37 protein-coding genes and 1 pseudogene are annotated in these 50,510 nt (G+C 71.0%); 12 read left to right on the top strand and 26 right to left on the bottom strand.

Translation table 11 applies throughout. The features are described from left to right. Nucleotides 1-142: 142 nt before the first annotated feature. From VIP82_RS17750 to VIP82_RS17735, 4 genes are read right to left on the bottom strand one after another with little or no spacing between them, the layout of a single operon-like run. Nucleotides 143-1,249 (bottom strand): mandelate racemase/muconate lactonizing enzyme family protein, encoded by a 1,107-nt coding sequence (locus VIP82_RS17750; protein WP_331911027.1) that lies wholly within the window; start codon nt 1,247-1,249, stop codon nt 143-145. Next, a complete protein-coding gene (locus VIP82_RS17745; protein WP_331911025.1) occupies nt 1,246-2,145 on the bottom strand; it encodes a 5-dehydro-4-deoxyglucarate dehydratase in 900 nt (299 codons plus the stop codon). Before VIP82_RS17745 ends, VIP82_RS17750 begins: the two co-directional genes overlap by 4 nt. Then, the gene (locus tag VIP82_RS17740; protein WP_331911023.1) at nt 2,142-3,110 is read right to left on the bottom strand and encodes an NAD-dependent epimerase/dehydratase family protein; all 969 of its coding nucleotides are present in this window, start codon (nt 3,108-3,110) and stop codon (nt 2,142-2,144) included. The genes VIP82_RS17745 and VIP82_RS17740 overlap by 4 nt, the downstream gene beginning before the upstream one ends. Beyond that, entirely contained in the window at nt 3,107-4,453 is a 1,347-nt protein-coding gene (locus VIP82_RS17735) for a Gfo/Idh/MocA family protein (RefSeq protein ID WP_331911021.1), read from the bottom strand. The genes VIP82_RS17740 and VIP82_RS17735 overlap by 4 nt, the downstream gene beginning before the upstream one ends. A gap of 133 nt (nt 4,454-4,586) precedes the next feature. Here VIP82_RS17735 and VIP82_RS17730 point away from each other — a divergent pair, with 133 nt between their 5' ends. Further along, nucleotides 4,587-4,889: a hypothetical protein gene (locus VIP82_RS17730; protein WP_331911019.1), complete on the top strand. Its 303-nt coding sequence runs from the start codon at nt 4,587-4,589 to the stop codon at nt 4,887-4,889. Nucleotides 4,890-4,960: 71 nt separating this feature from the next. Here the strand turns inward: VIP82_RS17730 and VIP82_RS17725 are convergent, their stop codons facing one another. Continuing rightward, nucleotides 4,961-5,971: a LacI family DNA-binding transcriptional regulator gene (locus VIP82_RS17725; RefSeq protein WP_331911017.1), complete on the bottom strand. Its 1,011-nt coding sequence runs from the start codon at nt 5,969-5,971 to the stop codon at nt 4,961-4,963. Nucleotides 5,972-6,059: 88 nt separating this feature from the next. After that, nucleotides 6,060-7,094: a LacI family DNA-binding transcriptional regulator gene (locus VIP82_RS17720; RefSeq protein ID WP_331911015.1), complete on the bottom strand. Its 1,035-nt coding sequence runs from the start codon at nt 7,092-7,094 to the stop codon at nt 6,060-6,062. Between the two features lie 105 nt (nt 7,095-7,199). Here VIP82_RS17720 and VIP82_RS17715 point away from each other — a divergent pair, with 105 nt between their 5' ends. Beyond that, a complete protein-coding gene (locus VIP82_RS17715) occupies nt 7,200-9,506 on the top strand; it encodes a beta-L-arabinofuranosidase domain-containing protein (protein ID WP_331911013.1) in 2,307 nt (768 codons plus the stop codon). A 344-nt stretch (nt 9,507-9,850) separates the two neighbouring features. On the opposite strand, the gene VIP82_RS17710 is transcribed toward VIP82_RS17715, so the two are convergent. From VIP82_RS17710 to VIP82_RS17675, 8 genes and pseudogenes are all read right to left on the bottom strand, one after another. Continuing rightward, nucleotides 9,851-10,999, bottom strand: a complete 1,149-nt coding sequence (locus tag VIP82_RS17710; protein WP_331911011.1) for a dienelactone hydrolase family protein — start codon at nt 10,997-10,999, stop codon at nt 9,851-9,853. A gap of 10 nt (nt 11,000-11,009) precedes the next feature. Continuing rightward, a complete protein-coding gene (locus tag VIP82_RS17705; protein ID WP_331911009.1) occupies nt 11,010-11,891 on the bottom strand; it encodes a sugar phosphate isomerase/epimerase family protein in 882 nt (293 codons plus the stop codon). Between the two features lie 127 nt (nt 11,892-12,018). Beyond that, nucleotides 12,019-13,236: a dihydrodipicolinate synthase family protein gene (locus VIP82_RS17700; protein WP_331911007.1), complete on the bottom strand. Its 1,218-nt coding sequence runs from the start codon at nt 13,234-13,236 to the stop codon at nt 12,019-12,021. Nucleotides 13,237-13,250: 14 nt separating this feature from the next. Further along, a pseudogene (locus VIP82_RS17695) lies at nt 13,251-14,378 on the bottom strand (Gfo/Idh/MocA family protein). A 218-nt stretch (nt 14,379-14,596) separates the two neighbouring features. Further along, complete coding sequence (locus tag VIP82_RS17690) at nt 14,597-15,901, bottom strand: glycoside hydrolase family 27 protein (RefSeq protein WP_331911005.1); 1,305 nt, start codon at nt 15,899-15,901, stop codon at nt 14,597-14,599. Beyond that, nucleotides 15,898-18,273, bottom strand: coding sequence for a beta-galactosidase (locus VIP82_RS17685; RefSeq protein WP_331911003.1), 2,376 nt, complete (start codon nt 18,271-18,273; stop codon nt 15,898-15,900). The genes VIP82_RS17690 and VIP82_RS17685 overlap by 4 nt, the downstream gene beginning before the upstream one ends. A 116-nt stretch (nt 18,274-18,389) precedes the next feature. Continuing rightward, nucleotides 18,390-19,922 carry an arabinosylfuranosidase ArfA gene (arfA, locus tag VIP82_RS17680; RefSeq protein WP_331911001.1) on the bottom strand — a complete coding sequence of 511 codons (1,533 nt, stop codon included), beginning with the start codon at nt 19,920-19,922 and terminating at the stop codon, nt 18,390-18,392. 64 nt (nt 19,923-19,986) lie between these two features. Next, on the bottom strand, nt 19,987-22,896 hold the full coding sequence (locus tag VIP82_RS17675) for a glycoside hydrolase family 2 TIM barrel-domain containing protein (protein ID WP_331910999.1): 2,910 nt from the start codon (nt 22,894-22,896) through the stop codon (nt 19,987-19,989). Nucleotides 22,897-23,138: 242 nt separating this feature from the next. Between VIP82_RS17675 and VIP82_RS17670 the strand changes: the two genes are divergently transcribed. The 7 genes from VIP82_RS17670 to iolG are packed head-to-tail and all read left to right on the top strand — an operon-like array spanning nt 23,139 to nt 30,878. Continuing rightward, nucleotides 23,139-24,413, top strand: a complete 1,275-nt coding sequence (locus tag VIP82_RS17670) for an ABC transporter substrate-binding protein (RefSeq protein WP_331910997.1) — start codon at nt 23,139-23,141, stop codon at nt 24,411-24,413. Nucleotides 24,414-24,415: 2 nt separating this feature from the next. Continuing rightward, nucleotides 24,416-25,381, top strand: a complete 966-nt coding sequence (locus VIP82_RS17665; protein ID WP_331910995.1) for a carbohydrate ABC transporter permease — start codon at nt 24,416-24,418, stop codon at nt 25,379-25,381. Continuing rightward, a complete protein-coding gene (locus tag VIP82_RS17660; RefSeq protein WP_331910993.1) occupies nt 25,378-26,259 on the top strand; it encodes a carbohydrate ABC transporter permease in 882 nt (293 codons plus the stop codon). The genes VIP82_RS17665 and VIP82_RS17660 overlap by 4 nt, the downstream gene beginning before the upstream one ends. 1 nt (nt 26,260) lies before the next feature. After that, a complete protein-coding gene (locus VIP82_RS17655; RefSeq protein ID WP_331910991.1) occupies nt 26,261-27,961 on the top strand; it encodes a hypothetical protein in 1,701 nt (566 codons plus the stop codon). Then, complete coding sequence (locus VIP82_RS17650) at nt 27,958-28,854, top strand: Cgl0159 family (beta/alpha)8-fold protein (RefSeq protein ID WP_331910989.1); 897 nt, start codon at nt 27,958-27,960, stop codon at nt 28,852-28,854. The genes VIP82_RS17655 and VIP82_RS17650 overlap by 4 nt, the downstream gene beginning before the upstream one ends. Before the next feature lie 40 nt (nt 28,855-28,894). Further along, nucleotides 28,895-29,812 carry a sugar phosphate isomerase/epimerase family protein gene (locus VIP82_RS17645; RefSeq protein WP_331910987.1) on the top strand — a complete coding sequence of 306 codons (918 nt, stop codon included), beginning with the start codon at nt 28,895-28,897 and terminating at the stop codon, nt 29,810-29,812. A 55-nt stretch (nt 29,813-29,867) separates the two neighbouring features. Continuing rightward, on the top strand, nt 29,868-30,878 hold the full coding sequence (gene iolG, locus VIP82_RS17640) for an inositol 2-dehydrogenase (protein ID WP_331910985.1): 1,011 nt from the start codon (nt 29,868-29,870) through the stop codon (nt 30,876-30,878). A gap of 82 nt (nt 30,879-30,960) precedes the next feature. Here iolG and VIP82_RS17635 read toward each other — a convergent pair whose 3' ends face one another. The 9 genes from VIP82_RS17635 to VIP82_RS17595 form a co-directional block, all read right to left on the bottom strand. Then, on the bottom strand, nt 30,961-32,244 hold the full coding sequence (locus tag VIP82_RS17635; RefSeq protein ID WP_331910983.1) for an ABC transporter substrate-binding protein: 1,284 nt from the start codon (nt 32,242-32,244) through the stop codon (nt 30,961-30,963). A gap of 30 nt (nt 32,245-32,274) precedes the next feature. Further along, complete coding sequence (locus VIP82_RS17630; RefSeq protein WP_331910981.1) at nt 32,275-34,359, bottom strand: beta-galactosidase; 2,085 nt, start codon at nt 34,357-34,359, stop codon at nt 32,275-32,277. Nucleotides 34,360-34,406: 47 nt separating this feature from the next. After that, nucleotides 34,407-35,054 carry a DUF624 domain-containing protein gene (locus VIP82_RS17625; protein ID WP_331910979.1) on the bottom strand — a complete coding sequence of 216 codons (648 nt, stop codon included), beginning with the start codon at nt 35,052-35,054 and terminating at the stop codon, nt 34,407-34,409. 22 nt (nt 35,055-35,076) lie between these two features. Next, nucleotides 35,077-36,000 (bottom strand): carbohydrate ABC transporter permease, encoded by a 924-nt coding sequence (locus VIP82_RS17620; RefSeq protein ID WP_331910977.1) that lies wholly within the window; start codon nt 35,998-36,000, stop codon nt 35,077-35,079. After that, nucleotides 35,997-36,992, bottom strand: coding sequence for a carbohydrate ABC transporter permease (locus VIP82_RS17615; RefSeq protein ID WP_414684699.1), 996 nt, complete (start codon nt 36,990-36,992; stop codon nt 35,997-35,999). Before VIP82_RS17615 ends, VIP82_RS17620 begins: the two co-directional genes overlap by 4 nt. Nucleotides 36,993-37,065: 73 nt before the next feature. Next, on the bottom strand, nt 37,066-38,367 hold the full coding sequence (locus VIP82_RS17610; protein WP_331910973.1) for an ABC transporter substrate-binding protein: 1,302 nt from the start codon (nt 38,365-38,367) through the stop codon (nt 37,066-37,068). 417 nt (nt 38,368-38,784) lie between these two features. Then, nucleotides 38,785-39,879 carry a Gfo/Idh/MocA family protein gene (locus VIP82_RS17605; RefSeq protein WP_331910971.1) on the bottom strand — a complete coding sequence of 365 codons (1,095 nt, stop codon included), beginning with the start codon at nt 39,877-39,879 and terminating at the stop codon, nt 38,785-38,787. Between the two features lie 128 nt (nt 39,880-40,007). Next, nucleotides 40,008-41,795, bottom strand: a complete 1,788-nt coding sequence (locus tag VIP82_RS17600) for an ABC transporter ATP-binding protein (RefSeq protein WP_331910969.1) — start codon at nt 41,793-41,795, stop codon at nt 40,008-40,010. A 38-nt stretch (nt 41,796-41,833) separates the two neighbouring features. After that, complete coding sequence (locus tag VIP82_RS17595; RefSeq protein ID WP_331910967.1) at nt 41,834-42,841, bottom strand: LacI family DNA-binding transcriptional regulator; 1,008 nt, start codon at nt 42,839-42,841, stop codon at nt 41,834-41,836. 333 nt (nt 42,842-43,174) lie between these two features. Here VIP82_RS17595 and VIP82_RS17590 point away from each other — a divergent pair, with 333 nt between their 5' ends. The 3 genes from VIP82_RS17590 to VIP82_RS17580 are packed head-to-tail and all read left to right on the top strand — an operon-like array spanning nt 43,175 to nt 46,927. Further along, nucleotides 43,175-44,176: an ABC transporter permease gene (locus tag VIP82_RS17590; protein WP_331910965.1), complete on the top strand. Its 1,002-nt coding sequence runs from the start codon at nt 43,175-43,177 to the stop codon at nt 44,174-44,176. 10 nt (nt 44,177-44,186) lie between these two features. Then, nucleotides 44,187-45,143, top strand: a complete 957-nt coding sequence (locus VIP82_RS17585; RefSeq protein ID WP_331910963.1) for a carbohydrate ABC transporter permease — start codon at nt 44,187-44,189, stop codon at nt 45,141-45,143. A gap of 32 nt (nt 45,144-45,175) precedes the next feature. Next, entirely contained in the window at nt 45,176-46,927 is a 1,752-nt protein-coding gene (locus tag VIP82_RS17580; protein WP_331910961.1) for a type 2 periplasmic-binding domain-containing protein, read from the top strand. Nucleotides 46,928-47,141: 214 nt separating this feature from the next. On the opposite strand, the gene VIP82_RS17575 is transcribed toward VIP82_RS17580, so the two are convergent. The 3 genes from VIP82_RS17575 to VIP82_RS17565 form a co-directional block, all read right to left on the bottom strand. Further along, nucleotides 47,142-47,747: a YesL family protein gene (locus VIP82_RS17575; protein WP_331910959.1), complete on the bottom strand. Its 606-nt coding sequence runs from the start codon at nt 47,745-47,747 to the stop codon at nt 47,142-47,144. Nucleotides 47,748-47,802: 55 nt separating this feature from the next. Further along, complete coding sequence (locus VIP82_RS17570) at nt 47,803-48,792, bottom strand: LacI family DNA-binding transcriptional regulator (RefSeq protein ID WP_331910957.1); 990 nt, start codon at nt 48,790-48,792, stop codon at nt 47,803-47,805. Then, a partial coding sequence (locus tag VIP82_RS17565; RefSeq protein WP_331910955.1) for a glycosyl hydrolase family 95 catalytic domain-containing protein occupies nt 48,786-50,510 on the bottom strand: 1,725 nt, incomplete at its 5' end. The genes VIP82_RS17570 and VIP82_RS17565, both read right to left, overlap by 7 nt.

Genomic DNA, 50,510 nt, shown 5'->3' with positions numbered 1-50,510 from the left:
CCACGATGCCCGGGTCGCGGCGTCCGCCGCACGCCAGAGGGGTGCGGCGGCGGCCGCGGCGGCGGCGAGGGCGTCGAGCTCGGTGGTGCTGGTGGTCGTGATGGCGGTGGTCATGAGACTCCTCCGGAAGCGTGCAATGGGGTCATGAGAAGCGGATGCCGAGACCGGCGTGGTCGACCTCGGTGAGGACGCCGCCCGAGATGCGCACGGGCGAATCGTCGAGGAGGGCGCCGAGCGCGCCGAAGCCGGCGTCCTCGACGTCCTCGGCCATCGGCGCGGGAATGCCGGGCACCGCGCGCAGGCAGAGGGCGAGCTGGCCCGACAGCTCGGGCAGCAGGTGGGGGTGCACGGCGGCGCCGTGCTCGGCGGCGATCGCCGCGATCCCGAGGAACGGCGTGATGCCGCCGACCCGCACGACGTTCGGCTGCACGATCTGGGCGGCTCCGGTGCGCAGGAAGTCGTCGAAGCGGAAGACGTTGTGCAGGTTCTCGCCGACTGCGATCGGGATGCCGCTCGAGGCGCCGAGGCGCTGCGCGAGTTCGATGTGGCCGTACAGGTCGTCGGCGCGCAGCGGCTCCTCGATCCACGCCGGCGAGACGTCGGCGAGCACCTCCAGCGAACGCGTCGCGCGGTCGAGCTCCCAGCGCTGGTTGGCGTCGATCATGAGTGCGCGGTCGGGGCCGAGCGCCTCGCGCACGGCCCGCATGCGGTCGAGGTCCTCCGCCACGTCGGGCTTGCCGACCTTGACCTTGACGGCGTCGAACCCGGCGTCGATCCAGCGCCGCACCTGGGCGACGAGCTCGTCCTCGGTGTAGTGGAGGTTCACGCCCGAGCCGTAGGCCCGGACGCTCTCGCGCTGGGCGCCGAGGAAGCCGGACAGCGACGTGCCGGCATCCCTCACCGCGGCATCCCACAGTGCGAGATTGAGGCCGGCCATGGCGATGGTGGTGATCCCGCCGCCACCGGCCTCGTGGAGGTGCTGCCAGAGCGCGAGCCACTCGGAGCCCGGGTCGGCGGACCGGCCGATCGCGAACGCCGTGATGTCGTGCGCGAGGAGTGCGTGCACCGCCTCGGCGCCGATCTGCGGCGTCCACGAGAAGCCCCACCCTTCGGCGCCGTCCGACCGCACGACGTGCGTCGCGATCACGCCGACCGACGTGACGTCGGCAGCCCACGGGCGCGTCAGCGGCACCCTGACCAGCCGCGCGTCGAACGCGGCGATCGTCGGGGACTCGGGAGCCGTCGTCACAGCAGCGCTCGCCCCGCCTCGAGGATCTCGGCCAGACGCGCCTCCTGCGCGGGGGTCGGGTCGACCAGCGGCGCACGCACCGAGCCGACCGGAAGCCCGCCCAGGCGCAGCCCGGTCTTGATGAGCGAGACGCCGAAGCCGGGAGTCTCGTCGCGCAGGCTCACGAGCGGCGAGTAGAACCCGTCGAGCAGTTCGGCGCGTCGCGCCTCGTCGCCGCGGACGTACGCGCGGTAGTACGCGTTCGCCACCTCCGGGATCATCGCGAACGCCGCCGACGAGTACAGCGGGATGCCGATGCCCCGGTAGGCGCCCTGGGTCAGCTCGGCGGTGAGCAGGCCGTTGAAGAAGGCGAAGTCGTCGCGCCCCTCGGCCGCCACCGCGCGCACGATCTGCTGCGCGAGTCCGACGTCGCCGACGCCGTCCTTGAAGCCGACGACCCGCGGGTTGCGGGCGAGGCGGCGCACCGAGTCGACCGAGAACTGGGCGTTGGCGCGGTGGTAGATCACGACGGGAAGATCGGATGCCGCCGCCACCGCCTCGACGTACGCGACGAGTCCGGCCTGCGGGCCGCCGACGAGGTAGGGCGGGAGGACGAGCAGCGCGTCGGCACCCGCATCGGCGGCTGCGCGGGCGAGGGCCTTGGCGTGGCCGAGGGGCCCGCCCGTGCCGGCGACGACGGGCACCCGCCTGGCGACGGTCTCGGTCGCCACCTGCACGACGCGGATCGCCTCCTCGGTGGACAGGGCGTGGAACTCGCCCGTGCCACAGGCCGGGAAGACGCCGCCGGGGGCGTGCGCGAGCGTGTTGTCGAGGTGCTGCCGGAGCAGATCCTCGTCGACGCGGTCGGCGGCGTCGAACGGGGTGACGGGGAAGAAGAGGATGCCGTCGAAGTTCACGCCAGCACGTCCTTTCGGGCGGAGTCGGGGGAGGGGGCGGCAGTGGTGTCGGAGCTGGTGGCGAAGGCGGGCTCGCCGAGCGCCCCGCGCCAGCTGTGCGCGGGGCGCCAGCCGAGCACGCGGCGGGCCTTCGCGTTGGAGAACGCCGGCGAGGTGCCGGTCAGTCCCGCCGCGAGCTCGTCGGTGCCCGGCACGAACTGCGGCAGCAGTTCGGCGAGGGGCCGGCGGGCCAGCGCGTCGTCGGCGCCGACGAAGAACACCTCGGCGTTCGGGATCTCGGGGAGCGCCCGCAGCAGCGTGTCGACGAAGGTGGCCACGTCGCGCGCGTCGACGTAGTTGAACAGCGCCGGTGCCGACAGCGCCGGGTCGGCGAGGCGCTCGACGACCGTGTGGCCCTGCTGGGTGGGTGCGCCGCGCCACTCCTCGGGCGCGATCACGTAGCACGGGCGGAACGCGGCGAAGCGCGTCGCATCACCCGTCTGGCGCGCCAGCATCGCGATCGTCTGCTCGGCGAGGTGCTTCGACAGCGCGTAGGCGTTCCAGGGCTGCGGGGTCGTCTCCTCGTCGAGCGGGAAGCGGTCGGGCAGCCAGCCCCTCGGCGATCCGTAGCCGAGGACCGTGGGGCTGGACGCCGTCACGATCTTCGGGATGCCGGCCGCGACGCCCGCCGACATCACGGTGAGCGCCATCGTCGCGTTCGTGCGGAGGATGACCTCCTCGGGTGCGCTGAAGGGCACGGCGATCGCGGCGAGATGGATGAGCGCCTCGGCACGGACGCCGGCGATGGCGCGGGTGGCGGCATCCGTGTCGGTCAAGTCCACCGCGATCTGTTCGAGACCCTGCAGTTCGGCGGCGTCCGAGACGTCGCGGTCCAGCGACACGAGTTCGTGGCCGCCGGCAGCGAGGCCGGCGACCAGGCTGCGCCCGAGCCTGCCGGCGCCGCCGGTCACGGCGATGCGGGTCATGCCCGGACGGCCGCGGCGTCGGCGGCCAGGAAGCGGATGCCGAGCTCGGCGACCTGCACCGGCAGCCCGGTCTCGAGCGAGCGGTTGCCGGCGATGCCGACCGCGATCGAGCGGACGCCGTCGCGCCAGTCGGCGGGGCGGGCGAGCGGGTCGTCGCCGGGGCCCTCGAACACGTCGGCGAGCAGCAGCGCGTCGCCGCCGCCGTGTCCGTCGCCGGAGCTCTCGATGGGCACCTCGTACGCGGCCTCCCAGTGCCGCTGCACGATGAGCCGCTCGCCCTCGGGGCGGAGCGACCCGGAGGATCCGGCATCCACCGCGGAAGGATCGATCACGGGGTGCAGGCCCTCGTCGGCGAGGACGGCACCGCGCTCGATGACCTCGAGCTCGGCGCGGCCGAGGGTGCCGTTGACCGCGACCCGGTAGCCCTCCCAGGGCGAGTGGGCATTGAGCGAGTAGCTGAGCGTCGCGCCCGAGGCGTAGTCGACCACGAGGGCGAGGTTGTCCTCGATCGTGATGCCCTCGCCGAACACATCGCGGTCGCGGAGGTACCCGTCGTGCTGCTCGGCGTCGAGGTACAGCGCCTTGAGCCGCTCGTCGCCGCGCAGGTCGAGCTCGAACGCGTCACCGCCGTCGTGGGTGCCGCGGGAAGGGCGGTCATGGATGCCGCGGGCGGCGGCGTTGTCGGCGCCGTAGAAGCGCAGCCCGCCCGACGCGAAGACGCGCCGCGGCGCCGAGCGGATCCACCAGTTGACCAGGTCGAAGTGGTGGCTCGCCTTGTGCACCAGCAGGCCGCCGGAGTGCTCCTTCTCGCGGTGCCAGCGACGGAAGTAGTCGGCCCCGTGCTTGGTGTCGAGCACCCACGAGAAGTCGACCGAGGTGACCTCGCCGATGACGCCGTCCTGAATGACCTGGCGCAGCGCGGAGTTCCGCGGCGAGTAGCGGTAGTTGAACGTGATGACGACGTCGCGGCCGGTGCGGTCGATCGCGTCCTCGATGGCTGCGGCGCTCGGCCCGTCGATCGTCAGCGGCTTCTCGACGACGACGTCGGCTCCGGCATCCAGTGACCGGACGATCAGCGGGGCGTGCAGGTCGTCGCGGGCGCAGATCACGACGCGCTCGACCTGCTCGGTGCGGACCATCGCCTCGAGGTCGTCCGGGCCGTAGACGGCCGGCGCGGGGAAGCCGGCCTCGACCACGCGATCGACGTAGTACTGCGCGCGCACCGGGTTCGGCTCGCAGATCGCGACGAGGACGGCGTCGGCGGAATAGCGTCCGACGATCGCGTCGACGTACATCTGGGCGCGGTGTCCCGCACCGACGAGGGCGTACCGGCGGTGGCTCATCTCACTCCTTCAGGAAACGTTTTCTCAGATTAGCACGCGGGCGCGAGGTGGTGTCGAGGGGTGCGGCGGGCAAGGAGCGAGCAGAATGGCTCCGACGGCCGGTTCGGCCGAGGGATCGGCGGGAGGTCGACCTATGGCTGACATCGACGGACGCTGGGCGATCGAGGTCGCGACACTGGTGGGTTCCCGCCGCTTCGACCTCACTCTGACGACGGTCGGCACGTCCCTCACCGGGACGGCGGTCGGACCCACCGGACTGATTCCGATCCGGAGCGGGACTGCGGCGGGAGACAGGGCCGAGTTCGTTCTCGATATGGTCGCGCCACTGCCGACCTCGCTGGTCTTCGCGCTGCAGGTCAGGGGTGACCGGCTGACGGGCACCGCGCAATCGGGACCCTTCCCGCCCTCGAACGTCCTCGGCACCCGCACGGGGTGATGCCACCCGGCTCGACGGGGGCGTGGGTACGCGAGCCGCTTGCGGACGGCGCCGCTCAGCCCGGGGGCTCCTCAGACGGCCGGGCCGGTCGTGCCGCGCACCGTGAGCTCGGGCAGTACCGTCAGCGGGCCGCCCGGCTCGTCGCCCTCGAGCAGCTCGCGCATGCGCGCCCACGCCTGCACGCCGAGCTCGGCCGCGGGCACGGCGGCCGTCGTGAGCGGCGGAGTCGTGTACTGCGCGAACGGGATGTCGTCGAACCCGACGATCGAGAGGTCTTCGGGCACGCGGCATCCGCTCGCCTGCACCGCGCTCAAGAGGCCCATCGCGACGAGGTCATTGAACGCCAGCGCCGCGGTCGCGCCCGACGCCAGCACAGCGGCGCCCGCGCCGGCGCCCGCCTCGAAGTCGACGCCGCACGGGATCTCGGTGACCACGGTGTCGGTGTGCGCGGCGACGAAGCCGGCGATCGCCTCGAGGCGCGCCGCGTTGGCGACGCTCCCCGGGGCGCCGGCGAGGAAGACGATGCGACGGTGTCCGAGTTCGTGCAGATGGCCGAGCTCGGCGGCCAGGGCGGTGCCGTAGTCCGCGCGCACGGAGGGGACATCGCCCGACGCGCGGTTGATCAGCACCACCGGACGCAGTCCGCCGACGAGCCGGTCGAGCTCGTCCTGCGGCAGGCGCGGGGCGCACAGGATGACGCCGTCCGTACGGCGGCGGGTGGCGCCCGCGAGCACACGCTCCTCCTCGACCGACTCCGCCGAGTCGGCCACCAGCACGTGGTAGTCGTCGGCGCCGGCGGCGTGGCTGAGGCCACGGAGGATCGCCTGGAACGTCGGGTTGCCGAGGTCGGGCACGATGACCGCCACGGTCTGCGTACGGCCGAGGACGAGGCTGCGCGCGACGGGGCTGGCGGTGTAATCGAGGGCGGCCGCGGCATCCTTCACCCGCTCGGCGAGCACCGGATCGACCGTGGGATTGCCGTTCAGCGCGCGCGACACGGTCGACAGCGAGACTCCTGCGCGGGCGGCGACCTCGGCGATCGTGACGCGCGTCGCTCGGTCGGCGCGGGGCGGTCGAGGCATCCGTGTCTCCTTGGGTCGCGGCGCGCTCAGCCTACCCGGAAACGTTTCCCGACCCGGCTGCGGCGCCGGTGCTGCGTGACCCCGCGACTCAGCTGCGCGGCGGGGTGCTGCCGCGGACGATGACCTCGAGCGGCAGCTGCGGCTCGCCGGCGGTCCATTCCGGGTCGGTCGCCGCGTGCAGGGCCTGGTAGCCGAGGTCCTCGAGGGGCACGCGCACCGTCGTCAGGCCCGGACGGATGTCGCGGCCCGTCGCGATGTCGTCGAAGCCGGCGACCGCGATGTCGGTGCCGACCTGGCGCCCGGCGTCGCGGACAGCCGACATGATGCCGATCGCCACCACGTCGCTGATCCCGAAGATCAGCGTGCCGGCGGGGACGTCGCCGGTGAGGAGGTCGGACGCGGCCGCGTAGCCGGCGTCGCGGGTGAAGCCGGCGCGTCGCACCTCGCGCATCACGCCGCCGGCCGAGGTGAAGCCCTCGGTGAAGCCGGCGAGCCGGTCGTCGGAGGTGCGGATGCCCTCGGCGGCGGCGACCACGATCGCGTCGCGATAGCCGAGCCCCGCGAGCTCGGCGCCGAGCGCCGCGGAGCCGCCGCGGTTGTCGACGGCGACCGAGCGTGCGGATCCGCCACCGGGGCCCACGACGACGACCCTGCCGCCCATGTTCGAGAAGGCGTCGAGCTCGCCCTGGAGGCCGACGGCGTCCGGTCCTTCGACGCGGGATGCGGCGAGGATGAGGCCGCGCGGCCGCTGGCCGCGCAGTGCGCGCACCAGCTTGACCTCGCGCTGCGGGTCGCGTTCGGTGATCGCGATGGTGACGACGAGTCCTGCCTCGTCGGCGCCGCGTGCGACGCCGGAGGCGAGCTGACCGAAGTACGGGTCGGCGATGTCGGCGACCAGGAGCGCGACGATCGCTGAGGTGCCGCGCGCGGTGGCCTGGGCCGACAGGTTCGCCGTGTAGCCGAGCTGTTCGGCGGCGGCCTCGACCCGCTCACGGTAGCTCTCGGCGACCTTGCGGGTCGACCCGTTGAGCACGCGCGAGGCGGTGGCGAGCGAGACGCCGGCCGCGCGCGCGACGTCGTGCAGGGTTGCTGCGCCTCGGGCAGGCGCCGTGGTGTCGCTCACAGGCCAGAGTCTAGGCCCTGTGTCCGGTTGGGACGATAGATTGGGAAGCGGTTTCCCCGCATTGCTGCTCCGGAGCAGCGACCATCGCCGGCTCGAAGGAGTGCCATGTCCCGCACCGTCGCCCCGGTGTTCGCGCCGGCCGCGCACGTGCGCCTCGCGCCGGGCGCCGATCTGGAGGCGCAGCGCACGGTCAGCGCCACGCTGCAGCGACTGGACCCCGACCGCCTGCTGGCGCCGTTCCGCCGCGAGGCGGGCCTGCCCGCGCGCGCCGAGTCTTACGGCGGATGGGAGTCCGACGGTCTCGACGGGCACACCGCCGGCCACGTGCTCTCGGCGGCGAGCACGCTGGCGGCTGCGGGGGATGCCGCGGCCGCGGACCTGGCCCGGACTCTGGTGCGCGGCATCCGTGAGTGCCAGCTGGCGACCGGCACCGGCTACATCGGGGGAGTGCCCGACGGCGCGGCGCTCTGGGACGAGCTGCGCGCCGGGCGCGTGGACGTCGGGGCGTTCCACCTCAACGCGCGCTGGGTGCCGCTGTACAACCTGCACAAGGTCCTCGCCGGCCTCATCGACGCGGTCGAGCTGACCGACGAGCCCCTCGCACGAGAGACGCTCGTCGACCTCGCGGCCTGGTGGCTGCGCGTCACCGGCGACCTCGACGAGGAGACGTTCGATCGCATCCTCGAGTGCGAGTTCGGCGGCATGACCGAGGCGTTCGCCCGCCTGGCGATGGTGCTGCAGGATGCCGCGTTCCTGCGTCTCGCGCGCCGCTTCGCGCGCCGCGGGCTCGTCGAGCCCCTCGCCGCCGGCCGCGACGAGCTCGACGGACTGCACGCCAACACGCAGATCCCGGTTGCCGTCGGCTTCGCGACGATCGAGCGCGCGGCGCGGGAGGTGGCGCCCGAGCTCGTGCCCGACGTCGCCGCGCGCGAGGGAGCGGCGGCGCGGGTCTTCTTCGACCGCGTCGCACGGCACCGCAGCGCAGCGATCGGCGGCGACAGCGTGCGCGAGCACTTCCCGTCGGACTTCTCGAGCATGTTCATCGCGCGTGAGGGCCCCGAGACCTGCAACACCTACAACATGGTCAAGCTCGCCGGCGAGCTGCACGTGCTCACCGGCGACGACGCCTACCTGCTGTGGGCCGAGCGGGCACGGGCCAACCATCTGCGCTCGGCGCAGCATCCGCAACACGGCGGACTCGTGTACTTCACCCCGCAGCGCCCGGCGCACTACCGGGTCTACTCGCCGGAGGCCGAGGGCTTCTGGTGCTGCATGGGGTCGGGTTTCGAGGCGCAGTCGCGCCACGGCGCGCTGGTGTACGCCGGGTCGCCCGGCGAGGTGCGCGTGAACGCGTTCGTGCCGTCGCACGCGGTCCTCGACGACGTCGAGATCCTGGTCAGCGTCGACGAGCGCGCCGATTCTGCGGTGGTCCACGCGACCGTCGAGGTGCGCACGCCGCGACCCACGCGTCTCGCGGTGCTCGTCCCCGACTGGGTCGAGGGCGAGGCGATCGTCGAGGTCGAGGGCGGGGCGGATGCCGCGCCCCGGCGTGCGGGGCCAGGGACGCGGGCGAAGGTCGAGGTCGGCGCCGGTGTCACGCTGCTGCGATTCGCGCTGCCGCGGCGGCTGCGCTTCGAGCGCCCGGCGGACGGCTCGGACTGGGCCTGGATCGTCGACGGCCCGCACGTGCTGGCGCTGCGGCAGCCTGACGACGCCGTCGCGTACCGCGGCACCGGCGCGCGGATGGGACACATCGCCGTCGGCCCGCTGCGCGCGCTCGCCGACACCCCGGTGCTGGCCGCCGATGCGCTCGCCCACGCCGTGCGTCTCGCGCCGGGGTACGTCTGTGTGCCCACCGCGGACGGCGGCAGCGTCGAGCTCGAGCCGTTCGCCGGCATCCACGACGCGCGCTACACGGTGTCGTGGCCGGTCGCGCAGGGGACGGATGCCGCCGCCGTCGCAGCCCGCCGCTCCGAGCTCGAGCGGATCGACGCCGCGTCGCTGGGTCTCGAAGCCCGCACGCGCGACGTCGTCGGCTTCGGGGAGCAGCAGCCGGAATCCGACCACGGCCTCGCGGCATCCGATGAGGAGATCGGCGTGCAGGGCGACGCCCGCTGGCGCCGCACGCGCGGCGCGCTCGCCCTGACGCTGCGCGACTGGAGCGGCACGGCCGACGCACTGCGCGTCTCATGGCTCGGCGGCGACGAGGAAGGGCACCTACGGGTGTCGGTGGGGGAGCAGGTGGTGCTCGACGAGCCGGTGCCCGCCGGGGCTGGCGACGCCACCCGCGAGGTGCCGCTCGGCTCGGCGACCGGCTCGGTGGAGCTCGCGGTGCAGATCGAGGCGCCAGCGGGTTCGATCACGCCGCGCCTGCGCGAGCTGCGGCTCCTGTCGGCGGCCTCGGACCGCTGACAAAGCCCTCGCCTCCCCGGAGACGTGAGTCTCCGCGGGCGCCTTGCCGCCGCGGGCGGTCCGGGACTCGCAGCTTCCCCGCGCGCGATTCCCGCGAAACCTGGACAGCCCAGACACACGGGAGACGCCGGGGGTGATGGCCACCACGTGCGGTCCGGGACTCGCAGGTTTCGGACGAGTGATCCCTGGGAAAACTGGACCGCACCGGGCACGCGGGAGACGTTCGGCCAGCCGTGGCCGCGCACGGTCCGGGATTCGCAGGTTCCGGGGCGGGGTTTCCTGGAAAAGCCGGACCGGACACCGACGTCGAAGACCGAAGGCTGGACTGGACGCCGGGCGGAGGCTCAGGCGCGCAGCATCCGCGCCAGGTACGCCCGGGCCTCGTCCTGCATCGCGGCGGTGAACTCGTGGCCGGCGTCGTGCCAGGCGCCGGTGTAGCGGTCGCCGAGCAGGGCGCGCAGGCGGGCGTCGGCATCCCTCATGCCCTGCGGCGGGAAGAGCTCGTCGTGCTCGCCGTACTGCACGAGCACCCGGCGACCGAGGGCGGCGAGGTCAGGCAGGTCGAAGCGGCTGGCGAGGCCGGGGCTGTGCAGCAGCCACGAGTGGGTGTCGAGGTAGTCGGGAATGAGCGACGCCGACGTCGCCATCATGCCGGAGACGACGGATGCCGCGATCCGGCCGTCCAACGCCGCCACGAACAGCGCGCGTCCGCCGCCGCCCGAGAAGCCGATCGCGCCGAGGCGTGCGGCGTCGACGCCCGGCCATTCCGCGAGTACCTCGAGGGCGGCCAGATCATCCGTCGCGACGGCGCCGGCGAAGCTCGTGCCGAGCGCTCCGGCGGCCTTCGCGAGGCCGTACTCGTGCAGAGCCGACAGCTCGTCGAACCGCTCCTCGTCCGAGAGCGTCTCGCCGCGCTCGCGGTGGAGGGCGTCGAACGCGGCACCGAGCCGCTCCAGCACATCCGGCGGCGACGACAGGTCGAACGCGCGGCTGCCCCACGAGAAGGCATCGGTGGCCAGCACGGCGAAGCCGCTGCGCGCGAGGTCGTTCGCCGGAGTTCGACCGGCGTAGCCGCGGGCGCGCAGGCGTGCGGCGCTCGGATGCGGTGCGCGGCCCGTGTCGACGAGCTGCTCGGCGCCGGTCGAGCGCACGCCGCCGTGGGCATGCAGGGCGAGCACGCCGGGCAGGTCGCCGTCGTGCTCGGCGGGCTCGAGCAGATAGGCGTGCGTGCGGGGGCCGAACCCGAGCGACCACGACAGCAGGCGGCCGCGCACGTCGTCGACGACCCATTCGCGCTCGACCCGCACGTCGGCGGCGGTCGCTGCACGCACGCCCAGCACCTCGACCAGGGCGCGGCGATCCGACGCCGCCCCGTCCATGGCCGCCCCGTCGGCCGCGATCCCGCGCTGGTCGGCGTCGACGGGCACGAACGCCGGAGCGCCCGCGAGGAACGCCGGCCAGTCGGCGTACCCCGCGAGCGCTCCGGTGCTCATCGAGGGCTGCTCAGCTCGCGACGCGAGCGCGCAGATGCGGGGAGACGGATGCCGCGAACCCGGCGGCCGTGCGCTGCACGGCGACGAGCGGGTCGGTGGCCCAGATCTCCTCGTTGAAGATCTCGACCTCGATGTCGCGGTCGTAGCCGGTCGCCTCGACGGCGGCGGTGAGCGAGGCGAAGTCGATGACGCCGTCGCCCGGGTAGTGGCGGGCCAGCAGCACGTCGGCCGGGAGCGGGGTCTTCCAGTCGCACACCTGGTACGTGGCGATGCGGCCCTCGTGGCCGGCGCGCGCGATGGAGGACAGCACGTCGGGGTCCCACCAGATGTGGAAGGTGTCGACGGTCGCACCGACGACGGCGGGGTCGAAGTCCGCGGCGATGTCGAGCGCCTGCCCGAGCGTCGAGACGACGCAGCGGTCCGACGCGTACATCGGGTGCAGCGGCTCGATCGCGAGCGTCACGCCGGCGGCGGCGGCATCCGGAACCAGCTCGCCGATCGCATCGCGCACCCGCTCGCGGGCGCCCACCAGGTCGCGCGACCCTTCGGGCAGGCCGCCGGCGACGAGCACGAGGATCGCGGTCGAGCCGTCGGCTCCGGCGGCGGCGAGCGTCGCGGCCTCTTCGATCGCGACGCGGTTGTCATCGATCGACGCGCGGCGGGCGGGACCCTCGGGCATCGTGAAGAAGCCCGAGCGGCAGTGCGTCGTGAAGCGCAGCCCCGAGTCGCTGAGCATCGACGCCGCCGTGGCGAGGCCGACCTCCTGCACCGGCTCGCGCCACAGGCCGATCGCGGAGACGCCCGCCTCGGCGGTCACCCGCAGCGCGGTCGCGAGATCGGCGTACTTGATGGTCGCCTGATTGATCGACAGACGGGGGTCGGGCGTGGTCATGCGGGGCCTTCCTGGAGCATGTCCCGGACTTCACCGCGAGACGCGCCAACGAGCGATGAAGTCCGGGACACGAGGGGAGAGCGTCGGGACACGGATGCCGCGCCCGACGCACTGCGCTGACGCGCCGTCATGTGATCAGCCCCGGCACGTCGAGGCCGTTGTGGCGCAGCATCCCGTGCCAGCGGATCGCGGCGAGCTCGGGCCGCTCGAGGGCGAGCGACGCGTTCGCCAGCTCGACGATGCGCGACAGGTGCGGGAGGCTCCGGGCCGAGTGCAGGCCGCCCACCATCTGGAACGCCGGCTGGTGGCCGTTGAGCCACGACAGGAAGGCGACGCCCGTCTTGTAGTAGAACGTCGGTGCGGCGAAGACCTGGCGGCTGAGCTCCTCGGTCGGGGCGAGGATCTCGAGGTACCGCGCCGGGTCGCCCGCGTCGAGCGCCTGGATGGCGGCCGAGGCGACCGGAGTGATCGCGGCGAAGGCGCCGAGCAGCGCGTCCGAGTGCTGGCGCGCGCTCGCGGCATCGCGGTCGGGCTGCGTCGCCTCGGGGACGTCGGCGCCGCCGATCAGCCCGACGTAGTTGAAGTCGTCGCCGGTGAACATGCGCACGCCCTCGGGTAGGCGCTCGCGCACCGACACCTCGGAGGCGGCATCCAGCAGGCTCATCTTGACGCCCGCGACCTTGTCGACGTTCTCCTCGATGATCTCGAGCAGCACCGCCGACGCGTCGCGCCAGTCGGGCGAGCCGAAGTAGCCCTCGAGCGACGGGTCGAACGCGGTGCCGAGCCAGTGCAGCACGACCGGGGTCGTGGCGGAGGCGAGCACCTCGCGGTAGACCCGGCGGTAGTCCTCGGCCGACTCGGCGACGCGAGCGAGGTGGCGCGAGGCCATGAGCACCGGGCCGGCGCCCTGCTCCTCGGTGAAGTGGAGCTGGTCCTTGTAGGCGTCGATCACCTCGTCGATCGAGATGCGCTCGGCCTCGACGTGGTCGGTGTTGACCCCGACGACCACCGAGCCGCCCTCTTCGCGGGCGACCTGCGCCGAGCGGGCGATGAGGTCACGCGTGGCGGCGGCGTCGAGACCCATGTTCCGCTGGGCGGTGTCCATGGCATCGGCGACGCCGAGTCCCCACGAGTACACGGCGCGTCGGAAGTCGAGGGTGGCGTCCCAGTCGACCTCGGCCGGCCGGCCCGGGGTGTTGTCGGCCCACGTCTGGGGCACGACGTGCGCGGCGGCGTACGCCACCCGGCTGCGGAGCGGGCCCTCGGGCTTGGTGTAGCCCGGGGACTCGTTCAGCTCGACCGTCGAGGTGGCGCCGTCGGGTGAGAGGAGTGTGAGCTGCGGCATCCGGCGATCCCTGCTCAGTCCAGCGACAGGGCGGGCAGCTCGACCTTGCGGCCCTCGCGGCTCGACTGCAAACCGGCCTCGGCGAGCAGCACGCCGCGGGCGCCCGAGAGCAGGTCGAACTCGTACTCGGTGCCGAGCACGTACGACTCGAGGAACTCCTCCCACTGCTGGCGGAAGCCGTTCTGGAACACGTCGTTGGTGGGAACCTCTGCCCAGTCGGCGTCGTAGTCGTGGTCGTCGGCGAGGTCGGGGTTCCAGACCGGCTTCGGCGTCGCGTTGCGGTGCTGGATCTTCGCGCCGAACAGGCCCACGACGGCCGAGCCGTGCGTGCCGTCGACGTGGAACTCGACGAGCTCGTCGCGGTTCACGCGTACGGTCCACGACGAGTTGATCTGCGCGACGATGTCGCCCTCGAGCTCGAAGATGCCGTAGGCGGCGTCTTCGGCGGTCGCCGTGTAGTGCTCGCCCTTCTCATCCCAGCGGTCCTGGATGTGCACGGCGGCCTGCGCGTAGACGGTCTTGACGTCGCCGAACAGGTTCTCGAGCACGTAGTTCCAGTGCGGGAACATGTCGACGATGATGCCGCCGCCGTCCTCGGCGCGGTAGTTCCAGCTCGGACGCTGGTCGGGCTGCCAGTCGCCCTCGAACACCCATTAGCCGAACTCGCCGCGCACGCTCAGGATTCGTCCGAAGAAGCCCGAGTCGATGAGGCGCTTGAGCTTCTGCAGCCCGGGCAGGTAGAGCTTGTCGTGCACGACGCCGGTCTTGACGCCCGCCTCCTGCGCGAGCTTGGCGAGCTCGAGGGCCTCCTCGACCGTCTCGGCCGTGGGCTTCTCGGTGTAGATGGTCTTGCCGGCGGCGATGGCCTTGCGCAGGGCGGAGGCGCGCGCCTTGGTCACGAGGAAGTCGGCGTAGATCTCCCAGCGCGGGTCGGCGAGGGCGGCGTCGAGGTCGGTGGTGTAGTCCTCGATGCCGTGCTTGGCGGCGAGGTCGGCGAGCTTCGCCTCGCTGCGGCCCACCAGGAGCGGCTTGACGGTCACCTTCGTACCGTCGGAGAGCTCGATGCCGCCCTGGTCACGGATCGCGAGGATCGAGCGCACCAGGTGCTGGCGGTACCCCATGCGGCCCGAGACGCCGTTCATGATGATGCCGATCTCACGCACGGCGGGGCGGGCGGAGGCCTCGGCCGAGGCCGGGGCGAGTGTCGTGTCAGTCACGGGGGTCCTGCTTTCTTCTCTGAAGGCTTGTGGGTACCCGGGCGTGCGGTTCAGTAACACATGCGGGTAAACGCTTTCCAATAGTGTGCCACGCGATCGGATGCCGCGCAAGCGCTTTCCGAAGGCGGCCGCGTCGCCGCGGGTCAGGCCCGCAGCAGCACGCAGCCGTGCGGCTCCAGCGCGAGCCGCACGACCGAGCTGCCGGGCGCGACGCCGCGCGCGGCATCCGACTGCACGTGAACGGCTTCCCCGGCGACGTCCGAGCCGCTCCAGACGTCCACCACGCGTGTGGGCGCGGGGCCCAGGGCGAGCGACCGCGTGTCGAACGGGACCTCCCGAGCCTCGTCGCCGGTGTTGAACACGGCGGTCCAGCGCGTGTCGCCGCGCGCGGCGGTCCACACGACGAGGTCGCGCTCGCGCAGCAGCTCGCGGTTGCCGGTCGAGTCGCGCAGGATCTCGAGCACCTCGTCGTTGGTGAACAGCGCGATCGTCTCGGGCGCGCTCGTGGGCAGGTCGCCGCCGATCATGAGCGGTGAGCGCGCCATCACCCACAGCGTGACGAGCGCGCGGCGCTCGGGCAGCGTGAGCGCGCCCTCGCGGGGCTCGCCGCGCTCTGCGCGCAGCCCGATGCGCCCGAGCGGCAGCATGTCGGCATCGGGCCACCCCTCGGGCCCGGCGAGCGGCGCCCAGCGGGCGAGGCGCGCGAAGTTGGGCTCGATGTCGTCCCAGCGGTCCCACACGTCGTCGCACACGCGCCACATCGTGGCGTGCGCGCGCAGGTGGTCCAGGTGCGCGGCCGAAAGGTCGCGGCCGGGCGACAGCGAGAGCGCGATGTCCCGGTCGGCGCGCTGCACGGCGCGCGAGTACGCCTCGATCTCGGGCACCTGGTACGGCCAGAGCATGTCGTCGGCCTTGAGGAAGTCGACACCCCATTCGGCGTACTGCGCGACGCACGAGTCGTAGTACGCCTGCGCGCCCGGGTGCGCGTGGTCGAGGCCGAGGTAGTGAGGGTTCCATTCGCAGACGTTGGTCGGGTCGGCGATCTGCGACGCCGTGGCCTCGGTCCCGGCGATCGGGAGGTCGGCGGCGACGGCGACGCGGGGGATGCCGCGCATCACGTGGATGCCGAGCTTCAGGCCGAGCGCGTGCAGGCGTGCGGCGAGCGGCGCGAAGCCGGCGCCGTCTGCCGAGCTCGGGAACCGCACGGGGTCGGGCTGCAGGCGGCCGAAGCCGTCGATGATCAGCGGCGCCGTCTCGTTGTATCCGTGCGAGCGCGCCGTCGGGTCGGCCCAGTCGATGTCGACCACGATCGTGTCCCAGCCGCGCGGCAGCAGATGCTCCGCCATGAACTCGGCGTTGGCGAGCACCTCCGCCTCGGTGACGGTGGTGCCGTACGAGTCCCAGCTGTTCCAGCCCATCGGGGGCGTGGCGGTCTTGCGCAGCGTCATCGCTCTCTCGTCTTCCTGTCGTCGTCGACATGTTCAGGGTTTCCGCACTGCGGGGTCTTCTCGGTCCACAGCGCGCGCTGGTCGATCCGGGCGGCGCTGACCTCGCACAGTGCGCGGTCGGCTGCCGCCAGCCGCGCGGCGGCGTCGGCGGGCAGGTGCACGCGGCTGTCGGTCCGCAGCGGCAGGACGCGCAGCTCGATGCGGGTCGACGGCCCGGCGCCGATGTCGCGCAGGTTCGCGACGAGCTCCGACCCGTCCCAGAACCGGTCGGTCACCGTGACGCCGTCCACGCGCAGCTGCGCGACGTCGCCGGCCCACTGCACCCGCAGCGCCGCGTCGTCGTCGAACCTGTCGGGTACGTCGAGGCGATACACCGCAGCGTGGGCGTCGAGCACGGCATCGTGAGGTGCGGCCTGTCTGCCGTCGCGGGAGCCGTAGTCGCCCGAGGGCATCGTCTCGGGGCGTACCAGCCGGATGGGGACGGATGCCGCCCCCTCCGGGTGCCCGTCGCGTTCCGGTGCCGTCGTGCTGCCGACGATCGGGTGCCGGGCGGCGGCGGCGGCGTCGGGGACCTCCCATTCGAGGTCGCGCCATGCGCCGCCGCGATACTCGCGCAGATCGGGCCCGGAGCCGCTCGCCCGCACGGCGACCCGGCCGTCGGCATCCCACGTCACCTCGTCGGCACCGACGAGCAGCCGCCGCCCTCCGGCGGCGACGCCCTCGACCCAGACGTGGTCGGCGTCTTCGGACGCGAGCACGAGCACGTCGAGCGCGGCGCCGTGCGGCTCCTGGATCCGCAGCGGCGCCGCCCCCGGCGTGAGGCGGTGGGTGAGACCGTCGTGTGCGAGCTCGACGGGGATTCCGGCATCCTCGATCAGCACCAGGGTGGGTGCGCCGTCGCCCGTCGCTGCGGGGAGCACAGTGAGTGCCGAGGCCGTCGCCCAGTCGATCGTGACGCCGCCCACCTCGAGTCCGAGCGGCCAGCGGGCCAGCGTCCCCGGGGGGATGTCGACCGGAGCGCTGGGCAGCTCCACCGTGCCGCCCGGACTCTCGACCCGGAACCGTGCACCGCGGTACGTCGGCAGCGGCACATGCGGCTGATGCCACCCGATGAACACGAACCCCGAGCCGTCGTCGGCGCGCACGGCCCAGCGCAGGGTCTCGACGTCATCGACTCCCGTCGGGCGGACGTCGGGAAGATGCGACGGCAGGGGCGCGAGCCGCTCGCCGAACGCCTCGATGAACGCGTGCTGCAGACGCAGCGCCGCATGGCTCGGCGCCGAGCGGCCGGACTCGCCGATCGGCGCGTGGAAGTCGTAGCTCAGCCGCGTCATGTCGTTGGGGTAGCCGGTGGCCTGCGTCTCTTCGAGGCCGGGTCCGGGGTTCGTGCCGCCGGCGTACATGTAGTACCCCTGCCAGGCCGATCCGCTGCCGAGCTTGGCGTGCGCGACCGCGGCGATGTCGCGGGCGTCGGGCCGCGGCCGCCGGTGGTACGCGGTCGCCATGCCGCCACCCAGCTCGCATGTGGCGGCGGGGAAGCACGGCGACAGCTCGGCGCGGTCGGCCGTCGACGCCTCGTCGGCGCCGCGCACGTCGGCGCCGATGCCGGGGTCGTCCCACGTGTCGGAGAAGAAGAAGTGCGCCCGGAAGGTGGGGTCCCACGGGTCGCCCGGGTCGACCCAGAACCCGTCGCCGTAACCGCCCCACAGCGGCAGCACCTCGGGGTCGGGGAGCTGGGCGCCGCCCCACGCCGTCGCCGTCCACAGCGGCGCCGAGAGGCCGGCCTCGCGCGCCAGCCGCTTCAGCGTCGCGAGGTGACCGGGCTGGTCGTAGAGCTCGTTGTCAAGCTGGATCCCCAGCACGTTCTCGGGTGTGCAGCGCCCGGCGAGGGCGTCCGCTATGCGCGCGAACCACTCGCGCACGAGGTCGAGGTACGCGGGGTCATCGGTGCGATGGCGCACCGGTGCGTGCTGCACCCAGTCGGGCAGCCCGCCGTTGCGCATCTCGCCGTGCACCCACGGGCCGATCCGCAGCACGACCTCGAGACCCTCGGCCCGCACGCCGTCCACGAACGCGCCGACGTCGAATCGCCCGTCGAAGCGCGCCTCGCCGCGCACCGGCTCGTGGTGCAGCCACGGCACGTAGGTCGAGACGACCGACACGCCACCCGAGCGCATGAGCCGCAGTCGCTCGGTCCACCGCTCGCGCGGCACGCGCGTGTAGTGCAGCTCGCCCGACACGGGCAGCCATGGGTGCCCGTTCCGCAGCAGGCTGCGGCTGGTCACGGCGAGCCCGGGCCGCCGGTCCTCGGCGTTCGCCATGGCGGGGCGAAGCTCCTCGCGCCCCGGTCGGGTCGCGTCCACTCGCAGCATCCAGGTCTCCGATCGGCGGGGGAGGAGGGGATCAGGGGAGGAGATGCGAGGAGCGGAAGAGGATCCGCGGACGAAAAGTCCTCCGCTCGTCACATCTCCTCCGCTCCTCGCAATGGTCACGCGAGTCGGATCGCTGCCCATGACACGGCGGGCAGTGCGACGGTGAGCACGTCGCCGTCGACGGATGCCGCGGCCTCGCGCACGCCGACCCGCTCCGTGTTCTCGAGCGTGTTGGCTGCATAGAGGTCGTCGTCGTGCAGCAGGTGCGACTCGACCACCACGACGTCGCGGCCGAGCTCGCGCACGAGCGGAGCCAGGTCGACGCGGAGGTCCGCGGCATCCGTCGTCGAACGGTTCACGACGAACAGCGACACGCCCTCGTCGTCGATCGTGGCGACGGCGTTCAGGGTGGGCACCTCGCCGAGCTTCTCGCTCGTGAAGGATGCCGACGACAGGGGCACCCGCAGCGCGCGGCCCTGCCCCAGACGCGAGGTGATCGCGAACGGGAAGAACGTGGTCTGCCGCCAGGCCGGACCACCGGGCTCGGTCATGATCGGCGCGATGACGTTCACGAGCTGCGCCAGGGATGCCGACCGCACGCGGTCGGCGTGCTGCAGCAGCGTGATGAGCAGGTCGCCGAAGACCACGGCGTCGAGCGCGTTGTACTCGTCCTCCAGCAGGCGGGGCGCGACGGGCCAGGCGCCGCCCTTGAACTCGTGACCGGACTCGGTGCCGTCCTCGCGGTGCAGGTACCAGACGTTCCACTCGTCGAACGAGACCATGATGCGCTTGTCGCTCTTCTTCGTCGCCGCCACCGTGTCGGCGATGGCGACGACCGACTCGATGAAGCGCGCCATGTCGACGCCGGAGGCGAGGAACTCCTGCGCATCGCCGTCGTGCTCCTGGTAGTAGGAGTGGCACGAGATGAAGTCGACGTCGTCGAACGTGTGCTCGAGGACCGTGCGCTCCCACGAGCCGAAGGTGGGCATGCCGCGGCCCGATGAGCCGCAGGCGACCAGCTCGACGCCGGGATCCAGCATGCGCATCGCCTTCGCGGTGCGCGAGGCGAGCTTGCCGTAGTCGTCGGCGTCGAGGTGACCGATCTGCCACGGGCCGTCCATCTCGTTGCCGAGGCACCACATCTTCACGGCGAACGGCGTCTCGCGGCCGTTCGCCGCACGCTGGTCGGTCCACGCCGTCTGGGCGTCGCTGTTGGCGTACTCGAGGAGGTCGAGCGCCTCGGGTGTGCCGCGCGTGCCGAGGTTGACCGCGAGCATCAGGTCGCTGCCGACGCGGTCGAGCCACGCTTGGAACTCGTGCAGCCCGACCTCGTTCGTCTCGGTCGAGTGCCATGCCAGGTCGAGGCGACGCGGCCGGTCGGCCTTCGGGCCGATGCCGTCCTCCCACTTGTACCCCGACACGAAGTTGCCGCCGGGGTAGCGGATGGTCGAGACCCCCAGCTCCTTCACGAGCTCGATCACGTCGGTACGGAACCCGTCGGTGTCGGCGGACGGATGCCCGGGCTCGAAGATCCCGTCGTAGATGTGGCGGCCGAGGTGCTCGACGAACCCGCCGAACAGGCGCCGGTCGATGTCGGCGATCTCGTAGTGCGGGTCGAGGCGTGCGGAGGCGTCGGTCGGAGAGGTCATGGGGCTCCTTCTTCGGATAGGTCGGTCGGTCAGCCGGCGCGCGAGCTCGACGCCGGAGGCGCGGTCAGGCGGAGGTCGGCTCGTGCCGGAGCACCAGCGAGATGGCCGCGGAACGGGCCGGCAGCCGGTATCGCGGCAGCACGCCGGGTCCGCAGGTCGCCGTGCCGACGCCCGACTGGGCCAGGTCGATGGACACGAAGGTGCGGCCTTCGGCGGGCAGCTCCCAGTTGTGCGCGGTGGCGGCGAGGGCCTGCCGGCTGTGGCGTGACACCGTGAGCGCGAACGAGCTGTCGAGCGTCGAGACGTGCAGCGCACCGGCCCGCGTGAGGATCCGTGCGTCGCGGACCCCCATGCGCGCCCCGCTCTCCTGCGGGCGGACGTTGTCCACGGTGAGGTCGTCGGCGTCGAGGTGCCACCAGCCGAACCTTGCCGCAGAGCGCAGGTCGGGGTAGCTCGGCATCGGGCCGTACCCGGCGATGTCGGCGCCCAGCGGCTCGCCCTCGAGGACGAAGTCCAGGCCGAGCCGGGCCCATTCGGTGGTCCACGCGTCGTTGGGCTCCAGCTCGACGTCGAGGCGCACGGCGTCGTCCGCGATCGCGGTCCATCGCAGGCGTGCGTCGATGCCGCTGGCGAGGATCGGCGTACCCGTGCGGGTGCGCACGACGAGGCCGCCGTCGCCGGCGCTGATGTCCGCCAGGCGCGTCACCATGCGGTCGATGCCCGCCGCACGCCAGCGGTCGGCGTACGACGGCAGATCGAGCTCGTCGTTGCCGAGGTCGCGGTCGTTGTCGGTCGGGGCGCGCCAGACTCCCACGGTCGGTCCGGTGATCGCCAGGCCCGCCAGCTCCTCGAGGCCGCCCGTCGCGACGTCGAAGCGCGCGGCGCCGACGGCGTCCTCGCGCGGCACGGCGGCGCTCGCCGCCGGCAGGGCGGGACGCCCCTCCATCACGTGCTGTCCGCTGCCGACCACATGGCCGGCGTCCGCCCAGGGACCAGCGACGGTGGTGACCGCCTCCACCGTGAGCACGTCGGCGACGCCGGGCGCGGCATCCGTCCGGCTCTTCTCGGGCAGGTCGACGGCGACCGTCGTACGCGGCGGGCACGGAGGAAGGTCGAGCGTGCCGGATGCCGTGACCTCGCCGTCGACGACGCGCGTCCAGTGCACGGCGACGTGCCCGAGGTCGAGGACGTCGTAGCGGTTCGCGACGCGCACCGCCGAGCGGTCCGCGTCGACGTCGACCACCACCGGCGCGATCACGGCCGCGTAGTGGAGCAGACCGGGGCGCGGGTTGCGGTACGCGTCGACGAGCCCGTCGATGACGAAGTTTCCGTCGTGCACGTCCTCGCCGAAGTCGCCTCCGTACATGACGCGGGTCTCGCCCTCGGGTCCGTCGACCGCGATGCCCTGCTCGACCCACTCCCAGACGAAGCCTCCGGCATGACGCGGATACGCCTCGAACAGGTCCCAGTACTCCTGCAGTCCGCCGGGGCCCGTCCCCATGGCGTGGCCGAACTCGCACTGGAGGAACGGGAGGGTGCGGCGGTGCATCTCGGCCGGGGTGGCGTCGTGCGGCGCCGGCCGGAGCGTCTCTTCGCCGATCTCGCGCACCTCGTCATGCGGGGCGTACATGCGCGAATACACGTCGACGTAGCGGCTCTCGTGGTCGCCCTCGTAGTGGATGAGCCGGCTCGGGTCGGCCAGCTTCGCCCACCGTGCCATCGCCTCGAGGTTCGCGCCGGCGTGCGCCTCGTTGCCGAGCGACCACATGATGACGCTGGCGTGGTTCTTGTCGCGGTGCACCGTGCGCCGGATGCGGTCGAGGAAGGCGTCGCGCCAGGCCGGGTCCGCGCTCGGGTTGCCGCGCCAGCCCACGTGCTCGAAGCCGTGCGTCTCGAGGTCGCATTCGTCGATGACCCAGAAGCCCAGCTCGTCGAACAGGTCGAGGACGTCGGGATGCGGCGGGTAGTGCGACGTGCGGACCGCGTTGATGTGGTGGCGCTTCATGAGGAGCAGTTCGTCACGCGTCACCGTGGCGTCGAAGACACGCCCGTGCCGGGGCCGGTGCTCGTGCCGGTTCACGCCGCGCAGCATGATCGGCGCGCCGTTGACGACGAGGCGTGCGTCCTGCACCTGGACCCGCCGGAACCCGATCCGCACCGTGACCGCCTCGCTGCCGGTGCGCACGATCGCCTCGTACAGGCGCGGCCGTTCCGCGGACCACGGTTCGACGCCCGCGATGCGCAGCGTCTCGCCCACGGGAACGCCGTCGATGCCGAGCTCGGCGACGGTGAGGTGAGCAGCTGCATCCTGATGCACGACCGCGGTGATGTCGAGGATCCCCGCGGCGGACTGTGCGTCGTAATCGGCATGGACGAACAGGTCGTCGATGCCGCCGTCGGGCCGGCCGAGGAGCGTGACGCTGCGGAAGATCCCCGGCAGCCACCACATGTCCTGGTTCTCCAGGTACGTCGCGTCGCTGAACTGTGCCACGCGCACGGCCAGGCGGTTCACGCCGTCGGCGAGGATGCCGGACACGTCGAACTCGTGGGTGAGCCGGCTTCCCCGCGTCGTGCCGAGGAGCGTGTCGTTCAGCCAGACCTCGGCTGCGGACTCGATCCCGTCGAAGCGCAGGAGCCGGCGACCGTGGGCGAGAACCGCCCGCGAGGCGTGGAAGTCGAGTCGGTAGTCGCCGATCCGGTTCGCATCCGGCGGGTGCGGCGGGTCGACCGGGAAGGGCATCTGCACATTGGAGTAGGCGGGCGATCCGTACCCCTGCAGATTCCAGTGGCCGGGCACCTCGATCGTCCCCCAGTCGGCGGCGTCCTCGGTGCGCCACTCGCCGGGGGCGGTGCGCAGGGACGGCGAGACACGGAAGCGCCACGTGCCGTCCAGCGTCTGCTGCGGGGCGTCCGAGTGGAGACGGGCGCGGGGAGGGGTGGTGCCGGACCCGGGGCGGGTGGTGGCGATCTCCATGGATTCCTCATCGATGAGTGAAGAGCGTCGAAGCTCGACCCTACCGCGTGGAATGCGTTTACCCAATGCGGGGCATCTCCACCGGAAGGCGCTTGCCCGCTGGTGTACTTTGCATTAATGTCCTAACATCGTATCAGCGATCGGATCCGAGCCTCGGCTCGGTGACACACACGGGGCGCGAAATCCCGCGCTCATCGACAACGACGTTGACCCCTGGTCTCCCGGGGTGAAAGGGAAGTCCAATGAAGCATTCAGTCACATCCCGCACGCGAGTGGCTCTGGCCCTCGCAGCGGCTGCCCTGACCGCCGTCTCGCTGACGGCGTGCAGCTCGGGTGACGCCGGCGAGTCCGACGAGCCGATCCAGTTCTTCCTCTCGGGCGACGCCAACCAGGGTGGCGGCTACGCCCACATGGCGGAGAAGTACGAGGAAGAGACCGGCGTCAAGGTCGACATCGTCGACATCGCCAACGACGACCTCGCCACCAAGCTCCGCAACGCGGCGCAGGCCAACGACCTGCCGGCCATCGCCCGCGTCGGCGCCGTCGACCCGGTGTGGCGCAACGTCACCACCGACCTGTCCGACATCACCGATGGCAGCGAGATCCGCACCGACCTGTCCGACAAGGACGACGACGGCAACGTCATCTCGCTCCCGTCGGACATCACGGCGGTCGGCATGTTCATCAACAAGACGCTGTTCGACCAGGCGGGCGTCGCGTACCCGACCAGCGAAGACGACATCTGGACGTGGGACGAGTACGTCGCCGCCGTCAAGCAGGTGCAGGCCGCGACCGGCACCAGCTACGGCATGGTCATGGACAAGTCCTCGCACCGCCTCAAGGCTCTGCTGTACGAATTCGGCTCGGACTACTTCCAGGCCGACGACAGCGGCGAGTTCAGCACCAACGACCAGACCAAGGTGGCGCTGGAGTACTTCAACTCGCTGAACGACGACTCGTTCATGCCGCGCTCCGTCTGGCTGTCGGATGCCGACCCCAACGCCCTCTTCAAGAGCGGCGACGTCGTCTCGTACCTCTCGGGCTCGTGGCAGATCGCCGACTTCGCGGTGAACATCGCCGACTTCGAGTGGGCCTCGGTCTACATGCCGCAGGACGAGGAGCGCGCGACCAACTTCGGCAACGCCGCGTCGATCGTCGTCTTCGACGGTCCTCAGGAGGAGGCCGCGCACGACTTCATCAAGTGGCTGTACGAGCCGGAGAACTACACGGAGCTGTCGGAGACCTCGTCGTTCATCCCCGCGATCGACGGACTCGACATCACGTACGCGTCGCACGCGGACGCCTTCGCCATCTACAACCAGGACATCGCCGCCTCGCCGGACATCGTGGGCGAGATCAAGGCGATGGAGCTGCAGTACGGCGCGCAGGGCGTGACGACCGACGGCGACCCGGTGCGTGACGAGACGGTCAAGTACCTCAACGGCGAGCAGGACGTGGACACCACGATCGCGAACATCAACGCGCTGTTCACCGACCAGCTGGGCGCCCTGGAGTGACCATGTCCACCACCAAGTCCGTCGAGGGGCGCAGTGCCGAGACTTCTGCGCTCATCACCGTGGGGCGGGGCGCGCGTCGCGCGCGCCGCCCCCGGCGGAGCTCTACGAGGTTCGTGCTCGCCCCGCTGGTGTTCATCGCGGTCGCGGTGGTGCTCTTCGCACTGTTCTTCCTGTGGCCGGGAGCGCTCGGACTCTGGTACTCGTTCACCGACTACTCGGGTGTCGGCACACCCGAGTTCATCGGGGCCGAGAACTACATCGACCTCGCGCAGGATCCGGTGTTCTACACCGTGCTCGGCCGCACCCTGCTGTACACGGTGCTGTCGGTACCGCTGCACTACGTCGCGGCGCTCGGCATCGCAATGCTGCTGACCAGCTCCTTCGCCAAGGGCAAGTCGGTGGCGCGGATCATCTTCTTCCTGCCGTGGCTCATCTCGCCCATCGTGGCCGGTGTCATCTGGAAGTGGCTGTTCGGCGAGAACTTCGGCCTCGTGAACTACCTCATCGAGATGCTCGGAGGCAACGGGCTGCAGTGGGAGACGAACCCCAACCTGGCGCTGGTGCTCATCCTCATCGTGAGCACATGGGGCGGGACGGCGTTCAACATGCTGCTGTTCATCGCCGCCATCCGCAACATCCCCCAGTCGTATCTCGAGGCCGCCCAACTGGACGGCGCCAACGGCTGGCAGCGGTTCTACCGGATCGTGCTGCCGCTGCTGCGGCCCACCTCGTTCATGGTGATCCTGCTCACCACGATCGGTGCGATGAAGGAGTTCGCCATGGTCCAGGCGCTCAACGGCGGCGGACCCGGCACGTCGAACATGTTCATCGTCCAGTACATCTACCGGACCGGATTCGAGCGGGCCGACGTCGGCTACGCCAGTGCGGCGTCGATGGTCCTGATGGCGATCCTCATCATCATCGCGATCATCCAGCTGCGCTTCGACAAGAGGAACGATCTCGCATGACGACTCTTCGACCCGGGACCCGCACCCCCACCGCCGGCACCGGCACCCGCGCACGCACGTCGCGTCCGCTTCGCGCGCTGCCGAGCACCCTCGTGCTCTGGCTCCTCTGCCTCGGCTTCCTCATCCCGGTGGCGTGGTTCCTTCTGAGCTCGTTCAAGCCGGGGTCCGAGCTGTTCAGCCTGCCGCTGACGCTCTTCCCCGAGAACTGGACGGTCAGCGGCTACACGACCGCGTGGAACCGCTTCAACTTCGCCCAGTACTTCCTCAACACCTCGATCGTCGCGGTCGTCACGACGGTGCTCACCGTGCTGGTCAGCGCCATGACCGGCTACGCGCTCGCCAAGTACCAGGCGTGGTGGCTCAAGCTCTTCTTCATCTGCATCCTGGCCACGACGATGCTGCCGACCGAGGTCATCATGCCGAGCTCGTTCGCCGTGGTGCGCGACCTGGGTCTGTACAACACCCTGGCCGGCATCATCGTGCCGTCGATCATCACCGCGACGGGCATCTTCATGTTCCGTCAGTACTTCAAGACCATCCCCGACGAGCTGCTCGAAGCGGCACGCATCGACGGTGTCTCGGAGTTCGGCGCGTTCTGGCGGATCATGCTGCCGCTGGCGAAGCCGATCGCGGTGGTGCTGGCGATCTTCTCATTCCAGTGGCGATGGAACGACTACATCTGGCCGCTCATCGTGCTGCGCGACCCCGACCGCTACACGCTGCAGGTCGCCCTGCGCTCGATCGTGGGCGCCGACAACGTCGACTGGTCGGTGCTCCTGTCGGCCTCGGTGATCTCGCTGGTGCCGATGCTCATCCTCTTCGCGATCTTCCAGCGGCAGATCATGAACGCCGACGTCAACTCGGGCCTGAAGGACTGAGATGGCGGAGGACTCCCATTTCCATGCGGTACTGAGCGAGGCGGTGGCCGACGAGGTCGAGGCCTCGCTGGTCACCGCGATCGGTCCCGACGACGGGCACCGCCGGCTCATGGATCGGGCGAAGCTGTTCGTCGCGGCGTACGTGTGGCCACGGTCGGCGCACGCCGGCGATCCGGCGCTCATCGAGGCCGCGCGCGAGAGCGTGCGTGAGCTCCGCGCCCGGCAGGGCGCCGGCGGGCTGTTCATCGGCGGCGACAACGTCGACTCGCCGCCCGACTCGTCGTTCACGGTCAACGACCTGTGCGACACGCTGCACATCATCGATGCTGCTCCCGCCGAGGCGCGCGACGCCCTCGCCGAGCTGGCCACGGAACTCGGGGAGATCGCGGATGCCGTGGAGCCCGCGCTCGTCGTAGGCGGCGTGCACACGCCCAACCACCGCTGGGAGATCTCCGCCGCCCTGGCGCGCCTGCATCGCCGGCGCGCGTCGCCGCAACTGCGCGACCGTGCCGCCGAGTGGCTCGCCGAAGGCATCGACATCACGCCCGACGGGGTCTACTCGGAGCGCAGCGCGAACTACGCGGCGTATGTCTCGAACCCGTCGCTGAGCGTCATCGCCGACGTCCTGCACCATGACGGGGCCCGGGCCGCCGTCACCCGCAATCTCGAGAGCACGCTCGGGCTGATCCATCCCGACGACACCGTCGAGACCGTGCACTCGCGACGCCAGGATCAGCTGCGCCGATTCTCGGTGGCGCCCTACCTCACGGCATACCGGCGGTACGCGGTCGAGCTGGGACGGGGAGACTTCGCCTGGGCCGCGACCCGCGCGTTGCGCGCCGGCGTGGTGCACCCGGGTGCCGTGCTCGCGGACGTCCTCATCACGCCGCAGATCGGCGAGGAGCTGCCGGATGCCGCACCCCCGGCTCCGCGGGAGCGCTGGAAGCAGTCCGGCGTGGTGGTCGATGCGTCGCCGCGACGACGCCTCGTGGTGTTCGGCGGAAGCGACTACCCGCGGTTCCGCCGCGTCCGCTCCGGCCTGTCGGCCAACCCCACCTTCCTCCGCATGTTCGCGGGCGTCGCGGTGCTCGACTCGGTGCGCCTCTCGCGGGACTTCTTCGGCCTCGGTCCCTTCCGCGCCGACCGGATGGTCTCCGAGCCCGGGCCCGACGGCGCCGCCCGTCACGAGCTGACCGAGACGGTGGCCGCGCACTACTACCAGCCGCTCGACGCCGCGCGACGTTCGCCCTCCGGCGAGTACGCGCTGACCGACGACGGCCGGTTCTTCGGCTCGATGGCGTTCGCCGATCGCGCGCGGGACGAGGTGCGCCTGCGCACCACGGTCGAGATCCGCCCTACGGGTGACGGTGCCGTCGTCTCGCTCGCGATCGACGGCCCCGACAGCCCGTGGGCGTTGGAGCTGGCGTTCCGGGACGGCGGTCGGCTCGAGGGCGTGACGATGCAGGACGACGGCGCCGCCCTGCTGACCGAGGGCGTCGGACGCTACCGCATGGGCGACAGCGTCATCGCCTTCGACGCCGGGGACGGGTACGCCGCGCAGGGACCGGGACGCTATCACCCGGGCGAGGACTACGCGTTCCTCGGCGCGACGGATGCCGCCGACGGGCAGCGGGTCTACCTGACCGGACGCTCGCCGGGCCGGCTCGAGCTCACCCTGCGGGCCGAAGGCGGCGGCCGATGAGCGCCGTCGTCGACGCCGTCGGCTTCCATACGCTGCGGACGCTCCGGGCCGAACGCCCGCACGCCGTCGAGGAGGCCCTGTCGTCCCGCCGGCGCCGCGACATCGTGCGCGGCGACGGCAGGCTCTTCATCGTGGCCGCCGACCACCCCGCGCGCGGTGCCCTGTCGGTCGGGGGCCGCGACGACGCGATGGCGAGCCGGTACCTGCTGCTGGAGCGGCTCGCGATCGCCCTCGGGCGTCCCGGTGTCGACGGTGTGCTGGGCACGCCCGACATCATCGACGACCTCGCGCTGCTGGGACTGCTCGACGACAAGGTGGTCGTGGGCTCGATGAACCGCGGCGGCCTGCGCGGTGCGAGCTTCGAGATGGACGATCGCTTCACCGGCTACGACGTTCCCTCGATGGTGCGCTCGGGCGTCGACTTCGCGAAGGTGCTGCTGCGCGTGAACCTCGCCGACACGGCGACCGCGTCCACGCTGGAATCGACCGCGCGTGCGGTGACGGCCGCGGCCGAGGCGCGCATGCCCATCATGATCGAGCCGTTCATCAGCCGATGGGCCGGCGGACGCATCGTGAACGACCTCACGCCCGATGCCGTGGTCCTCTCCGTGGCCATCGCCGCCGGGCTCGGCGCCAGCAGCGCGTACACCTGGATGAAGCTCCCGGTCGTTCCCGACATGGAACGCGTGATGCAGGCGACGACCCTGCCGACGCTGCTTCTCGGCGGCGACTCCGGCGGAGACCCGGACGATACCTTCTCCTCGTGGGCGGATGCGCTCGCCCTGCCCGGAGTCCGCGGGCTGACGGCGGGCCGCGCGCTGCTGTATCCGCCCGACGGAGATGTCGCGGGCGCCGTCGACGCCGCCGCCCGCCTCGTCCACCCCGACCTCTAGACCAGATGGAGAAGCTCATGTCCCGCGCCGAGGAGACCCGATGAACGCCGAGGTGGCCGGTGCGCCCGTGAGCTTCGGCGTCTTCGAGATGACGCCCGAGGGCGCGGCCACCGTGGCGGCCGACGACATGCTGGCTGCGCTCGCCGATGCCGGATACGGCGGCGTCGACCTCGGCCCGGTCGGCTTCCTCGGCCGCGAGGCCGAGCTGCGATCCCGGCTCGCCCACTTCGGGCTCGAGCTGGCCGGCGGATGGGTGCAACTGCCGCTGTCGGACGACGAGGCGTTCGAGGCCTCACTGCCGTCGCTGCACGACGCTCTGCGCGTGTTCTCGGATGCCGCCGAGGCGGGGCCTCGCCGGCTGCCGCTGCCCACGCTTGCCGACGACGGCTCGCTCGCCCGCCGTGCGCATCCCGGCCGCGGTGCCGAGGTGGACGCACTCGACGCCCGCGCGTGGGAGCGCCTCTTCGCCAACACCGAGCGCGCGGCCGCGATCGTGCGCGCCGCCGGGTTCGAGCCCACGTTCCACCACCACGCCGGCACCTTCGTCGAGTCGCCTGACGAGATCGACCGCTTCCTCGCCCACGTCGACGTCGATCTCACCCTCGACACCGGTCACCTGCTCATCGCCGACGGGGATCCCGCCGACGCCGTGGCGCGCTGGGGCGAGCGCATCAACCACCTGCACCTCAAGGACGTCGATCGCGCCGAGCTGCGACGCGTCCTCGCCGCGGGCGGGGGAATGGCAGAGGTATGGTCGTCGGGCGCCTTCGTCGCCTTCGGCCACGGCGATCTCGACCTCGCGCGGGTGATGGATGCCATGGCGGCACGCGGTTTCGACGGCTGGGTCGTCGTCGAGCAGGATGTGCTGAACACCCCGGACGTCGACATCGACGCGTTCCGCGCCGCGCGCGGGGACGACCAGCGCGTCAACCGCGCGGCGCTGCAGCCCTGGGCCTGACGTCTGACGCCCGCCGCCCGCAAGAACCGATCCCCTCACCGACAAGGACACCACCGTGACCGACGCCCCCCTCCGCTTCGGCCTGATCGGCACCGGTCGCATCGGCCAGGTGCACGCCGCGAACATCGCCGCGAGTCCCGACACCGTGCTCACCTGGGTCGCCGACCCGATGGTCGACGGCGCGCATGCCGTGGCGGCGCGCTTCGGCGGTCGGGTTTCGGATGCCGCCGACGAGCTGTTGGCAGCCGCCGACGTGGATGCGGTGCTCATCGCCTCGCCCACCCCGACCCACGTCGACCTGATCGCTCGGGCGGTCGATCGCGGCGTCCCGGTGCTCTGCGAGAAGCCGATCGACCTCGACATCGCCCGCGTCGACGCGCTGCGTCCGAAGGTCGCGGCCGCCGGCGTGCCCGTCGCGCTGGGATTCAACCGCCGCTTCGACCCCGCATTCGCCGAGGTGCAGGCGCGGGTCGCGGCGGGCGAGATCGGCGCTCTCGAGCAGCTCACGATCATCAGCCGCGATCCCGCCGCGCCGCCGGCCGCCTACATCGGGGTCTCGGGCGGCATCTTCCGCGACATGACGATCCACGACTTCGACATGGCCCGCTTCTTCCTGCCCGACATCGTCGAGGTGACGGCGGTCGGAACGACCACCTTCGACGACGGCGCGCGCGAGCACGGCGACTTCGACACGGCCGTCGTGACGCTGCGCGCGGCCTCGGGCGCGATCGTCACCATCATCAACTCGCGCCACAGCGCGGTCGGGTACGACCAGCGGCTCGAGGCCTTCGGCGCGAAGGGCTCGCTCCAGGTGGCGAACCGCTCGACGAGCCTGGTCAGCCTCTCGACGGCCGAGCGGGTGGAAGCGCGAGCGCCGTTCGAGGACTTCTTCCTGCAGCGCTACGCCGACGCGTACGCCGCGGAGCTCGAGGCCTTCGTCGCCCTCGTCCGCGGCGGCGCCTCGACGAGCCCGACCTTCGAGGACGGGCGCGCCGCGCTGGTCCTCGCCGACGCGGCGCAGAGGTCCGCGACCGAGCGCGTCTCGGTGGCCGTGCACACCGACTGATCTGCGCGGGCATCGACTCGCAGACGCGAAGACGGATGCCGCGGCACGAGGCCGCGGCATCCGTCTTCCTGCGTTCGAGGGCTCAGCCGAGGATGGCGTCCGCCTCGGAGAAGAACTGCGTCACCGCGTCGTCGACCGAGAGGGCGCCGAGGCCGATCGACTTGCCGAGGTCCCAGAAGGTCTGCTCGAGCGAGCCGTAGCCGACGACCGGCACGGGCGGGGCGTCGCCGATGCGGTCGGCGGCGGATTCGATGTAGTCGGCGACCTGCTTGTCGGCGCCCTCGAGGGTCGTGCCCTCGAGCTTCGACGACGAGGCGGGGAAGCCGAGCGTGGTGCCGAAGATCTCGCCGGCCTCGGGGCTGTTCACCACGAAGTCGAGGAAGAGCGCCGCGGCCTCGGGGTGCTCGGTGTTCTTCGCGATCGCGACCTGCAGGCCGGCCTGACGGTAGAGGTCCTTCGAGCCCTCCTCCGCGGTGGGCGGAGCGACGATCGAGATCGACGAGGCGCCCGAATCGGCGAGGTACCCGCCGAGGAAATTGCTCCAGCTCATCTCGCTGGCGGTGATGCCGGCGCCGAAGCCCGACTTGGGCGAGAGCTCCTCGAGCTTCTGCTGGGGCACGGTGACGCCGTCGCGGATGTCGGCACCCGACTCCCAGAAGTCGCGCAGCTCGTCCTCGGTGAAGCCGAGCTCACCGTCGTCGGTGTACAGGTTGCCGCCGTTCGCGCGGAGCACGAGCTCGAACACCTGGATGCGCTGCGTGTAGTCGGTGCCGCCGTAGACCGCGCCGCCCGTGGCATCGGTGACGTCGGCCATCCAGTCGTCGAAGTCGGCGAAGCTCGTGCCGCCCTCGGGTGCGTCGACGCCCGCCTGCGCGACGAGGTCGTCGTTCACGAAGTTCGCCCACAGGCTGTAGCCGGTGGGAAGCGAGTACTGCACGTCGTCGAGCGCGCCCGTGCCCAGCAGCGACTCGTCGAACGTGGTCGTGTCGATGTAGTCCGACACCTCGCCGAGGTCGAGCAGGTTGCCCGACTCGGCGTACTGGCGCAGGTAGCTGTCGGAGAACTGGAACACGTCGGGCAGTCCGCCGCCCGCGGCCTCGGTCTGCCGCTTCTCCCAGAAGCTCGGGAAGTCGGTGAACGAGGTGTTGATCGTGATGTTCGGGTACTCCTCGTTGAACGCCGCGATCAGGTCGTTGTAACGGGTCGCGCGGTCGTCGTTGCCCCAGAACGCGAAGTCGAGGGTGACCTTCTCGTCCGGGTCGAACGCGGCTGCGTCGTCGGGCTCGCCGCCGGCGCAGCCGGCGAGGACGAGGGCGGCCCCTGCGGTCAGGGCGGCCGCCGCGAACAGGGTGCGAGGTGCGGGCATCAGGGTGCTCCAGTCTTGATCGGGATGGGGTCAGGAAAGGCTCAGGGCATCGCGCGCGGCGGATGCGGGGGCGCGGTCCGGGGCGGCGGCCACCGGTGCGGTGACGAAAGCCACGCCCTGCGCGTCGAGCACCACGCGGTCGACGGCGATGCCGGTCTCGGCATCCGTTCCGTCGATCGCGATCTCGACCCGCGCGTCGCCGTGGTTGATGAGGGTGACGAGGTCGCCGCGGCGTGCTGCCTCGACGCCTGCGGGCAGTCCCTCGACGACGGGACGGACACCGGATGCCGCGACCACCGTCGCCACGACCGCGCCGAGCGCGTCGGCTACGGGGAGTGTTGCGACGTACCAGGCCTCGCCGGACCCGTAGCGGTGGCGCGTGAGGGCGGGCGATCCCGCCTGCAGGCCCGATTCGAACTCGGCGACGACGTCGGCTCCGGCCGCGTGCACGGTCTCGGCGACCAGCCGGCCGCGCTGCTCGGCGCCGTCGAGGCGGAACGTCACGGTGCCCGCCGCGGCGGCCGTGCGCGCGGCGCGGACGGCGTCGGTGCTGAGGGCACCCACGCCGCCGGCGCTCGCCGAGGGTCCCGCGAGCGCGCCGAAGTCCTCGAACCGCAGGCCGAGCACGGGGCCCAGCTGCGTCAGGAATCCGCCGTCGCGGAACTGGTCGTGCGCGTCGACGATGTCGGTGAAGGGACCGGTGAGGAGCGTGCCGCCGTCGTCGACGAAGCGCGCGAGCGCGGCTGCGCCCTCATCGCGGAGCAGGTACAGGGCGGGGGCGACCACCAGGCGATGGGTCTCATCGACCTCTTCGGGGCCGACGATGTCTACCTGGATGTTGCGCGCGTGGAACGCGCCGTACCACTCGAGGACGAGCGCGAGGTAGTCGACCTCGGTCGGGTGGTCGCGCTCCTCGACCGCCCACCAGTTCTCCCAGTCGAAGACCAGCGCGACCTGGGCGTCACGGCCGGGCGCCGGAAGCTCCGGCAGCGCGGCCAGGCGTGCGCCCAGCTCGGTCACCGCGTCCCAGGTGCGGGTCTCGGTGCCGGCGTGGGGCAGCATCGCCGAGTGGAACTTCTCGCTGCCCGCGCGGGACTGGCGCCACTGGAAGAACATGATGCCGTCGGCCCCGCGCGCGACGGACTGCGCGGTCTCGGCCATCAGGGCGCCGGGGCGCTTGCCCGGGTTGGCGGGACGCCAGTTCACGGCATCTGTCGCCTGCTCCCAGAGCAGCCACGGGACGCCGGGCTTGAGGGATCGGATGAGGTCGCGCTGGAAGGCCGCGTCCCGCACGCGGTGCCGGTTCGCCGGGTCGGGGTAGCAATCGTCGGCGATGACGTCCATGAACGGCGCCCATTTGCGGTAGTCCGCCGGCTTGAACGGACCCATGAAGTTCGTGGTGATCGGCTGCGTGGCGCCGGCGTCGTGCAGGATCTCGCGCTCCATGAGGTAGCACTCGAGCAGCATGTCGCTGGTGAAGCGCCGCCAGTCGAGCATCGACGACGGGTTGTGGCTGTACGGGGCCAGACGCGGCGGGAAGATCTCGTCGAAGGCGCCGTAGCGCTGCGACCAGAAGCTCGTTCCCCATGCTGCGTTGAGCGCGTCGATCGTGTCGTATCGGCCCCGCAGCCACACGCGGTACGCGTCGCGCGCGGCATCCGAGAAGTCCATCCAGAGGTGGCAGCCGAACTCGTTGCCCACGTGCCACATCACGACGGCGGGGTGGTGGGCGTAGCGCTCGCCGAGGCGCCGCACGAGCTCGCCGGCGAGGCGCCGGTACGTCGGCGACGACGGCGCGAAGTGCTGGCGGCTTCCGGGCCAGTACGAGGCGCCGGACTCGTCGGCGGGAAGCGTCTCGGGGTAGGTGGCGCTCACCCACGGCGGGGGAGAGGCGGTGGCGGTCGCGAGGTTCACCGCGATGCCGCCCGCGTGCAGCTTCTCGATGACGGTGTCGAGCCACGCGAAGTCCCACACGTCCTCGGCGGGCTGGATGCGCGACCACGCGAAGATGCCGAGGCTGACGATGTTGACGCCGGCCTCCTGCATGAGGCGCACGTCGTCGTCCCACACCTCTTCGGGCCACTGGTCGGGGTTGTAATCGGCGCCGTACAGCACGTCGAGCAGCTCCTGTCTGGGGTCTTGCAGGGAGTTCGGATGCCGGGTCAGCGGCGGCCGCGGCGCGCGGGGACCGCGACGACCGCGAAGGCGGCGCAGCCGAGTCCGGCGACGATGAGCGGGGCGAGCATCCACGTCATCACGCCGACGAGCACTGCTGCCGCCGCGAGGTACAACGCGGCGACGGGATCGGCCGCGAGAGCGGACGGGATGCCGCGGACCGCGCCCCGCCAGCCGCGCTCGGGCGTCCAGGCGCCCGCGGCCACCAGCAGGGCGACGGCGCCGGCGACCAGTCCCAGCCACCCGACGATCGAGATGAGGGCCCCGCCGGGCAGTGCGCCCGAGTTCGCGAGGTCGATGTCGAGCAGCAGCAGGAGCGTCAGCGCGACGGCCGCGATGCCGACGACCAGACCGCCGGGGAGCGCGGCACGCCAGTCCTGCCAGAACGTCCGCACGTGCGACTGCTCGGCGTTCACATACCGGCGCAGGTGACGGATGCCGGCGGCCAGTGCCGCGGGCAGCGTGACGAGGAGGATCCCGGCGGCGGTCACCAGCAGGCCGGTGAGCAGCACCTCCCCGAAGAGCGCGAAGGCGCCCTTGGCGCCCGGGAAGCGGGCGGCCTCGCGCTCCTCGAGCGTGGGGCCGCTGCCGGAGGCATCGGCCCGGCGCGCGGCGCGGAGTTCTCGGCGGTTCATGTGCGGTCTCTTCCTGGACCCGTCAGCCCTTGAGGCCCTGGGTGGCGACGCCGTCCACGAGGAAGCGCTGGAACAACAGGAAGAACAGGAGCACGGGGATGAGCGCGATGAACGACGCGGTGACCGTGGCGCCGTAGTCGCTGACCGAGGTCTGGTCGTTGTAGAGGCGCAGCGCGATCGGGAGCGGGTAGTTCTCGGGGCTGGTGAGGTACAGCAGGGGTCCGAGGAAGTCGTTCCAGGCCCAGATGAACGCGAAGATCGAGCACGTGATCAGGGCGGGCTTGATCAGCGGCAGGATGATCGACCAGAAGATGCGCAGGTGGCCGGCGCCGTCGATACGGGCCGCCTCGTCCATGTCGCGGGGCATCTGGCGGATGAACTGGACGAGCAGGAAGACGAAGAACGCCTCGGTGGCGAGGAACTTCGGCAGCAGCAGCGGCCAGAAGGTGTCGATCATGTCGAGCCGGTTGAAGATGATGTACTGCGGGATGATCACGACGTGGAACGGCAGCAGCAGCGTGCCGATCATCGCGGCGAACAGCACGCTGAGGCCCTTGAACTGGATGCGGGCGAACGCGTACGCGGCCAGCGACGAGGACAGCAGCACGCCGATCACGGAGCCGGCGGCGATGATGAACGAGTTCAGGAAGAAGCGCCACATCGGCACCCCGGCGATGCCTTCGAACACCTTCGTGTAGTTGTCGATGGTGGGTGCGTTCGGGATGAGGCCCATGTTCGAGCCGAACTCGCTGTTGGGCTTGAACGTGGCGAACAGCAGCCACACCAGCGGGTAGAGCACGACCGCGGTGACCGCGATGAGCACGATGAACCAGATCACGGTCTGCCAGGTCTTGCGCTTGACCTTGCGGCGCGGGGCGCGGGGGGTGGCGTCGGCCTGGTTCTCGAGGGTGGCGATGGCGGGTTCGCCGAAACTTGTGGTGCTCATCGGTTGTCTCCGGCGTAGTGGACCCAGCTTCGCTGGGTGCGGAAGAGGATGAAGGCGATGACGGCGACGACGATCAGCAGCACCCACGCGATGGCGGCCGCGTAGCCCATCTGGCCGTCGCTGAAGCCGCGCTTGTAGAGGTACAGGGTGATGAAGTTCGTCATGCCGGCGGGGCCGCCGGTGCCGTTGGAGATGATGTACGCCGAGGCGAACACCTGGAACGCGCCGATCAGGCCGAGCAGCAGGTTGAAGAAGATCACCGGGCTGAGCATCGGCAGGGTGACGGCGCGGAAGCGGTGCCAGGCGCCGGCGCCGTCCATCTCGGCCGCCTCGTACAGCTCCTTGGGGATCTGCTTCAGACCGGCGAGGAAGATGACCATGGTGGCGCCGAACTGCCAGATCGCGAGGAGGATCATCGCGGGCAGCACCAGCGCGGGGTTGCCGATCCAGCCGCCCAGGTCGATGCCGATCGAGGACAGGCCGTTGTCGACCGGGCCGTCGCTGGCGAACATCGCCCGCCACACGATCGCGACCGACACCGACCCGCCGATCAGCGAGGGGGCGTAGAACGCGGAGCGGAAGAACCCGGCGCCACGGTCGCGGTAGTTCAGCAGCATCGCCACCGCGAGCGCCGCGGCGAGGGTGATCGGAGTGCCGACCACCACGTAGATCAGCGTGATCTGCGCGGACTGGATGAACGCCGGGTCCGACGTGAACATCCGGATGTAGTTGTCGAAGCCGATCCACTTCGGCGGGCTGAAGATGTTGTAGCTGGTGAACGACAGGTACAGCGAGTACGCCATCGGGATCAGCGTGAGGCCGAAGAACCCGACCAGCCACGGCACCAGGAACCCGTAACCGGCGGCCGTCTCCTTCACGGCACGCTGGCGCATGCCCGGACGATCCACCCGCTCCGGCCGGGACCGGCGGAACAAGGAACGACGCGATGACTTCTCACCGGTCACGATGACTCTGGTCGCTGTGGTGCTCACGAGACTCTCCGATACGGGTTTGGGAGTGGTGTTCCGGGCCCGGGCGCATCGTGCGCCCGGGCCCGGAAAGCTGTCACTGGTTGAGGACGACGTCCATCTCGGCGAAGAACTGCGAGACCGCGTCATCCACCGTGACCGTGCCGAAGGCGAGCTCGGTGCCGAGCTGGCGGAACTTCTCCTCCAGGGTGCCGTAGCCGACGATCGGCACCGGCGGGGCGTCGCCCAGGCGGTCGGCGATCGACGCCTCGTAGTCCTTGACCTGCTGGCTCAGCGGGTCGAGCTCGGCGGCCTCGAGGGCGGTCTCCGAGGCCGGCAGGCCGCGGTTCGTGCCGAAGATCTCGCCCGACTCGGGGGAGTTCACGAGGAAGTTGACGAGCGTCGCCGCCGCCTCGGGGTGCTCGGTGCTGGCCGAGATCGTGTGGAGCATCGAGGGCTTCAGGTAGAGGTCCTTCGCGCCTTCCTCGGTCACCGGGGGAGCGATCAGGCCGAGCTCGGTGTAGCCCTCGCCGAGGCCGGCGAGGTAGCCGGCGCCGAAGTTGTCCCACGTGAGCTCGCTCGCCGTCAGCGCGCTGTCGAAGGCACCCTTCGGGGCGACCTCCTCGACGCGCTGCTGCGGGATGCCGATGCCGTCGCGGACGTCCTGGCCGGACTCCCAGAACTCGGTCAGGCGCTCCTCGTCGAAGCCGGGCGTGCCGTCCTCGTTGAAGAGGTTCTCGCCCTCGGAGCGCAGCTGCAGCTCGAAGTTCTGGATGCGGCCGGTGAAGTCGGCGCCACCCCAGAACTCGCCGCCCGCGCCGTCGGTGACCTCGCCCATCCACTCGGCGTAGTCGTCCCAGCTGCCGCCTTCGAACTCTGCGACGCCGGCCTTCTCGAGGAGGACCGGGTTTGTGAAGAGGCCCCACGCGTTGGTGGAGGTGGTGATGCCGTAGGTCGTGTCGTTGACGACGCCGATGTCGAGGATGTTCTCGGGCAGCGGGTCGGTCTCGATGATGTTGCCGAGGTACGGGTCGAGGTCCAGCAGCAGGTTGTTCTCGGAGTACTGACGCAGGTACGAGTAGTCGAACTGCATCACATCGGGGAGGTTGCCACCGGCCGCCTCGGTCTGCCGCTTCTCCCAGAACTCGGGGAAGGTCAGGAACGTGGCGTTGACCGTGATGTTGGGGTATTCCTCGTTGAACGCGTCGATCGCCTGGTTGTAGAGGTCGGCGCGCACGTCGTTGCCCCAGAACGCGAGGTCGAGGCTGACCTCCTCGTTCGGATCGAACGTGGGGGCCGCGTCGGGGGTCTCGTCGCTGCCGCCGGCACAGCCGGCGAGCACCAGGGCGGCGCCGGCCGCGATCGCGGCTACGGCGAGTGCCCGCTTCTTGCTGAACATCCTTGTCCTCCTTGTGAACGTCTGCGTTCGCTTCTCCGCGTGAGACATTCGTCGTCTGTGAGTGCGGTGTGGGCGCATCCGGGGTGCGGAACTTGCGGTGCTGGAAAGCGCTTGCCCGCTACGGTACCTGTTCTAAAAACGTTTCGCAAGGCGTTCCCGAGAAACTTTGGAACGATTCAGTAACGAGCGTGCGCGCGCGGTCGCGGCGGCCGCGAGGTGTGGCCGCGGATCACCCTCGGCTGCCGTGGCCGGCCTCGCGCCGTGTCCCGCGGCGCTCTGCTCCGGCATCCGATCTCCGGTTGACCTGTGGGATGCCGACGGGAGCCGGGCCGATCCCGCACCGCCCCCGCGGCGAGCGGCACGTGCGACTCAGCGGCTCGCGAGGCGGCGGCCCGTGGGACTCGGCGGGCCCCGGACTCAGTGGGCGGGGCGGAGGTCGATCACTGCGCTGGCGAAGCTCTTGCGGTGCGTCGGATGCGCGGCGAGATCGGCCGGGGTCACCACCGCGCCGTCCGCGTCGGCCGAGGCGTAGATCGCCGCGACGAGCTCGATCGACCGGGCCGGGGCGTCGGCCGTCGGCGGCAGCGGGGCCCCCGATCGCAGGGCGTCGAACACGTCGCGCAGCAGGTACACGTGGTCGCTGCGTTCCTCGGGGCCGGTGATGGCCCAGGTCGCGGCCTCTTCGGCGTCGATGTGAGCGGCGGGCGTGATGCGCCAGTTGTCGTGGCCGTGACCGTACAGGTGGTCGACCGTGATCGTGGCCTTCTCGGTGTCGATGCGGATCGCGCTCACCTCGCGCGGCGAGAGCGTGCTCGAGACGACCTGTGCGACGACGCCGCCCGCGAACACGACAGTCGCCGTCGAGACGTCCTCGGTCTGGGTCTCGCGGTCGAGGCGCCACAGGCGGCCCTCGACGCGGGTCCAGTCGCCGAGCAGGAACGCCAGCAGATCGAGCTGATGGATGGCGTGGCCGAGGGTCGTGCCGCCGCCCTCCGTCTCCCACTTCCCGCGCCACGGCACGGCGAAGTAGGCCGCGTCGCGGTACCAGAGGGTCTGGCACTGGGCGACGAGCGGGCGCCCGAGCGCGCCGGAGTCGAGCAGCCGCTTCACATGAGCGGGCGCCGTTCCGGTGCGCTGCTGGAAGACGACCGCGAGACGGCGATCCGCGGCGGCTGCGGCATCCGTCATCTCCTGGAGCTCGTCGAGTGACGGTGCCGGGGGCTTCTCGACGACCACGTGCGCGCCGGCCGCGAAGGCGGCGATGGTCTGGGCGGCGTGCGCGCCCGGGGGAGTGCAGACGTGCACGACATCGGGGCGCTCGGTCAGGAGGAGCGTCTCGAGGTCGTCGTAGACGACGGGGGCGCCGTAGGAGGCGGCGAACGCCTCGGCCGACGCACGGCTGAGGTCGGTGACGGCGACCAGCTCGGCCTGCGGGTACGCGGCGATCGCCCTCGCGTGCGAGTGGGCGATCGCTCCGGTGCCGACGATGGCGCAGCGCAGATTCTCGGTCACGGTGGCTCCTTCGGGTGGATCGAGAGCGGATGCCGCAGCCCGCGACATCCGCTCTTCCAGGGTAGGCGGTGAGGACGGAAAGCGCTATCCCGCGGGGCCGCCATCAGCGGACAGCGCGCCAGCCGCGCTCAGCGCGGGCGGCCCGCCTGCGTGGCGTGGAGGTGGGCGTAGCGGCCACCGGCGGCGAGCAGCGCGTCGTGCCCGCCGACCTCGACGACCTCGCCGTGCTCGAGCACGACGATGCGATCGGCCTGGCGGATCGTCGACAGGCGGTGGGCGACGACCAGGGTCGTGCGGCCGCGCATGAGGCGGTTGAGGGCGTCTTTGACGAGCTCCTCCGACTCGGGGTCCAGGGCCGACGTGGCCTCGTCGAGGAGGAGGATCCGCGGGTCGCGGACGAGCGCCCGCGCGATCGCGAGACGCTGTCGCTGCCCGCCCGACAGGCGGGCGCCTCGCTCGCCGACGACGGTGTTCCAGCCGTCGGGCAGCCCGTCCACGAACTCGGCCGCATTCGCATCGCGCAGCGCCTGGTGCAGTCGCTCCTCCGACACGTCGTCGAGGCCGTACGCGATGTTGTCGCGGATGGTCCCCTCGAACAGCACCGACTCCTGCGGGACGACCGAGACGGCCTGGCGCACGGTTCGCAGGTCGAGGCTCTGCATGTCGACGCCGTCGAGCAGGATGCGCCCGGAGGTCGGGCGCACGAATCCCAGCACGAGGTTGAGCATCGTCGATTTGCCCGATCCCGACGAGCCCACGAAGGCGACGGTCTCGCCGGGCGGGATGTCGAGCGAGACGTCGTGCACCGCATCCCGTTCCGCCCCGTCGTAGCGGTGCGAGACGTGCTGCAGCTGCAGGTGGCCGCCGACCTGTGCGACCGCGCGCTTGCCCTCGTTCTGCTCGAGGTCGGGCTCCTGGAGGACCTCCGAGATCGAGCGCATCGACTCGAGGCCGCGGGCTCCGACCGGGATGAGCATCAGCAGCGACGTCAGCCCCTGCGTCAGCAGCGTGAAGTAGGTCGACAGCAGCACGACCTCGCCGGGCGTGATCGGGAGGATGCCGGTCAGCGCGAAGATCGCGGCGAGCACGAGGCATCCGAGTCCGAGCAGCTGCATCGTGACCCACGAGATCGAGGCGACGTGGCCGTTGAGCATGTCGAGGTCGAGCCCCGCGCGGCGAACGCCGTCGGCGCCGGCCTGGACGCGTGAGACGGCGGTGCGCTCGAGGCCGTGCGCGCGGGTCACCGGGATGAGCGAGGCCATCTCGCCGACGCGCGCGGCGAACCCCTCGACCTCGCGGCGGAACACCTCGTTGCGCGCGCGCGAGCGGCGGCTGAGGGTGGCGCGCAGGACGAGGGCGATCGGCACGGCGAGGGCGTACACGGGGAGGAACTGCGGCACCGCGATCGCGGTCATCACGATGGCACCGATCAGCACCATCGTCGACGACAGGAGCGGGTGCGTCACCTGCTGCAGCATCAGCTCGACGTTCTCGACGTCGCGCACCACCTTCGTCTGCACGATCGACGAGCTCACCCGTGTGTGATAGCCGATCGACAGGCTCTGCAGGCGCGCGGCGAGGGCGTTGCGCAGGCCGGCGCCGGTGTCGCGCACGACCGTCATGAAGTTGCGCGTGTACACGATGTGCATCGGATAGTTCTGGATGAGCAGCACCGCTGCGATCGCGAACCACACCAGCACGGTCGACACGTCGCCGCCGGTCGCGACGAGATCGATGATCTCAGCCGTCACGACCGGCAGGAACCACAACGGGATCTCCTTGCAGGCGAACGCGAGGATGGCGGCGGTCATGCGTGCCGGGCGGCGCGCGAGCAGCGCCAGCACCGAACGGCCGGGTCGGGGATTCTGGGCGATGGTGATGATGCGCACAGCGCCGGTAAACGCTTTCTGCGTCATGATGACATGGTACTGACGGCGGGCGGCTGAGAGTGGACTTATCCGGCGGTCGAGGCGCGGACGACGAGCTTCGGCTGATAGACCACGTTGCCGAGGTCGGCACCGGCGGTGCCGGCGATCCGGGCGAGCAGGATCTCGGCGGCGGTGCGGCCCATCTCGCGGGCGGGCTGGCGCACCGAGGTGAGCGGCACGGCGGCGATCGCCGCGAACTCGATGTCGTCGTACCCGACGACCGCGACATCTTCGGGCACCCGCACGCCCTGCGAGATGAGGCCGTGGACGAGTCCGATGGCGAGGTGGTCGTTCGACGTCACGATCCCCTCGGGCCGGTCGGCGGGGGAGCGGGCGGCGAGCTGCTCGCCGAAGGCGCGGCCGAGATCCGAGGTCGTGCGCGACGTCCAGATGGGCTCGAGCGACGCGCCGGCGTGGGCGGCGACGGCCATGCGTGCGCCCTGCAGACGCTCGCGCACCTGCCGCACCTCTTCGCGCGCGCCGACGAAGGCCAGGCGACGACGGCCGGTCGCGAGCAGGTGCTCGGCCGCGAGGCGACCGCCCGCGACGTCGTCGAACGACACCGACGGCAGTTCGCCGGTGTCGTCGACCGCGTCCACCAGGACGACGGGGATGCCGCGGCCGCGCAGTCGCTGCAGCCAGGGCTCGAGGGGACCGAACGGGCTGACGAGGGCGCCTTCGACCTGCACGCGCTCGAAGAGTTCGAGGTGGTCGCGCTCCTTGGCGACGTCGTCGCCGGAGTTGCCGACGAGCACGCGAAGTCCCGCGGCGGACGCCGCGTCCTCGGCACCGGCGACCATGTCGGCGAAGAACGGGTTCGCGATGTTGATGACGGTCATGCCGAGGAGACCCGACCGGCCCGCGCGAAGCTGCTGCGCCGCCTGCAGCGGCACGTAGCCGAGCTGGTCGGCGGCCGAGCGCACCCGGTCGACGAGCCGGTCGCTGACCATGTGCGGGCGGTTGAGCGCGTTCGAGACGGTGCTGATCGACACGCCGGCGCGCTCGGCGACATCACGGATGCCGACTCGCTTCATGTCGCTCGTTCCGTCCTGTTCTCCCGGCGCCTGGCCGGGAACGGACGCCCCCGCGCGTCCGGTCCGACCATGGTAGGCGTTTTCCATCGCGTGGACGCCGCGCGGGGACCGCTCCCGATCGTTACCTCGGCGTTACGGGAAGACATTTGACGAATCCTGTCCTCACGCCTACTCTTCAATCGAAGCGGTTCGAAATCGAAGCGGTTCGACACTGCAACCCGAAACCCGCCTCTCGACGGAGCGGCAGCCACGTACACGAAGGAGTGACATGGAACGGCGTCATGCTCACCCGGCGGCAGTCTCGGCGGATGCCGCGCACCCGGGCACGGTCCGATGACCACGCAGGCTCAAGCGCAGACGGTCTTCCAGGAGGCCGCGGTCCACAACCTCGATCAGGGGGCGAAGCGACGCCGTGGTCGCCGGCTGCGACCCGCGGGCAGCCGCAGCTCGTTCACGCTGTTCCTCTGCATCGTCCCGTTCCTGATCCTCGCCTTCCTGTTCTCGTACCTTCCGCTGTACGGCTGGATCTACTCGCTCTACGACTACAAGCCGGCCCTCGGCCTCGAGGGCAGCGAGTTCGTCGGGCTGCAGTGGTTCCAGATGCTCGTGAGCTCGCCCACGCAGATGGCCCAGATCGGCCAGGTGCTGATGAACACCCTGGCGATCAGCTTCCTGGGCATCGCGACATCCGTGCTGCCGCTGTTCTTCGCGATCCTCCTCAACGAGGTGAAGGCGCCGTGGTTCCGCAACTCGGTGCAGACCCTCACTGCGCTCCCGAACTTCATCTCGTGGGTGCTCGTGTACATGATCGCCTTCTCGCTCTTCTCGAGCTCGGGCCTGGTCAACGACGTGCTCAACGATGCGGGGCTCATCACGGCGCCGATCAAGTTCCTCGACAGCGACCAGAACGTCTGGATCACCATGACGCTCTGGAGCATCTGGAAGGGACTCGGCTGGGGCGCGATCATCTACCTCGCCTCGATCGCGGGCATCGATCAGTCGCTCTACGAGTCGGCCCGCATCGACGGCGCCGGGCGCTTCCAGCTGATGCGCTACATCACCATCCCGCAGCTGATGCCGACCTACCTCGTACTGCTGCTGCTGTCGATCGCCAACATCCTCAACAACGGCATGGAGCAGTACTACGTGTTCCAGAACGCGTTCAACAAGGAGTGGATCCAGGTGCTCGACCTGTACGTCTACAACATCGGCATGACGGGCAACAGCCTGTCGCTGGCCACCGCGATCGGCATGCTGAAGAGCCTCATCTCGGTCGCCCTCCTGCTCACCGTCAACGCGGTCTCCAAGCGCGTCCGCGGCGAATCGATCGTCTGAGGGCCGGGTCATGACCACCACGATGACGAAGACGCTCACCACCGCGAAGCGCGGCGACACCTCCGCCCGCTACCGGGCGACGGTCGGCGATGTGCTGTTCCGCATCGCGAACTACGCGCTGTTCCTGCTGTTCGCGATCATCTGCGCGTACCCCTTCTACTACCTGATCATCAACTCGGTCAGCGCCAACGACGTCTCCGCCCTCGGGGATGTGCGCCTGTGGCCGGTCGGGTTCCACCTCTCGAACTACACGCAGGTGTTCCAGCTCCCGGGCCTGCCGATGGCGACCGTCGTGAGCGTGGGCCGCACCGTGATCGGCACCGTGCTGACGGTGCTCGCCTCCGCGTTCCTCGGGTTCATGTTCACGCAGACCCGCATGTGGGGACGCAAGTTCTGGTACCGCTTCCTCATCATCACGATGTACTTCAGCGCGGGCCTGATCCCGGTCTTCATCATCATGAAGACGCTGGGCCTCACCAACAACTTCTGGGTCTACGTGCTGCCGTTCGTGGTGCAGCCGTTCAACGTGATCCTCGCGAAGACCTACGTCGAGTCGATGCCGCGCGAGCTGCAGGAGGCGGCCGAGGTCGACGGCGCCAACATCCTGCAGGTCTTCTTCCGGGTCTACCTGCCGAACATGACGCCGATCCTCGCGACGATCGCGATCTTCAGCGCGGTCACGCAGTGGAACAGCTTCCAGGACACCCTGATCTACATCACCGATCAGAGCCTGTACACGCTGCAGTACCTGCTCTACATGTTCATCAACCAGGCGTCGAGCCTCGCGCAGGCCGCGCAGAACGCCGGCGGCAATCTCGGCCAGATAGCCGGGGTGGCGACCCAGCAGACGCCGACCTCGATACGCATGACCGTCTCGGTGCTGGTCGTGCTGCCCATCATCTTCATCTATCCCCTGTTCCAGCGCTTCTTCGTGAAGGGCATCATGCTGGGCGCCGTCAAGGGTTGACGGCGGCCACGCACCACCAAGAAAGGAAAGCAATGAAGCTTCGAAAGAAGGTGTCCCTGGCGCTCGTGGCGCTGCTCGCCGCGGGATCGCTGGCCTCCTGCAGCGCGGGCGGCGGCAACGATCAAGGTGCGATCGACCAGTTCCCCGAGAAGTGGGACAAGGAGATCACGATCGACGTGTTCGACGGTCTCGCGAACTACATGGGCGTCCAGCAGGGCTGGTTCGCGAAGATCGTCAAGGACAAGTTCAACATGAAGTTGAACATCATCGCCCCGAACGTCGCGGGCGGCGGCGACACCCTGTACAACACGCGCGTAGCCGCCGGCGACCTGGGCGACCTCATCATCACCGACAAGGGCGAGAAGCTCGACGAGCTCATCGAGGGCGGCCTGGTGCAGGACTCGTCGAACTACTACCCGGCGATGGACAACGCCGCCGAGTTCGATGCGGCCGTCGAGAAGCTCAACGACGGCAAGGACGGCATCTACGGCTTCCCGTCCGCGGTCTCCTCCCTCAAGCCCACCGAGCCCTCCGAGGGCCTGAACCCGACCTTCGGCCCCTACGTGCGGTGGGACTACTACAAGGAGCTCGGCTACCCCGAGATCGGCACCCTCGAGGACCTGCTCCCGGTGCTCGCCGACATGCAGGCGGCCCACCCCACCGCCGACAACGGCCAGCCCACCTACGCCTTCTCGCTGTTCAAGGACTGGGACGGCAACATGATGGTCACGGCCAAGCAGCCGGCGTGCTTCTACGGCTACGACGAGATTGGGTTCGTGCTGGCCAAGGCCGACGGCTCGGACTACCAGAGCATCCTCGACCCCGACGGCGAGTACATCCGCAACCTGAAGCTCTACTTCGACGCCAACCAGCTGGGCCTGGTCGACCCGGAGTCGACCACGCAGAACTACGACACGCTGTTCTCGAAGTTCCAGAACGGCCAGGTGCTGTTCTCGTGGTGGCCCTGGCTCGGGCAGTCGGCGTACAACACCGAAGAGAACATGGCCGCCGGCAAGGGCTTCGAGATGGCGCCCCTGCAGGACCAGAACATCTTCTCGTACGGCGCCGAGGCGTACGGCGGCAAGCAGGTCTTCGCGATCGGCTCGAAGGCCGACGACCCGGAGCGCATCGCCGCGTTCGTCGACTGGCTGTACTCCGCCGAGGGCGCATACGCCAACAGCAGCCAGACCGGAGCCTCGGCGGGACCCCAGGGCCTCACGTGGGAGGTCAACGACGCCGGTGAGCCGGAGCTCACCGACTTCGGCAACCAGGTGTTCCTGCAGGGTGGCGCGACGGTTCCCGAGGAGTGGGGCGGCGGAGAGTACGCCGACGGCGTCTCTGCGCTGAACCTGAGCGCGGTCCTCCCGATCGACACCGACGCCGAGACTGGCCTGCCGTACAGCTACACGTTCTGGCCGACCTACCAGGCCGCGATCGCCAACCCGCTGACCGAGGACTGGTCGGCGAAGATGGGCGACGCGACCTCGACCATGGAGTACCTGCAGGCCAACGACCAGGTGCTCGTCGCCCCGGGTGCGAGCTACGCGGCTCCTGCCGACGACTCCGAGATCGAGACGCTGCGCAACCAGGTCAAGGAGATCATCAAGCAGTACTCGTGGCAGATGGTCTTCGCCGAGAGCGAGTCGCAGTTCGAGTCGCTCCGCGACGAGCTCATCGAGACCGCGAACGGCCTCGGCTACGAGCAGGTGCTCGAGTTCGACATGGACAACGCGAAGTCGCAGAACGACGCGCGGGTCGCCGTGGCGGAGGAGTTCGCCAACTGACACCCGCATGACGCGAAGGGCCCGGGATGCTGCATCCCGGGCCCTTTCGTCGTGCCCCGGCCCCCGCGATCCCCCCGTTGACGTGCCTCACATGCACGCGACACGCCGCGCGCGGCGTGCATCTGTGACAAGTCAACGGCGGTGACGCTGACGGCGAGGCCGTGCCTCGGAGCCGGCAGCGCGCCCGCACGCTTGCGGCGGGCCCCGGACGGCGTCAGGCGTCGTGGCGGGTGAAGACGCTGCGGAAGAGGAAGGCGGTCGCGTATGCGCCGACTGAGAAGCCGATCGTGCCGACCAGGATCGCTGCCGGCGGGAACAGGATCATGAGGGCGACGGCGGTCACGGGGATCACCAGGACGCCCAGCGTGCGGACGGGCTCCGCGGCGGGCAGCAGCAGGGCGTTCTTAAGCGTCTGGCGCACCGTGTTGCGGAAGTACGCCACCTGCGCCATCGCGTACAGGAACGCCGCGAAGAGGTACACCGCGCCGATGACCGCGGCGATGCCCGCAGCGCCGGCCAGCAGCGCGGGGTGCGCGAACCAGAAGACGCTCGAGAAGCCGAGCACCGCCGCCGGGAGCAGCAGGCAGAGCATGAGGACGGTCGCGCGGCCGAAGTTCGCGCGGAACGCGGGGAAGTAGTCCTTGAGGGGCCGCCCGCTCTCGTCGTCGGAGTAGCGCAGGGTCACCTCGTACAGCGCGCTGGTGGCGGCGCCGATCGTCACGACCGGCAGGCACAGCACGATGTACAGGAGGTTGAGCCCGACGAAGGTCAGGAACGTCGAGAAGCCGCCGATGGTGCGGCTGTCGGGGTCGATCCGCATCAGCGGGTCACCCGCTGCCCGGCGTCGGGTGGGGAGGCATGCGCGCGGGTCACCGTCATGTCGCCGCGGGCACTCCGGTCAGGGCCGGCGGCAGCAGCCGCACGGCCGGCTTCGCGCCGTTCGCGAGGATCTCGCAGATCATGTCGGTCGCGGCCGCGCCGATCGCCTCGGCCGGCACCGCGATGCTGTCGGCGAGTCCCGACACCGAACGGGCGACGTCGTCGGGGCAGAGCGCGACGACGGCGAGATCGTCGCCTCGCGCGTGACCGCGCTGGGCGATCGTCGTGGCAACGTGCGGCAGCGCGCCCTCGTTGTGCACGAAGAAGCCCGTGATGTCGGGGTTCTCGGCCATCACCGCCTCGACGGTGGCGACCGACTCGGCGCTGCTCGGGCACGCGTGCACGGTGCCGGTCACGCCGTTGGCCTCGCACGCCGCGAGGAAGCCCCGCGCCAGGCGGTCGGCGTAGGAGGTGTGGCGCGACATGACCTCGGGGGGCGAGCCGATGAGGGCGAGCCGCCGGTGGCCCAGCGCCACGAGGCGATCCACCGCGAGCCAGCCGGCGGCCTCGAAGTCGAAGTCGACGCACGGGATCGCGCGCCGCCCCTCAGGGAGGCCGATCAGCACGCTCGGATGCCCGAGGCTCGACAGCGTGTCGATGCGCGGGTCGTCGGATTCGACATCCATCACCAGCAGGGCGTCGACCATCGATCCCTTGGCCGCTCGCTGCAGCGCCTTGGCGTCGTCGCTGGCGAGCAGCAGGATGTCGTAGCCGTGCTTGCGCGCCTGTGTGACGACTCCGGTGACGATCTGCATCACGACGTGCACGTCGACGCCGGTGCGCAGCGGCGCCTGGAGTCCGATGACGTTGGTCGAGCGCGACGCCAGTGAGCGGGCGCCCGCATGCGGGCTGAACCCGAGGTTGTCGATGGCCTTCTCGACGCGGTCGCGCGTCTCCTGCGAGATGGCCCGCTTGCCGCTCATGACGTACGAGACCGTCGAGATCGACACGCCCGCCGCCTGTGCGACGTCCGCGATCGTCACCATGAGGTTCCCCGTTCTCCTGCATCGATCACCCGCGTGGTCCCGGGGGCGAGCTCGTACGTGCCGAGCGGACCGTCCGGCCCGTGCACCATCATTGTCGTCGGTCGCGCGCCGGCCCGAAGCCGCGCCCGCACGAGGCGTCCGCCCGCCCATTCGACATCGACCGACACGTCGCCACGGGAACGGATGCCGCGCACGGCGCCGTCCGGCCACTGGGGCGGGAGCGCGGGCAGCAGCCGCAGCCGCACGCGCGCGGGGTCGATCGACTCCGCCTCCGATCGTGGCAGCGGCTCGGCCTGCTCGACCTGGTCGTCGAAGGACTGCACGAGGGCCTCCGCGATCGCCGCGGTCACGCCGAGGTTGCCGTCGATCTGGTACGGCGGGTGCGCGCTGAACAGATTCGGATAGAGCCCGCCGCGGTGCGCAGCAGTGCTCTCCGGGTCTTGCCCTTCGCGGGCGGCGGCCGAGTCAGCCGGGCGCAGCGCGAGGCGCAGCTGCGCGTGCACGGCGTCACCGTCGCCCAGGCGCGCCTGCATGCCGGCGCGCCACGCAAGTGCCCACCCCGTCGACTCGGGGCCGCGCAGCCGGATGGACTCGGATGCCGCGCGCGCGAGCTCCGGCGTCGCCTCGGGCGTGATCTGCGCGAGCGGGAACAGTCCGAGAAGGTGGGACAGATGCCGGTGGTCAGGCTCGGCCTCGGGGCGTTCGCGATCCCACTCGAGCAGGTCGCCCCGCGCCGAGGCGCGAGGGTCGGGCAGCCGCCCGGTGCGGGCAGTGAGCTCCGCCACCCAGGGCTCGTCGACGCCCAGCACGGCGGCGCCGGCGCGGCAGACGGCGGCCAGTTCGCGCAGCAGCGCGACGTCCATCGTCGCGGTGACGGCGACGCCGCGCTCGCGGCCGTCGGCGTCGAGGTAGTGGTTCTCCGGGGAGGTCGACGGACTCGTCCACGCGCGCTCGCCGTCGTCCTGGATCCACGACAGGGCGAAGGCCCCGGCCGAGGCGAGCACCGGCCAGGCCTCGTCCCGGAGGAACGCGCGGTCGCCTCCGAACGCGTAGTGCTCCCACAGGTGCAGTGCGAGCCACACGCCCCCGAGCGACCAGTTCGCCCACGCCGGGTCGCCGTGGCCGGCGCCCACCGGTGCCGCGTAGGCCCAGGCATCCGAGTTGTGGTGGGCGACCCAGCCGTCCGTACCGTACAGCTCTCGTGCGACGACCGGCCCGGTGGTCTCGGACAGCCGCCGCGTGAACCGCAGCAGCGGTTCGTGGCACTCGGCCAGGCCGGTGGTCTCGGCCGGCCAGTACGCCATCTGCGTGTTGATGTTGAGGGTGTACGCGCTGGACCACGGCCCGGGGAGCTCGGCGTTCCAGAGACCCTGCAGCGTGATCGGCAGCCCGCCGGGCTGCGACGACGCGATGAGCAGGTACCGGCCGTAGTGGAACGCCAGCGCCGAGAGGGCGGGGTCGTCGCGGTCCTGGGCGCGCCGCACCCGCTCGACGGTATCGACCGAGCCGGCATCGGCGTCATGGGGCGCGGGAAGCTCGAGCGCGCACCGCTCGTAGAGGGCGCCGTGCGCCGTGCTGTGCGCCCCGAGGAGCGCGCTCGCGGTGGCCGCGACGTCGGCGGATGCCGGGATGCCGCGGAGCAGGTCGTGTGCGCGCTGCAGCGCATCGCGGTCGTCGGCGGGCTCACCGGGGAGCGACGGGGCGGTGGCCGTCGCGAC

Origin of the sequence: Microbacterium sp. (assembly GCF_036566905.1) — a bacterium.
GTDB lineage: Bacteria > Actinomycetota > Actinomycetes > Actinomycetales > Microbacteriaceae > Microbacterium.
This window is presented reverse-complemented; position numbering and strand designations above follow the sequence as displayed.

Excerpts from the sequence above, each read along its gene's own strand:
- VIP82_RS17740 (WP_331911023.1), bottom strand. The coding sequence starts at position 3,110 with ATGACCCGCATCGCCGTGACCGGCGGCGCCGGCAGGCTCGGGCGCAGC.
- VIP82_RS17735 (WP_331911021.1), bottom strand. The coding sequence starts at position 4,453 with ATGAGCCACCGCCGGTACGCCCTCGTCGGTGCGGGACACCGCGCCCAG.
- VIP82_RS17730 (WP_331911019.1), top strand. The coding sequence starts at position 4,587 with ATGGCTGACATCGACGGACGCTGGGCGATCGAGGTCGCGACACTGGTG.
- VIP82_RS17725 (WP_331911017.1), bottom strand. The coding sequence starts at position 5,971 with ATGCCTCGACCGCCCCGCGCCGACCGAGCGACGCGCGTCACGATCGCC.
- VIP82_RS17715 (WP_331911013.1), top strand. The coding sequence starts at position 7,200 with ATGTCCCGCACCGTCGCCCCGGTGTTCGCGCCGGCCGCGCACGTGCGC.
- VIP82_RS17710 (WP_331911011.1), bottom strand. The coding sequence starts at position 10,999 with ATGAGCACCGGAGCGCTCGCGGGGTACGCCGACTGGCCGGCGTTCCTC.
- VIP82_RS17705 (WP_331911009.1), bottom strand. The coding sequence starts at position 11,891 with ATGACCACGCCCGACCCCCGTCTGTCGATCAATCAGGCGACCATCAAG.
- VIP82_RS17700 (WP_331911007.1), bottom strand. The coding sequence starts at position 13,236 with ATGCCGCAGCTCACACTCCTCTCACCCGACGGCGCCACCTCGACGGTC.
- VIP82_RS17690 (WP_331911005.1), bottom strand. The coding sequence starts at position 15,901 with ATGACGCTGCGCAAGACCGCCACGCCCCCGATGGGCTGGAACAGCTGG.
- VIP82_RS17685 (WP_331911003.1), bottom strand. The coding sequence starts at position 18,273 with ATGCTGCGAGTGGACGCGACCCGACCGGGGCGCGAGGAGCTTCGCCCC.
- arfA (WP_331911001.1), bottom strand. The coding sequence starts at position 19,922 with ATGACCTCTCCGACCGACGCCTCCGCACGCCTCGACCCGCACTACGAG.
- VIP82_RS17675 (WP_331910999.1), bottom strand. The coding sequence starts at position 22,896 with ATGGAGATCGCCACCACCCGCCCCGGGTCCGGCACCACCCCTCCCCGC.
- VIP82_RS17670 (WP_331910997.1), top strand. The coding sequence starts at position 23,139 with ATGAAGCATTCAGTCACATCCCGCACGCGAGTGGCTCTGGCCCTCGCA.
- VIP82_RS17665 (WP_331910995.1), top strand. The coding sequence starts at position 24,416 with ATGTCCACCACCAAGTCCGTCGAGGGGCGCAGTGCCGAGACTTCTGCG.
- VIP82_RS17660 (WP_331910993.1), top strand. The coding sequence starts at position 25,378 with ATGACGACTCTTCGACCCGGGACCCGCACCCCCACCGCCGGCACCGGC.
- VIP82_RS17655 (WP_331910991.1), top strand. The coding sequence starts at position 26,261 with ATGGCGGAGGACTCCCATTTCCATGCGGTACTGAGCGAGGCGGTGGCC.
- VIP82_RS17650 (WP_331910989.1), top strand. The coding sequence starts at position 27,958 with ATGAGCGCCGTCGTCGACGCCGTCGGCTTCCATACGCTGCGGACGCTC.
- VIP82_RS17645 (WP_331910987.1), top strand. The coding sequence starts at position 28,895 with ATGAACGCCGAGGTGGCCGGTGCGCCCGTGAGCTTCGGCGTCTTCGAG.
- VIP82_RS17635 (WP_331910983.1), bottom strand. The coding sequence starts at position 32,244 with ATGCCCGCACCTCGCACCCTGTTCGCGGCGGCCGCCCTGACCGCAGGG.
- VIP82_RS17625 (WP_331910979.1), bottom strand. The coding sequence starts at position 35,054 with ATGAACCGCCGAGAACTCCGCGCCGCGCGCCGGGCCGATGCCTCCGGC.
- VIP82_RS17620 (WP_331910977.1), bottom strand. The coding sequence starts at position 36,000 with ATGAGCACCACAAGTTTCGGCGAACCCGCCATCGCCACCCTCGAGAAC.
- VIP82_RS17610 (WP_331910973.1), bottom strand. The coding sequence starts at position 38,367 with ATGTTCAGCAAGAAGCGGGCACTCGCCGTAGCCGCGATCGCGGCCGGC.
- VIP82_RS17600 (WP_331910969.1), bottom strand. The coding sequence starts at position 41,795 with ATGACGCAGAAAGCGTTTACCGGCGCTGTGCGCATCATCACCATCGCC.
- VIP82_RS17595 (WP_331910967.1), bottom strand. The coding sequence starts at position 42,841 with ATGAAGCGAGTCGGCATCCGTGATGTCGCCGAGCGCGCCGGCGTGTCG.
- VIP82_RS17590 (WP_331910965.1), top strand. The coding sequence starts at position 43,175 with ATGACCACGCAGGCTCAAGCGCAGACGGTCTTCCAGGAGGCCGCGGTC.
- VIP82_RS17585 (WP_331910963.1), top strand. The coding sequence starts at position 44,187 with ATGACCACCACGATGACGAAGACGCTCACCACCGCGAAGCGCGGCGAC.
- VIP82_RS17580 (WP_331910961.1), top strand. The coding sequence starts at position 45,176 with ATGAAGCTTCGAAAGAAGGTGTCCCTGGCGCTCGTGGCGCTGCTCGCC.
- VIP82_RS17575 (WP_331910959.1), bottom strand. The coding sequence starts at position 47,747 with ATGCGGATCGACCCCGACAGCCGCACCATCGGCGGCTTCTCGACGTTC.
- VIP82_RS17570 (WP_331910957.1), bottom strand. The coding sequence starts at position 48,792 with ATGGTGACGATCGCGGACGTCGCACAGGCGGCGGGCGTGTCGATCTCG.